Annotated in this window: 49 protein-coding genes and 3 tRNA genes (1 of these 52 only partly in view); 26 read left to right on the forward strand and 26 right to left on the reverse strand. The window is 63.1% G+C overall.

What is annotated here, in order from left to right:
- Together CFR71_RS02140 and CFR71_RS02145 are read left to right on the forward strand one after the other, a co-directional pair.
- Positions 1-1,097 carry the 3' portion of a sugar porter family MFS transporter gene (locus CFR71_RS02140; protein WP_110526410.1) on the forward strand. 325 nt of this gene lie to the left of the window's left edge, so only the last 1,097 of its 1,422 coding nucleotides appear in the window; its start codon lies beyond the left edge, outside the window; the stop codon is at positions 1,095-1,097.
- A 150-nt stretch (positions 1,098-1,247) separates the two neighbouring features.
- Complete coding sequence (locus CFR71_RS02145; protein WP_110526413.1) at positions 1,248-1,991, forward strand: dienelactone hydrolase family protein; 744 nt, start codon at positions 1,248-1,250, stop codon at positions 1,989-1,991.
- Between the two features lie 16 nt (positions 1,992-2,007).
- Here the strand turns inward: CFR71_RS02145 and ubiA are convergent, their stop codons facing one another.
- Positions 2,008-2,958: a 4-hydroxybenzoate octaprenyltransferase gene (ubiA, locus tag CFR71_RS02150; protein WP_239029696.1), complete on the reverse strand. Its 951-nt coding sequence runs from the start codon at positions 2,956-2,958 to the stop codon at positions 2,008-2,010.
- A gap of 106 nt (positions 2,959-3,064) precedes the next feature.
- Here ubiA and CFR71_RS02155 point away from each other — a divergent pair, with 106 nt between their 5' ends.
- The 4 genes from CFR71_RS02155 to CFR71_RS02170 all read left to right on the forward strand — a co-directional run bounded on the left by CFR71_RS02155 (position 3,065) and on the right by CFR71_RS02170 (position 7,240).
- On the forward strand, positions 3,065-3,814 hold the full coding sequence (locus CFR71_RS02155; protein WP_110526416.1) for a 16S rRNA (uracil(1498)-N(3))-methyltransferase: 750 nt from the start codon (positions 3,065-3,067) through the stop codon (positions 3,812-3,814).
- Positions 3,815-3,896: 82 nt separating this feature from the next.
- A complete protein-coding gene (locus tag CFR71_RS02160; protein ID WP_110526419.1) occupies positions 3,897-5,306 on the forward strand; it encodes a glutamate--cysteine ligase in 1,410 nt (469 codons plus the stop codon).
- 222 nt (positions 5,307-5,528) lie between these two features.
- A complete protein-coding gene (gene mbfA / locus CFR71_RS02165; RefSeq protein ID WP_110526422.1) occupies positions 5,529-6,488 on the forward strand; it encodes an iron exporter MbfA in 960 nt (319 codons plus the stop codon).
- A gap of 83 nt (positions 6,489-6,571) precedes the next feature.
- Positions 6,572-7,240, forward strand: coding sequence for a LolA family protein (locus tag CFR71_RS02170; protein ID WP_239020223.1), 669 nt, complete (start codon positions 6,572-6,574; stop codon positions 7,238-7,240).
- A gap of 27 nt (positions 7,241-7,267) precedes the next feature.
- Here CFR71_RS02170 and rsmI read toward each other — a convergent pair whose 3' ends face one another.
- Positions 7,268-8,230 carry a 16S rRNA (cytidine(1402)-2'-O)-methyltransferase gene (gene rsmI / locus CFR71_RS02175; protein ID WP_408891543.1) on the reverse strand — a complete coding sequence of 321 codons (963 nt, stop codon included), beginning with the start codon at positions 8,228-8,230 and terminating at the stop codon, positions 7,268-7,270.
- 68 nt (positions 8,231-8,298) lie between these two features.
- Between rsmI and CFR71_RS02180 the strand changes: the two genes are divergently transcribed.
- Positions 8,299-9,561, forward strand: coding sequence for a penicillin-binding protein activator (locus CFR71_RS02180; RefSeq protein WP_338065916.1), 1,263 nt, complete (start codon positions 8,299-8,301; stop codon positions 9,559-9,561).
- A 53-nt stretch (positions 9,562-9,614) separates the two neighbouring features.
- Here CFR71_RS02180 and CFR71_RS02185 read toward each other — a convergent pair whose 3' ends face one another.
- The 12 genes from CFR71_RS02185 to pdxH form a co-directional block, all read right to left on the reverse strand.
- Entirely contained in the window at positions 9,615-9,953 is a 339-nt protein-coding gene (locus CFR71_RS02185) for a hypothetical protein (protein ID WP_110526647.1), read from the reverse strand.
- A 173-nt stretch (positions 9,954-10,126) separates the two neighbouring features.
- A complete protein-coding gene (locus CFR71_RS02190; protein WP_110526432.1) occupies positions 10,127-11,041 on the reverse strand; it encodes an LpxL/LpxP family acyltransferase in 915 nt (304 codons plus the stop codon).
- Positions 11,041-12,024: a tetraacyldisaccharide 4'-kinase gene (lpxK, locus tag CFR71_RS02195; RefSeq protein WP_110526435.1), complete on the reverse strand. Its 984-nt coding sequence runs from the start codon at positions 12,022-12,024 to the stop codon at positions 11,041-11,043. Before lpxK ends, CFR71_RS02190 begins: the two co-directional genes overlap by 1 nt.
- Complete coding sequence (locus CFR71_RS02200; protein WP_239020224.1) at positions 12,024-13,361, reverse strand: 3-deoxy-D-manno-octulosonic acid transferase; 1,338 nt, start codon at positions 13,359-13,361, stop codon at positions 12,024-12,026. Before CFR71_RS02200 ends, lpxK begins: the two co-directional genes overlap by 1 nt.
- A gap of 66 nt (positions 13,362-13,427) precedes the next feature.
- The gene (locus tag CFR71_RS02205; protein WP_110526441.1) at positions 13,428-13,922 is read right to left on the reverse strand and encodes a DUF934 domain-containing protein; all 495 of its coding nucleotides are present in this window, start codon (positions 13,920-13,922) and stop codon (positions 13,428-13,430) included.
- A complete protein-coding gene (locus tag CFR71_RS02210) occupies positions 13,909-15,606 on the reverse strand; it encodes a nitrite/sulfite reductase (RefSeq protein WP_110526649.1) in 1,698 nt (565 codons plus the stop codon). The genes CFR71_RS02205 and CFR71_RS02210 overlap by 14 nt, the downstream gene beginning before the upstream one ends.
- Positions 15,599-15,940, reverse strand: a complete 342-nt coding sequence (locus CFR71_RS02215; protein ID WP_110526444.1) for a DUF2849 domain-containing protein — start codon at positions 15,938-15,940, stop codon at positions 15,599-15,601. Before CFR71_RS02215 ends, CFR71_RS02210 begins: the two co-directional genes overlap by 8 nt.
- Positions 15,941-16,133: 193 nt before the next feature.
- On the reverse strand, positions 16,134-18,014 hold the full coding sequence (gene cysC / locus CFR71_RS02220; protein WP_110526447.1) for an adenylyl-sulfate kinase: 1,881 nt from the start codon (positions 18,012-18,014) through the stop codon (positions 16,134-16,136).
- Between the two features lie 28 nt (positions 18,015-18,042).
- Positions 18,043-18,837 carry a sulfate adenylyltransferase subunit CysD gene (gene cysD, locus CFR71_RS02225; RefSeq protein ID WP_110526651.1) on the reverse strand — a complete coding sequence of 265 codons (795 nt, stop codon included), beginning with the start codon at positions 18,835-18,837 and terminating at the stop codon, positions 18,043-18,045.
- Between the two features lie 101 nt (positions 18,838-18,938).
- Positions 18,939-19,634 (reverse strand): phosphoadenylyl-sulfate reductase, encoded by a 696-nt coding sequence (locus CFR71_RS02230; protein WP_110526653.1) that lies wholly within the window; start codon positions 19,632-19,634, stop codon positions 18,939-18,941.
- A 160-nt stretch (positions 19,635-19,794) separates the two neighbouring features.
- On the reverse strand, positions 19,795-20,676 hold the full coding sequence (locus CFR71_RS02235) for a universal stress protein (protein ID WP_110526449.1): 882 nt from the start codon (positions 20,674-20,676) through the stop codon (positions 19,795-19,797).
- Between the two features lie 84 nt (positions 20,677-20,760).
- Complete coding sequence (gene pdxH / locus CFR71_RS02240) at positions 20,761-21,369, reverse strand: pyridoxamine 5'-phosphate oxidase (RefSeq protein ID WP_110526452.1); 609 nt, start codon at positions 21,367-21,369, stop codon at positions 20,761-20,763.
- Positions 21,370-21,588: 219 nt separating this feature from the next.
- Here pdxH and fabI point away from each other — a divergent pair, with 219 nt between their 5' ends.
- Both fabI and aroC read left to right on the forward strand, forming a co-directional pair.
- On the forward strand, positions 21,589-22,428 hold the full coding sequence (gene fabI / locus CFR71_RS02245; RefSeq protein ID WP_110526455.1) for an enoyl-ACP reductase FabI: 840 nt from the start codon (positions 21,589-21,591) through the stop codon (positions 22,426-22,428).
- Positions 22,429-22,452: 24 nt separating this feature from the next.
- A complete protein-coding gene (gene aroC / locus CFR71_RS02250) occupies positions 22,453-23,526 on the forward strand; it encodes a chorismate synthase (protein ID WP_110526458.1) in 1,074 nt (357 codons plus the stop codon).
- Positions 23,527-23,552: 26 nt separating this feature from the next.
- Here the strand turns inward: aroC and CFR71_RS02255 are convergent, their stop codons facing one another.
- Entirely contained in the window at positions 23,553-23,984 is a 432-nt protein-coding gene (locus tag CFR71_RS02255; protein WP_110526462.1) for an OsmC family peroxiredoxin, read from the reverse strand.
- 264 nt (positions 23,985-24,248) lie between these two features.
- Here CFR71_RS02255 and CFR71_RS02260 point away from each other — a divergent pair, with 264 nt between their 5' ends.
- Together CFR71_RS02260 and CFR71_RS02265 are read left to right on the forward strand one after the other, a co-directional pair.
- On the forward strand, positions 24,249-24,860 hold the full coding sequence (locus CFR71_RS02260; protein ID WP_110526655.1) for a nitroreductase family protein: 612 nt from the start codon (positions 24,249-24,251) through the stop codon (positions 24,858-24,860).
- Between the two features lie 307 nt (positions 24,861-25,167).
- Positions 25,168-26,445, forward strand: coding sequence for a DEAD/DEAH box helicase (locus tag CFR71_RS02265; RefSeq protein WP_110526657.1), 1,278 nt, complete (start codon positions 25,168-25,170; stop codon positions 26,443-26,445).
- A gap of 693 nt (positions 26,446-27,138) precedes the next feature.
- Here the strand turns inward: CFR71_RS02265 and CFR71_RS02270 are convergent.
- A tRNA-Ser gene (locus CFR71_RS02270) sits at positions 27,139-27,228 on the reverse strand.
- A 282-nt stretch (positions 27,229-27,510) separates the two neighbouring features.
- Between CFR71_RS02270 and CFR71_RS02275 the strand changes: the two genes are divergently transcribed.
- The 6 genes from CFR71_RS02275 to parC all read left to right on the forward strand — a co-directional run bounded on the left by CFR71_RS02275 (position 27,511) and on the right by parC (position 35,542).
- Complete coding sequence (locus tag CFR71_RS02275; protein ID WP_239020225.1) at positions 27,511-28,827, forward strand: O-antigen ligase family protein; 1,317 nt, start codon at positions 27,511-27,513, stop codon at positions 28,825-28,827.
- Positions 28,828-29,028: 201 nt separating this feature from the next.
- Positions 29,029-30,366, forward strand: a complete 1,338-nt coding sequence (locus CFR71_RS02280; protein ID WP_110526465.1) for a lipopolysaccharide biosynthesis protein — start codon at positions 29,029-29,031, stop codon at positions 30,364-30,366.
- A gap of 214 nt (positions 30,367-30,580) precedes the next feature.
- Positions 30,581-31,381: a 30S ribosomal protein S2 gene (rpsB, locus tag CFR71_RS02285; protein WP_110526468.1), complete on the forward strand. Its 801-nt coding sequence runs from the start codon at positions 30,581-30,583 to the stop codon at positions 31,379-31,381.
- A gap of 133 nt (positions 31,382-31,514) precedes the next feature.
- Positions 31,515-32,420, forward strand: coding sequence for a translation elongation factor Ts (gene tsf, locus CFR71_RS02290; protein ID WP_110526471.1), 906 nt, complete (start codon positions 31,515-31,517; stop codon positions 32,418-32,420).
- 48 nt (positions 32,421-32,468) lie between these two features.
- Complete coding sequence (gene recO / locus CFR71_RS02295; protein WP_110526661.1) at positions 32,469-33,248, forward strand: DNA repair protein RecO; 780 nt, start codon at positions 32,469-32,471, stop codon at positions 33,246-33,248.
- A gap of 71 nt (positions 33,249-33,319) precedes the next feature.
- Entirely contained in the window at positions 33,320-35,542 is a 2,223-nt protein-coding gene (parC, locus tag CFR71_RS02300) for a DNA topoisomerase IV subunit A (RefSeq protein ID WP_110526474.1), read from the forward strand.
- 70 nt (positions 35,543-35,612) lie between these two features.
- Here the strand turns inward: parC and CFR71_RS02305 are convergent, their stop codons facing one another.
- The 3 genes from CFR71_RS02305 to CFR71_RS02315 form a co-directional block, all read right to left on the reverse strand.
- A complete protein-coding gene (locus CFR71_RS02305; RefSeq protein ID WP_110526477.1) occupies positions 35,613-36,386 on the reverse strand; it encodes an arginyltransferase in 774 nt (257 codons plus the stop codon).
- Positions 36,387-36,579: 193 nt separating this feature from the next.
- Positions 36,580-37,575 carry a porphobilinogen synthase gene (gene hemB / locus CFR71_RS02310; RefSeq protein ID WP_110526480.1) on the reverse strand — a complete coding sequence of 332 codons (996 nt, stop codon included), beginning with the start codon at positions 37,573-37,575 and terminating at the stop codon, positions 36,580-36,582.
- An 89-nt stretch (positions 37,576-37,664) separates the two neighbouring features.
- Entirely contained in the window at positions 37,665-39,155 is a 1,491-nt protein-coding gene (locus CFR71_RS02315) for an amino acid permease (RefSeq protein WP_207781309.1), read from the reverse strand.
- 177 nt (positions 39,156-39,332) lie between these two features.
- On the opposite strand from CFR71_RS02315, the gene glyA reads away from it, so the two are divergent.
- Positions 39,333-40,619 carry a serine hydroxymethyltransferase gene (gene glyA / locus CFR71_RS02320; RefSeq protein WP_110526483.1) on the forward strand — a complete coding sequence of 429 codons (1,287 nt, stop codon included), beginning with the start codon at positions 39,333-39,335 and terminating at the stop codon, positions 40,617-40,619.
- Positions 40,620-40,785: 166 nt separating this feature from the next.
- On the opposite strand, the gene CFR71_RS02325 is transcribed toward glyA, so the two are convergent.
- Complete coding sequence (locus CFR71_RS02325; protein WP_239020226.1) at positions 40,786-41,766, reverse strand: M14 family metallopeptidase; 981 nt, start codon at positions 41,764-41,766, stop codon at positions 40,786-40,788.
- Between the two features lie 255 nt (positions 41,767-42,021).
- A complete protein-coding gene (locus CFR71_RS02330; protein WP_338042950.1) occupies positions 42,022-43,164 on the reverse strand; it encodes a DEAD/DEAH box helicase in 1,143 nt (380 codons plus the stop codon).
- An 81-nt stretch (positions 43,165-43,245) separates the two neighbouring features.
- Between CFR71_RS02330 and CFR71_RS02335 the strand changes: the two genes are divergently transcribed.
- From CFR71_RS02335 to CFR71_RS02345, 3 genes are all read left to right on the forward strand, one after another.
- Entirely contained in the window at positions 43,246-44,223 is a 978-nt protein-coding gene (locus CFR71_RS02335) for a mitochondrial fission ELM1 family protein (protein WP_110526664.1), read from the forward strand.
- Positions 44,224-44,271: 48 nt separating this feature from the next.
- Positions 44,272-46,161: a hypothetical protein gene (locus CFR71_RS02340; protein WP_110526492.1), complete on the forward strand. Its 1,890-nt coding sequence runs from the start codon at positions 44,272-44,274 to the stop codon at positions 46,159-46,161.
- Positions 46,162-46,288: 127 nt separating this feature from the next.
- Positions 46,289-46,531 carry a hypothetical protein gene (locus CFR71_RS02345; protein ID WP_110526495.1) on the forward strand — a complete coding sequence of 81 codons (243 nt, stop codon included), beginning with the start codon at positions 46,289-46,291 and terminating at the stop codon, positions 46,529-46,531.
- A 202-nt stretch (positions 46,532-46,733) separates the two neighbouring features.
- Here CFR71_RS02345 and CFR71_RS02350 read toward each other — a convergent pair.
- From CFR71_RS02350 to CFR71_RS02365, 4 genes are all read right to left on the reverse strand, one after another.
- Positions 46,734-46,808 (reverse strand) — tRNA-Val (locus CFR71_RS02350).
- Between the two features lie 66 nt (positions 46,809-46,874).
- The gene (locus tag CFR71_RS02355; protein ID WP_110526500.1) at positions 46,875-48,389 is read right to left on the reverse strand and encodes a YifB family Mg chelatase-like AAA ATPase; all 1,515 of its coding nucleotides are present in this window, start codon (positions 48,387-48,389) and stop codon (positions 46,875-46,877) included.
- A 244-nt stretch (positions 48,390-48,633) separates the two neighbouring features.
- Positions 48,634-49,725: a glycosyltransferase family 4 protein gene (locus CFR71_RS02360; RefSeq protein ID WP_110526503.1), complete on the reverse strand. Its 1,092-nt coding sequence runs from the start codon at positions 49,723-49,725 to the stop codon at positions 48,634-48,636.
- Between the two features lie 329 nt (positions 49,726-50,054).
- Positions 50,055-50,128 (reverse strand) — tRNA-Gln (locus tag CFR71_RS02365).
- Between the two features lie 179 nt (positions 50,129-50,307).
- On the opposite strand from CFR71_RS02365, the gene CFR71_RS02370 reads away from it, so the two are divergent.
- Both CFR71_RS02370 and CFR71_RS02375 read left to right on the forward strand, forming a co-directional pair.
- Positions 50,308-51,441: a Ppx/GppA phosphatase family protein gene (locus CFR71_RS02370; RefSeq protein ID WP_110526666.1), complete on the forward strand. Its 1,134-nt coding sequence runs from the start codon at positions 50,308-50,310 to the stop codon at positions 51,439-51,441.
- On the forward strand, positions 51,438-52,211 hold the full coding sequence (locus tag CFR71_RS02375) for an RlmE family RNA methyltransferase (protein WP_110526506.1): 774 nt from the start codon (positions 51,438-51,440) through the stop codon (positions 52,209-52,211). The genes CFR71_RS02370 and CFR71_RS02375 overlap by 4 nt, the downstream gene beginning before the upstream one ends.
- Before the next feature lie 33 nt (positions 52,212-52,244).
- Here CFR71_RS02375 and CFR71_RS02380 read toward each other — a convergent pair whose 3' ends face one another.
- Positions 52,245-53,144, reverse strand: coding sequence for an ROK family protein (locus CFR71_RS02380; RefSeq protein WP_110526508.1), 900 nt, complete (start codon positions 53,142-53,144; stop codon positions 52,245-52,247).
- Between the two features lie 130 nt (positions 53,145-53,274).
- Here CFR71_RS02380 and CFR71_RS02385 point away from each other — a divergent pair, with 130 nt between their 5' ends.
- From CFR71_RS02385 to CFR71_RS02395, 3 genes are all read left to right on the forward strand, one after another.
- Positions 53,275-53,517: a sulfurtransferase TusA family protein gene (locus tag CFR71_RS02385; RefSeq protein WP_110526511.1), complete on the forward strand. Its 243-nt coding sequence runs from the start codon at positions 53,275-53,277 to the stop codon at positions 53,515-53,517.
- A 157-nt stretch (positions 53,518-53,674) separates the two neighbouring features.
- On the forward strand, positions 53,675-53,905 hold the full coding sequence (locus CFR71_RS02390) for an exodeoxyribonuclease VII small subunit (RefSeq protein ID WP_110526668.1): 231 nt from the start codon (positions 53,675-53,677) through the stop codon (positions 53,903-53,905).
- 56 nt (positions 53,906-53,961) lie between these two features.
- Positions 53,962-54,849, forward strand: a complete 888-nt coding sequence (locus CFR71_RS02395) for a polyprenyl synthetase family protein (protein ID WP_110526514.1) — start codon at positions 53,962-53,964, stop codon at positions 54,847-54,849.
- Positions 54,850-54,965 lie beyond the last annotated feature (116 nt).

Below are 54,965 nucleotides of genomic sequence, written 5' to 3' on the forward strand. Positions count from 1 at the left end.
CATGCGCGCTGGCGCCGTCCGTCTTCGTGCTTGTCGTCGGGCGCATCTTCCTCGGGCTTGCGGTCGGGATCGCGGCATTTACCGCGCCGCTCTATATTTCCGAAGTTGCCGTGGAATCCGCCCGTGGTTCGCTGATTTCGTGTTACCAGCTGATGATGACGCTGGGTATCTTCCTGGCCTATGTGGTTGACAGTTTCCTGTCCTATGGCGGGCACTGGCGGTGGATGCTGGGGCTTATGACCCTTCCGGCGCTGGTGTTCTTCATTGGCTGCCTGTTCCTGCCCGACAGCCCGCGCTGGCTGATGATGCGCGGCGATACGCGCCATGCGCGCCTGGTGATGCGGTATCTGCGCTCCAGCCCGCAGGAGGCCGACCGCGAAATCGCCGATATCGCGACGGAGCTGAAGAAGGATCACGGAAACGTCTGGACCTTTTTCCGCACGAATTCGAATTTCCGCCGTTCGGTCGGGCTGGGAATGCTGTTGCAGGTGATGCAGCAGCTGACGGGCATCAACGTGCTGATGTATTACGCACCCAAGGTCTTTCAGGCCGCGCATTTCGGCGTCGCGGCCTCCACATGGTCCACGGCGATCATCGGGCTGGTCAACATGGCGGCGACGGGACTGGCGATCATGTTCATCGACCGCTGGGGGCGTCGGCCGCTGCTGCTGCTCAGCTGTGTCGTCATGACCTTCAGCATGGCGGTGGCGGGACTGCTGGTTGCGATGGGGGCATCCACCCTGCCGGAGGAAATCGGCATGGTGGCCGCGCTGCTCCTGTTCGTCGCGGGGTTTGCGATGGGGGCGGGACCGCTGGTCTGGACGCTGTGTTCGGAAATCCAGCCCCTGCGCGGGCGTGATTTTGGCATCGCGTGTTCGACCTTCACGAACTGGGCGGCCAACTGGCTGATCAGCAACACCTTCCTGTCGGTCCTTGAAGGGCTGGGGGAGGCACGGACCTTCTGGCTGTTCGCGGTGATGAACGGGATCTTCATCCTTGTCACCATCGGTTTCGTGCCGGAGACCAAGGGGGTTTCCCTCGAAGCGATCGAGGATCACCTGATGAGTGGCCGTCCGTTGCGCGACCTTGGCCGCTGAGGGGCGGAAGGCAGGCATGGCAATACCCTGAAATCGTAAAGGTTCTTGGTGAAGCTTTTGTCAAAAAGCCTTGAAAGATGTTGCCTTTTCCAACAGGCGACACCCGGAAACTTCCATTATTTTTTATCAGCATGACAGATGGCAGGTGCAATGATCATCCGGACTGACGAAACATTCGATATCGACACGCCGTCGGGCGGAATGCGCCTGCATGTTTTCCGCCCGGCGGTCGAAGGGCGCTTTCCCGGTGTCGTGCTGTTTTCCGAGATCTATCAGCTCACGGCCCCGATCCGCAGGCTCGCCGCCATGGTCGCGGGACAGGGATATGTCGTCGCGGTGCCCGAGGTCTATCATGAATACGAACCGAAAGGGACGGTGCTGGCCTATGACAAGGCGGGCACGGACCGGGGCAATGTGCTGAAATACACCAAGCCGCTGGCCGGGTATGACCATGACGCGCGGGCGGCCATTTCATGGCTGGTGAATGAATGTCCGGCCTGTTCGGGGCGGGTCGGGACGCTGGGGGTCTGCCTGGGCGGTCATCTCGCCTTTCGGGCCGCCTTCGATCCCCGCGTGCAGGCGGCGGCCTGTTTCTATGCCACCGATATCCATTCCTCCTCCCTCGGCGAAGGGAAGCATGACGATACGCTTGACCGCCTGGTGGAAATCGGCGGGGAGGTGATGATGGTCTGGGGACGGCAGGACCCGCACGTGCCCTTCGCCGGCCGGCAGATGATCCGTGAGCGCATGGAGCAGGCGGGCCTGCGTTATGAATGGCATGAATTCAATGCCCAGCACGCCTTTTTGCGTGACGAAGGGCCACGTTACGACCCGGCCCTGTTTCTGGGATGCATGGAATTGGTCAGGGCGCTGTTCCACCGTGCCCTGACATAGGTACCTTGCCGCACCTTCAGCGCGTCATCAGGCCCGCCAGCAGGACCAGCGCCACGGCAATGCCGGTTTCACGGTTGAAACGGAACAGGCGCAGGCATTGCGGGGCATCATGTTCGTCAAGCCGCGCGACCTGCCACGCCAGCAGCGCGGCCGGCAGGGGCAGCGTTACCCAGAAACCCCACCCCTGATGGGAAAGGGCGGCCGCCGTTGCAAGGGCCGCCAGCGCGATGACGTAACACGCCCCGACAAAACCGCGCGCCTGGCTGGCCATCAGGCGCGAGGTGGATTTGACGCCGATGCGCGCGTCGTCCTCCATGTCCTGAAAGCCATAGATCGTATCAAAGCCCAGCTGCCACATGATGGTGGCGGCATAAAGCGCCCCCTGCGCCAGATCGAGGTGGTCCGCCGCCGCCGCGTAGCCAAGTGGCGCGCCAAAGCCAAAGGTGAACCCCATGACAAGCTGGGGCCACCACGTCACGCGCTTGGCAAGGGGATACAGCGCCACCAGCAGCAGCGAGGACGCGCCCAGCACCCGCGACAGGGGATTGAGGCACATCAGGATGTTGAACCCGATCAGCAGCAGCGCCAGCAGGAACAGCCCCGCCTCGCGCATGCGCAGCGCGCCGCTGGCCAGCGGGCGGCCCGCGGTCCGCGCCACCATCCGGTCGATGTCGCGATCCCACATGTCATTGACGACGCAGCCCGCGGCCCGCATGACGATGCTGCCGATGCCGAACAGCACGATCAGGCGTATCCGCTCATGCGGTTCGACCCCGGCGGGCAGCAGGATGCCCCATACCCCCGGCAGGAACAGCAGCCACGTCCCGATGGGCCGGTCCAGCCGCGCCAGCAGCGCATAGGGACGCACCGGGGCGGGCAGCCGTCCGATCCAGCCGTCGGTGCGGATGTCGGTATGGGACGCAGGCTGGGTCACGGCATGTATTCTCCCGGCGATGAGGTCCGGCATGACGCCGGACAACCTGACTGCTAATGCGGAAGACAGATGGGCCGGATGATCGCGCGCGGTCAAGTCCGGGCCGATACGATCGCAGGACACAGATAGAGGAAACATCATGAGGGACAGCCCACGCCTGTTCATGGACCCCCAGGCATATCCGCCGTTGCAGCCTGACATGGTGGTCCGCCTGGAACCCGATCGCGCGCATTATCTGGGCAACGTGCTGCGCCTGTCCGCCGGGGCGCGGGTTGTCGTGTTCAATGCCCGCGATGGCGAATGGTCCGCCGGGATCGAGGCGTTGCGTCGCGACCGTGGTGAAATACGCCTGACGCGGATGGAGCGCGCGCCCCAGGCCACGGCGGGGCCGGCACTTTTCTTCGCGCCGCTGAAACGTGATGCCACGGAAATGGTTATCCGCATGGGCACCGAACTGGGGGTGAGCTGCTTCCAGCCGGTTTTTACGGAGCGGACGAATACCCATCGCCTGAACGAGGCGCGGCTGGGCGCGATCGCCCGCGAAGCCAGCGAACAGTGCGAGCGGCTGGATGTTCCCGATATCCGCCCGCCATGCCCGATGGCGGACGTAATTGCGCACTACCCGTCGGATATGCGACTGTTCGTTGCGCTGGAGCGTCTGGACGCCGCCGCGGATCCCGACGGAATTCCCGCCGCCCGCCCTGGGGACGGCCTGCTGATCGGGCCGGAGGGTGGTTTTTCCGCGCGGGAGCAGGAATTCCTGCGCGGGCAGCCCTTTACACGCGTCCTGTCCCTTGGGCCGCTTGTACTGCGCGCGGATACGGCGGCCGCGGCCGGACTGGCCCTGATGGGGGCCGGTCTGCGCAGGCGGGCCGTTTCGGGGTTATAGACCGCGCCGCTTTCTGGCATAGGGGCCACATCCGGTCCATTATGTCCTGTCCTATTTCTGTAACGAGGATTTCCGCCCCGTCATGTCCAATCCTGGCGATCAAGATACAACCCCGATCGAATCGGTTTCCCAGCTTGCCGGCGTATTGGCGCAGGGGGCAAAACCAAAAGACGCGTGGCGGATCGGCACGGAGCACGAGAAATTCGGCTTCATACGTCCTCAGGCCACGCGGCCCGGCCACAGGCCGTGGATGCCCCCGCCGTACGAACCCGACGGAATTCACGCCGTCCTGTCCGCCATGCAGCAGCAGAACGGCACGTTATGGCATGACATCCGTGACAAGGGGGCGCTGATCGGCCTGAAAGGGCTGAATGCCCAGAAAGGCGCGTCGATTTCGCTGGAGCCGGCGGGACAGTTCGAACTGTCGGGCAAGCCCCTTGCGAGCCTGCATGAAACACGGGCGGAAATGGCCGGGCATTTCAGCGACCTTCACCCGATCTGCGAGATGCTGGGTCTGGGGTTCGCGCCACTGGGCTTTCATCCCTTCGCCCGGCGCGAGGACATGCCCCGCATGCCCAAAAGCCGCTATGCCATCATGCAGGCCTATATGCCCACGGTCGGAAGCCTGGGTCTGGACATGATGCTGCGGACATGCACCGTGCAGGTCAATCTGGATTTCGCGTCCGAACAGGACATGATACGCAAGATGCGTGTCTCCCTCGCGCTGCAGCCGGTGGCGACGGCGCTGTTCGCGAATTCTCCGTTTTACGAAGGCCACCCCAACGGACTGCTGTCGAACCGGGCGCATGTCTGGACGGACACGGACAACCGGCGCTCGGGCATGCCGCTGGAATTCTTCGCGCCTTCCTTCGGGTTCGAATCCTATGTCGAATGGCTGCTGGACGTGCCGATGTATTTCATCATGCGCGACGGCAGGATCCATGATGTGGCGGGCCGTTCCTTTCGCGCATGGATGAAAGGGGAGTATCAGGAGGGGCTGGAAGGGCTGACGCCGACGATCGGCGATTTCGAGGACCATATGACCACCGCCTTTACCGACGTGCGGCTCAAGCAGTTTCTGGAAATGCGCGGCGCGGATGCCGGATCGCCGGAAATGATGCTGGCGCAGTCCGCGCTGTGGGTGGGGATCCTGTATGACGACGCCGCGTTAAGTGCGGCCGACGCGCTGGTGCACGAACAGCCATGGACCAGTTATGCCGACCTGCGCGCGCAGGTGCCGCGTCTGGGACTGGATGCCCCGTGGGCGGGGGGGAAGGCACGGGACCTGGCCGCGCGCATGGTGGACATCGCCACGGACGGGTTGCGTGCCCGCGCGTGCAGGGATGCGACGGGCGCGGATGAAACGCGCTACCTCGCCCCGCTGCAGGAAATCGTCGCGGGCGGCCCGACGCAGGCCGAGGCATGGCTTGCGGCCTATCACGGGCGCTGGAACGGGGATGTGACCCGTATTTTTGACGAAGCCGCGATCTAAGCGGAACTGGGTGCCCGCACATGAGTCCCGGTTATCAAATGACGATGACCGGAAGCATGTAATGACGAGGCGGCCATGTATTGGATGCAGGCATTTTCAGAAAAACGGTAATCTTTCCTTTATTGTTCCGCATGTCTTCGGGTTGTTTTTTGTATAATGAGAATTATTTTCGTTTTCTGAAATGACTTGAGCGCAGTAAGCACTTTCTGCATACAGTAATGCATGCGTAAATTCTCGACATTGACGGATCAGGAAATCCTTGCCCTCGCCATTTCGAACGAGGAAGAGGACGGACGCATCTATTCCGACTTTGCTTACGCCACGCGGGACAAATTTCCCGATACTTCGAAAATCTTTTCCGACATGGCGGCGGAGGAGGATCAGCACCGCCGTGATCTGATCGACCTCTATGCCGACAGGTTCGGCCCCCATATTCCCCTGATCCGGCGTCAGGACATCGCGGGCTTTCTGGTGCGCAAGCCGGCATGGCAGATCCAGGGGCAGGGGATTGACGTCGTGCGCCGCCACGCCCGCCAGATGGAGATGGATGCGGCGCGTTTCTACCGTCAGGCCGCGACACGCACCACGGATGCGAAAACCCGCAAGCTGCTGGGCGATCTGGCCCTGGCCGAAGACAGGCATGAACAGGCGGCCGGGGCGATTGAACTGGACCGGCTGCCCGCCTCCAAGCGCGAGATGGAGGACGAGGACGCCCGCCGCCGCTTTGTCCTGCAGATTATCCAGCCCGGGCTGGTTGGCCTCATGGACGGGTCGGTGTCCACGCTTGCGCCGGTTTTCGCCGCGGCCTTCGCCACCCATGTGCCATGGAATGCATTCCTGGTGGGCATGGCGGCATCGGTCGGCGCCGGGATCTCCATGGGCTTTGCCGAAGCGCTGTCCGATGATGGCAAGCTGTCGGGCCGTGGCGCGCCGCTGCTGCGCGGGCTGATCTGCGGGCTGATGACCACGGCGGGGGGAATCGGCCATACGCTGCCGTTCCTTATCGACAATTTCACGTCGGCGCTGATGGCGGCGATCATCGTGGTCATCCTTGAACTGTTCGTCATCTCGTGGATACGGTGGCGGTATCAGGACACGCCGTTCGGCTCCGCCATCGTCCAGATCGTCATTGGCGGCGCGCTGGTGTTCGCCGCTGGCGTGCTGATCGGAAGTTCCGGCTGACTCTTTCGCCGCCCGCGCCTTGATCTTGACGAAGTGATGGGGCACCCACATGCATGCGCTTTTTCTGGCCGGGTTCCTTTTCGATGAAACATCCTGATGGCTTCCATTTCCCGCATCCGCATGGGATGCGCCTGCTGGCGCTTGCGCTGCTGCTTGCCGGCGGGACAGTGCTGCATCCCCGGCCCGCCATGGCGCAGATGGTCGTGGGCGCATCGGATCAGGACCATGCGCTGATCAAGCGAATCGAGGACCACCTCAACACCATCACGCTGCTGACGGCGCAGTTCCATCAGGTGGCCCCGGACGGCAAGCAGTCCACGGGCACGGCGTGGCTGGACCGCACGAACCGTCGCATGCGCTTCCAGTACGATGCGCCAAGCCCGCTGCTGTTGGTGGCCAACCATGATCAGGTTGTCTTCAACGACAGCCAGTTGGGCCAGACCACGACCATGCCGATGGACAAGACCCCCATCGGGCTTCTGCTGCGCCCGCATCTGGAACTGTCGGGGGATGTGCGCGTGACGGCCCTGATGCACGAAGGGCCGGAGATTGAAATTACGCTGGTGCGCGATGAATCCCCCGGCGATGGCAGCCTTACCCTGCTGTTTCACGAGGGCAAGACCCTGCTGCTGCGGGGCTGGATCGTTCAGGATGCGCAGGGGGCCAGCACGCGCGTGGACCTGCTGCATGCCACAGTCGGCGGGCCGCCGCCGCCTGACCGCCTGTTTGATACGGACATCGGGGACAGGTAGGGAAAAGGGCGCGCGCTGCCCGGCCCGTCATCCGGCGTCGCGCGTCATCTCCAGCGCCCGGGCATAGACCGTGCGGCGGGGCAGGTTGACGATCCCCGCCACCAGCGATGCCGCGTCCTTGATCGAAAGGGTTTTCAGGGCCTCGCGCAGATGGGTGTCCAGATCCTGAGACCCCGTATCGTCCGCGGGCGGCGGCCCGAGGACGACCGTGATTTCCCCACGCGCCGCATGGTCGCGGTAATGCGCCGCCAGTTCCCCGACCGGGCCGCGCCGGACTTCCTCGAACCGCTTGGTCAGTTCGCGCGCCACGGCGGCGGGACGTTCCGGCCCGAATACCTCCGCCAGCGATGCAAGCATTTCCGCCAGTCGGTGCGGTGCCTCATGCCAGAGGATGGTGGCCGACAGACCCGCCTGTTCCGCCGCGCGCAGGACGGACAGGTTTTCCCGCCGTGCCGAATCGCGGGGGGGAAGGAACCCGCAGAACATGAAAGGATGCGGCGGCAGCCCCGACAGGGTCAGCGCCATGATGGCCGCGTTTGCCCCCGGGACGGCGGTTACATGGCCGCCGCCCGCGATCACGGCGCGCACCAGCCGGTATCCGGGATCCGACATCAGGGGCGTGCCCGCGTCGGAAATGACCGCGATCCTGCGTCCCTGTTCCAGAAGCTCCAGCAGGCCGGGAATGCGCTCCTGCTCGTTATGGTCATGCAGGGGGCGGGTCCGGGTCCTGATGCCGTGGGCCTGCAGCAGCTTCGCGCTGGTGCGCGTGTCCTCGCACAGGATCAGGTCCGCCTCGTTCAGGCATTCCACGGCACGGGCCGAAATATCGCCCATATTGCCGATTGGCGTCGCCACCAGTGTCAGTATGCCGCCGTCTTGCGATGATATGACGCGCATATCTTCTTTCCCTGCATGACGCGCCTGCGCTTCTCCGCTATGGATCATTGCGGATCGAGATTGCAGAGGCGCAAGAAATGAGTCGTCAGACATTGGTAACCCGCAGATTTGGACAGGATACTGTTTCTGCCACTCATGGCTTTCCTTGCAAGAGCTTATTGATGGCCGGGGTGCTGATGTCCACGCTTGCCGCCTGCGCGGGGGGCGGCCATGGACCCGGGACGTCGCATGCCGGACGCAATGTGGGCGTCCTGCTGCCCCTGACGGGCAATAACGCGCGTCTGGGTCAGGAAATGCTCAGCGCCGCGCGGATGGCCATGAATACGCCGGGCGCCCCCACGCTTGATATCCACGACACGGCGGCCCCGGGCGGGGCAACTGCCGCGGCGCAGGCGGCGGTAAAGGCGAAGGACGGCATCATTCTTGGCCCCCTGACTGCCGGCGACGCGACGCAGGCGGCCACGGTCACGGCGCAGACGGACCTGCCGATGCTGGCTTTCACATCCGATGTGTCCGTCGCGCGGCCCGATGTCTGGATCCTGGGGATCGCCCCGGAACAGCAGGTGCGTCGCATGGTGGGCGCGGCAATAAAGGAAAATCGTCAGCATTTCGCGGCGTTCCTGCCTGATAACGCGCTGGGTCACGCGATGGGAAGCGCCCTTCAGCAGAGCTGTAGCGAACATGGACTGTCCTCGCCCCAGATCGTGTACCATGGCGCGACCGCCACCGAAATTACCGAGCAGCTGAAGACGTTCTCCGCCTACGAAAGCCGTGCCGCGACCGCAGCCACGCAGGCGGCGGCCACGGCCGCGCAGGAACCCGCGCCTGCGGGCGTCGATCCTGCCAATCCGGATTCGCCCGCCGCGCCGGAAACGGCCGCGTCCCCGGCGCCCGCCACGTCCGCGCCAGAAGAGGTCCACCTGCCGCCACCGCCGTTCGATGCGCTTTTGCTGGCGGATACGGGGCTGCAGCTGGGTCATGTCATCGCGGCCATGCGCACGGCCCAGATTTCCCCGACCGAGACGCGGATCATGGGGCCGGGGCTGTGGGGTGCTTTCGCGGGCAAGCTGGCGCAGTTGCAGAATGCCTGGTACGCCGCGCCGGACCCGGCCAGCCGCCAGCATTTCGTGCAGCTGTTCATGGCGCAGTACCACCATATGCCCACGCCGCTGGCGGATCTGTCCTATGACGCGGCCGCGCTGGTAAAGGCACTGGATCAGGCCCCCCGTGCACCGGGGGCGAAAAACGGGTATTCCGTGACAGCCCTGACCCGGCCGGAAGGGTTTTCAGGGGTGGATGGCGTGTTTGGATTTACCGGGAATGGCCGGACGCGTCGTGATCTGGCGATTTTCCAGATCCTGCCCGAAGGCGGCAGCCGGATTGTTCAGGCCCCATCGGGACGCCTGCAGAACGGCACGAACTGAAAGCCGGGGAGTTTTCCCCGCTTACGCGCGGATATGATGAAAGGCTGCGGCAATCATGCCGCAGCGGTCGCGCCACAGGACAGTACCGGGCGAATGGCGTACAGCGCCGCTTCGAAGCTGCGATAGGAGGAAAGGCGGCGGTCGCGCAGCTGGTCGATCAGGACCCAGCGCATGCCTTCGGGACGGATCATGTAGGCGGGATCCGCGTTTTCACGCACCCAGACCAGCACATGCTCGATATCCTCGCCCTCGTCGGCGGAAGCCACGTCAACATCGCACAGTCCCATGCACATGCCCGCCTGCAGCCAGCGCATCAGGTATTCGTAATGCCGGGGCAGGAACCCGAGGCGGAACGGAACAACGTTGGAGGCAGAAACCTCATGATCCATCATGTTCATAATGTCGGCCCTCTGACTATCCTATGCGTTAACAGCACACCTTGACCGTAAGTCTTGCATGAGTGCTTGCCAAACTGAATCTGTCGTGGAAAGCCGCAGAAAGAGGCAGAAATTGCCGACCGTGGCAAAAAAGCAATGCTTTGTTGCGTTTTAGTGTCATTAAAATGCTATTTTTTAGGCAGTTGCCTATTCCATCGGCGATGCAGCCATAGCCAACTGCCCGGATGCTGGCGTATTTTCTGTTCAATGTAATCGTTGACCTGCTGGGTCAGCAGCATCTGGTCGCGTTTCCGGTCCCCTGTATCGGGAAGCTCCATCGGGGCGGAAACATGGATGCGCAGTCGCGCCGGGCCCAGCCGTTCCACATATCCCGCGATCACCGGGCAACGCTGCCGTAGGGCCATCGCCGCCATGGCGCTGGCTGTCATTGCGGGCTGGCCGAAGAAACGTGCCTCGACTCCATCATTCATCTTCTGGTCCACCAGCATGCCCAGATGGCCGCCACGGATCAGGTGGGCCAGCGCCTGCCGCGCACCGCGCGCCCCCTTGGCGAACAGGGGGACCGCCTGTCCCATGGCTTCGTCACGCAGGTCGCACAGCATGCGGTCCACATAGGGATTGTTGGGCGCGCGATAGAAGGAGGAGAATGCAAGCCCGTATCGCGCCACCGCCGGTGGCAGCATTTCCCAGTTGCCGATATGGCCCGACACGAACATGACGGGCTGGCCGGTCCGGGCATGGGAGCGGAGGTGTTCTTCGCCGGTCACGTCCCATCCCGGCCCGTCGGCCGGGTTGTGCGGCAGTGTTCCCAGATGGGGAAGTTCGCCCGCGTTGCGGCCGATATTCTCCCACATGTCCCGGATGATGCGTCGTCGCGACCGTGCGCCAAGATGCGGCATGACGTATCGCAGGTTGGCGTCGGCCACCTTTGAAACCGGCAGCCAGGGGCCGATTGCGCGGCACAGCCATCCTGCCGCGTTGGAGGCATGATCGGGCTTCATGCGACGCAGTCCCGCCAGCAGGCAGGAAAGCACGGTGGCCTCGATACGCATGCGGCGCGGGGGACTGGCGGGACGGCCCATCAGATGCGTCCTTCCAGCCAGGAATCCAGCAGGTGGTCGGGCGCGTGGGGATCGGACCAGTGCAGGCCAACCCCGACCACCGTGACGTGTCCGCGAAAGGCAGAAGGCAGGCGCACGAAGTCCTTGGGCGTAGTCACCAGTCGGGCATCCATGTCTGTGGAAATCTCAAGCAGTCGCGCAAGTTCGCCGCGACGATAGGGATGATGGTCGGCAAATGCGATGCCGCGTTGCAGGCTGAATCCCGACTGTTGCAGGCCATCGAAGAATTTGGAGGGACGGCCGATCCCCGCGAATGCCACGATCCGGCATCCTGCCGGCAGGCCGGATGCCTTCTGGCGCAGGGTCGCATGGTGGCATGGCATGTCTGGCGGCAGGTGGCGGATCAGCCCGGTCCGGTCAGCGCCGATCATGACCATTGCCTGTGCCCGTGAAAGACCGTTGGGAACGGGTTCGCGCAGGGGGCCGGCAGGGATGACGCGACCATTGCCAAATCCCTGATATCCATCCACCACCACCAGCGAGCAGTCACGCCAGAGCCCCGGATTCTGCAGGCCGTCATCCATGACAAGGCAGTCCGCCCCGTCCGCAATCGCAAGACGCGCGGCCCGTGCCCTGTCCCTCCCGACATAACAGGGGGCCAGGGCCGCCAGCAGCAGGGCCTCGTCCCCCACGTCGCGGGCCGTGTGCCGTGTGGGATCAACCCGTGCCGGATGGCCGATCCGCCCGCCATATCCCCGGGTGAGGAAGGCAATGGCGCGACCACGGGCCACAAGACGCGCCCCAAGGTCCAGCGCAACCGTTGTCTTGCCCGCCCCACCTGCCGTCAGGTTGCCACAGCACAGGACCGGCACCGGGGCATGCCATGGCCTGCGATGCTGGCGCCGGGCGCTGATCGCGCCATATATCGCGGCGAGGGGGGAAAGCAGTCGGGCCGCCGGGCTGTGGAAACCGGCATCCCAGTCCCAGAAACGCGGGGCCCGCATCAGGAATACACGGCCCTGAGGATGCCCCAGGCAACGCGTTGCGATATGTGGGTGTCATTGATGCAGGCGCTGCTGCTTGCCGCGATGGCATGCCGCAATGCCTGCGGATTGCACAGCATCTCCTCCAGCCACTGCGCCAGCGTCCGTTCATCGGAAACATGGGCGACGGTATCGCCAAGCACGCCATATGCCTGCCGGAAATTGGCAATCGCGGGACCGGTCGCAAGGGCGTTGCCCTGCCGCGCCGGTTCCATGGGATTATGGCCGCCACCTTCGGGCGGGGAGAGCAGGCTGTTTCCCATCAGCACCGGACAATGCAGCGCGTAAAACAGTCCCATTTCCCCCAATGTGTCACAGATCCATACGGGATCATGGGGCCGGGGGGACTGGCCCAGCGCACGACGGGGGGTCTCCGGGCCGGCATGCCGCAGCAGCGCCGCCCCACGTTCGGGGTGGCGGGGGATCAGGATGGTCAGCAGTCCGGGCACCTTGCGCCGCGCCAGTTCAGCCGCGCGAAGGACGATTTCCTCTTCCCCCGGATGGGTGGACGCCGCAATCCAGACAGGACGCTGCCCGATCTGTTTCCTGATCCGGGCCACCCCGCCATCATCGTGCGGCAGGGCAGGGGCGGCATCCTTCAGATCGCCCAACAGCGCGACCTTCCCGGCGCCCAGCGCCCGGAACCGTCGCGCGTCCTCGTCCGAGCGCGCGCAGATCCATGCAAACGAACGCAGCATGCGCCCGATCAGGCACGGCAGGCGTTGCCACATGGCATAGGAACGGTCGGACATGCGTCCGTTGATCAGGACCAGGGGAACATCTTCATGCCTGCAGGCCGCAACCATGTTCGGCCATAATTCGCTTTCCGCCAGAACCGCGCCATCGGGATGCCAGTGCCTGACGAAGCGCCGCATCCATGTCGGCACGTCGAGCGGCATGAACTGATGGATCACGCGCATGTCGTCGGGCAGTTCATGCAGGCGCTGGACCAGCAGGCGTGCCGCCGTGGTCGTGGCCGTGGTGACAAGGAACCCCAGATCAGGCCTGTCGTTGCGAAGTGCCGCAATGACGGGAAGGATGGATAATGTTTCGCCCACGCTGACGGCATGCAGCCATAACAGCGGCCCTTCGGGGCGGGGCTGTGTCGCGATGCCGCGACGTTCACGGACACGTCCGGCAATTTCCTTGCCCCGCCACACGCGCCGCCGCAGGTAAAGCCGCAGCGCGGGGGCAAGTGCTTCCGCCACGCCTGCCCATATGGCGGCCGACAGCCGGCCGCATAATCCTCCATCAGGGGGCAGACTGGCCCGGTCCGGCGCATACGTTCGCATTTTCATGCGGTTAGCATGCGCAATGACAGGGGGAAAGAAGAACTGACGCCGTCATCCTTCCCACAGGTCATGTTACGCGTCGAGAAAACGGCGGAAGCCGAACCCCTGTGCTTTTTCATGCAGGACCGATGGCTGGTAGGCCACGGTGAAACGCCGGTGCGCCTTTTCCCAGATGGCGGGATCGCTGCCATCAGGAATTTCGACGGTCGTAATGCCGCAGCGGAGCATGAATTCATACTGGTCCGGCAGGGCAGGGCCGGTCGCGCGGATTTCACCCGTGAAATGCAGATGTTCGCGCAGGGCACGCGCCTGCGTAAACGCGCGCCCATCCCTGAAGGTGGGAAAATTCACGCATACCAGTCCAAGGCGGGGCAGAATGGTGCGCAGCAACGCGACGTCGTCCTCTGGCGCCAGCCGCACGCCGAGGGGGGCGGCCTCCGCCCGGGCGAGCGCCTCTTCCAGGCGGTCGGGCGACACGATGATCGCGGTTTTGTCGGGACAGGGGGCGTCATCGGCGACGTCGGTCCAGCCATCCGCGACAATCCGGCCATTTTCAAGCAGTGGCATAGACAGCATCCTTGAAGACGGCAGCGCCAAGCCGCCGGTAGGTATCCACAAAGCGTTCATCATCGCGCCGGTGCACCAGATAGGCGTCGATCAGGGCCGCGATCGCATCGACGGTTTCATCTTCCGGCAGGGCGGGACCGAGTATCTGGCCGATGGCGGCGTCGTTTTCACCTGAGCCGCCCAGCGTCAGCTGGAAATATTCCTCTCCACGCTTGTCCACCCCCAGGATGCCGATATGCCCGGCATGATGATGTCCGCAGGCGTTGATGCAGCCGGAGATGTTGATCCGCAGCGCCCCGATACGTTCCTGCAGTCCGGCATCCGCGAAACGCGCGCTCAGCTTCTGGGCGATCGGGATGGATCGTGCATTGGCAAGCGAGCAGTAATCCAGCCCCGGGCAGGCGATGATATCCCCGACCAGCCCGATATTGGGTGTCGCCAGCCCGACCGCCAGCAGTTCCTGCCACAGCGCATGTAACTGATCCTGCCGCACATGGCCCAGAACGACGTTCTGCATGTGGGTGATGCGGATTTCGCCAAAGCTGTAGCGTTCGGAAATGTCGGCGATGGCGTCCATCTGGTCCGCCGTCACGTCGCCGGGAATGCCCCCGTCGGGTTTCAGCGAAATCACCGCGGAAATGAAGCCCGCCACCCGGTGCGGGTGCGTATTGGTGCGTACCCAGCGGTCAAAGGCGGGGACGCGTGTCCGCGCGTCGTTCATCCGCGTGGCCGCGTCCGCGGGGGCATGAAGGTCCGGCACCGCGAAACGCGCGCGGATCGCGTCCACGATCGCGGGTTCCAGACGATAGCGCGCGCGGTCCATCTGCGTGAATTCCGCGTCGACTTCCTCGCGGAAACGTTCGATGCCCAGGGCCTGCACCAGAATCTTGATGCGGGCCTTGTACATGTTGTCGCGACGCCCGTGGGCGTTATAGACGCGCACGATCGCCTCCAGCCACGCCAGCAGGTCTTCTTCCGGCAGGCTGTCACGCAACAGCACCCCGATGACCGGCGTGCGTCCCAGCCCGCCGCCGACATACACGTCGAAAACCGCGCGGCCATTGTCGCCCGGACGGGCAATCAGGCCAATATCGTGGAAACGCGCCGCGACCCGGTCATGGGGACTGCCGGTAATGGCAATCTTGAATTTCCGGGGCAGGAAGGAAAATTCTGGATGCAGGGTGGACCACTGCCGCAGGATTTCCGCGTGGATGCGTGGGTCAAGCACCTCGTCCGCCGCCGCGCCGGCGAATTCGTCGCAGGTTACGTTGCGGATGCAGTTGCCGCTGGTCTGGATGGCGTGCATGTCCACCCCGGCCAGCCGGCCGAGGATGTCTGGCGTATCCTCCAGCCGGATCCAGTTGAACTGGATGTTCTGCCGGGTGGTGAAATGCCCGTAATCACGGTCATACGTGCGCGCGATATGCGCAAGTTCGCGCATCTGCGACGCGCCAAGCATGCCATAGGGGATCGCGACACGCAGCATGTAGGCATGCAGCTGGAGATAGAGCCCGTTCATCAGGCGCAGGGGCTTGAACTGGTCTTCGCTCAGTTCGCCCGAGATGCGACGCGCCACCTGATCGCGGAACTGTTCCACCCGTTCATGCAGGAACGTGCGGTCCACCTGATCATAGGCATAGCGCCCGACGGCCGGGGCGGGGACAGTCACAGGGGTCTCAGACATGGGCATTATCCTCCTGCGGCGCGCCGGGCGCGAACTGGGGATGGACCGTGGGGCCAAAGGCGCGGATGCGTTCGCGCACCGTCAGCGGACAGATCCCCGCCGCCCGGTCATCAAGCTGCACCCCGTACACACCGACCACGCCCTGTTCCTGCTGGTCTCGCGCTGTTTCCGCGATGACGGATTCGACGCGGTCATTCGGCCACACGGCGGCATGCGCGATATCCCCGGACCACGTGCCCTGATCCGTCAGCCAGACGATGCGCCCGTCCAGAAGGCGATTGGCCGTGACAACGCTTGACCCCGTTGTCGTGCGGCGGTTGTTCCTGACGTCCACTTCCGGTCGATCCCTCTCAGGCAAGGCAGGTAGCGCATTTCCACTGTGATGAATGGAGATGCGCGGTCTTTACGCGGTGATTTGTGTATATTTTATATTCATGCCCGATGCCAGCCATATTCCCCGTCGCGAAAACGGGTCTGGCCGGATCGGGGCGGGTGGACGGAAATGTCCGCCCACCCTGTCCCGTCCCTCAGGAACGGGACCCCGTGGGGGTCAGGGCAACCGTCCGGGCAATGAACGTGACAAGGTCACGCGCGGTTGCCGGCACGTCCCGACCTTCGGTCGAAAGGCGCAGCTCAGGTTTGGCAGGGGCCTCATACGGGGCATCAACGCCGGTGAAACCTGAAATTTTGCCCGACCGCGCCGCAGCATAAAGCCCCTTGGGATCGCGGGATTCGCAGGTGGGTTGCGGCGTATCGACAAAAACCTCGTGGAACTCGTCGCCCACGATCTGACGCGCAAGTTCACGATCGGCGATCGTGGGCGAAATCAGGGCAACCAGCACGACCTGTCCGCTATCGGCAAGGATGCGCGCCACGGCGGCGGCGCGGCGGACGTTTTCACGCCGGTCCGCTTCGCTGAAGCCAAGATCCGAACACAGGCCGGCACGCAGCGTATCCCCGTCAAGCACCGAGACATCCATCCCGCGGGAGAACAGCTGCAGTTCGGCCGCGCGCGCGATGGTGCTTTTTCCCGCGCCCGGCAGGCCCGTCATCCAGAAAACGCCGCCACGATGTCCCTTGGCCTGTGCCCGGTCCCACAGGGAAACGGTGCTGCCGGTCGGATGGATGGCGTTGGTCCCGGCCACGATGTCCGCCACGCCGATCAGGGGCACGCCGCCCACGATCTGCTGGTTGCGATCCACCAGGACGCCGCGTCCATCCGCCGTGCCGGGCTGGAACGGGTCGAACTGCATCGTCTCGGATACGGCGAGGGTGATTTCGGCGAACCCTTCGGGGGGGACCATGTCGGCGGGATGTTCGGTCAGGTCCTCCAGGCGCACGACGGAATCAATGGACGCCACCGTCACCTGATGTTCCGCCGTCGCCAGCCGCAGGCGGAAACTCTCGCCAGCGCGCAGCGGCTCCTGACGCAGCCAGAACAGGCGCGCACGCACGCGCGCGCCCTGCAGTGGCGCCTCGGCAGGCGGGAAAAGCAGGTCGCCACGGTCGGGAATCACGTCGGGTTCCAGCGTGATGGCAACCGACTGTCCCGCCACCGCCGTCTCCTGCGGGGCGGTGTGCCAGCTTTCGATCGTCGCGATGCGCGCCACGGTGCCGTGGCGTCCGATCACGACCTCGTCGCCAATGTGGATGCGGCCACGCTCGATACGGCCAACGACGACGCGCTGGGCATCAAAGCGGTAGACGTCCTGCACCGGCAGGCGCAGCGGCAGGTCCGAGCGCGAGGAGGGGGCCGGCACGCGGGCCAGCGCCTCGGTCAGGGTCGGGCCCTTGTACCACGCCATCCGGTCGGACCGCGACGCGATATTGTCGCCTTCGCGGGCGGAGGCCGGCACGAACAGGGTCGGCTCGATTTCCAGCTGTTTGAGCAGGGCGGCCACGCTGTGTTCGGATGCCGTGATTTTGGCTTCGTCGTAATCCAGCAGGTCGACCTTGTTCATCAGGACGATGACGTGGCGGATGCCGATCAGGCGCAGCAGCATGGCATGGCGGCGCGTCTGTTCCTGCGCCCCCTCGGCAGCGTCAACCACCAGGACGGCGGCTTCGGCATCGGCGGCGCCGGTGATCATGTTGCGCAGGAACTGCCGGTGGCCCGGCGCATCGACGATCACGAACTGGCGCTGTCCCAGACGGAACGGGATGCGCGTCGAATCCACGGTCACGCCCTGGTCGCGCTCGATCTGCAGGCTGTCGAGCAGGAAGCTCCATTCAACCGACAGGCCGCGCTTCGTGCTGGATTCAATGATCTGCGCCACCCGTCCGTCAGGCAGGCTGTCGGTATCGTACAGCAGGCGCCCGATCAGGGTGGATTTGCCGTGATCGACATGGCCGACGATCACGATCGGGGTGGCTGCCTCCTGCGAGGCGGGGGGAGAAATCGTATTCATGTCCTTGCAGCTCCGCTCGGCCCGACGTTCACAGGTAACCAGCAACGCGAAGACGCTCGAACGCGTCCTCGGATTCATGATCCATCGCGCGTCCCGCCCGTTCCGACGTGCGCGAGGTTTCCAGCTCGGCGATCACCTCGGCCACCGTGCTGGCGTTGCTTTCGACGGGGTTGGTGATGTCCTGATCCCCCAGCGAACGGTAACGCTTGCCATTTTTCGAGAAATACAGATCGACAAGGGGAATGCCCTCGCGCTCGATGTACCGCCAGATGTCGATTTCCCGCCATGCCAGCAGGGGATGGACGCGGATATGCATGCCGGGTTCATGCGGGGTTGCGTACTGGTCCCAGAATTCGGGGGGCTGGTTGCGCACGTCCCATTTGTGGCCGGCGCCGCGCGGGCTGAACACGCGTTCCTTCGCGCGGGTGGCCTGTTCATCGCGACGGATGCCCGCGATGACGCCCGCCAGCTTGTATTTTTCAATCATCGCGGCAAGGCCCGCCGTCTTGCGCGCGGCCGAACGCGCGGCCGGGGGCAGGGTCGGGTCGATTTCCTCCACCGCCGGGCAGTCGCCCAGCAGCAGGTCGAGGTTCCATTTCTTGGTATATTCGTCGCGGAACTGGTACATTTCCGGAAATTTCTTGCCGGTATCGACATGCATGACGGGAAACGGCACGCGACCAAGGAACGCCTTGCGCGCAAGCCAGACCATCACGTTGGAATCCTTGCCCAGCGACCATAGCATCGCCAGCGGCTTGAGCTTGCGATAGGCCTCGCGGAGGATGAAAATGCTCTGGGCTTCGAGCTGATCGAGATCGTCCATGGGTTTGCAGACCTTCCTTTCCGGGGAAGCAGTGACGGGATAAGGCAAAAAGTTGTCGCCGTGGGGCATGGGGCCGTTGCGCCAGATCAGGATATCCTGCGTCAGGATACCCTGCGAAGGTGGATGCCGCATTCGGTCTTGCTCTGCCCCGCCCACCGGCCGGAACGCGGGTCGGCGTCCGCATCGACGGGGCGGGTGCATGGCGCGCAGCCGACCGAGGGGTATCCCCGCAGGCTCAGCGGATGGCGCGGCAGGTTCCGGCGCGTCATTTCCGCGTCCAGTTCGCGCGGGGTCCAGCGGATCAGCGGATTGATCTTGATACGGCCGTCATCAAGATGTTCGATCATGGGCAGGTTGGCGCGGGTGGCCGCCTGGCTGCGCTTGCGCCCCGTGATCCATCCGTCAAACGGGATCAGGGCCTCATCCAGCGGTTCCACTTTGCGCAGCGCGCAGCACGCGTCCGTGTCAAAGGCCCAGAGCTGGCCCTGCGGGTCGCGATCATGGAGCTGTGCGGGGTCGGGATGGATATCACGTACGCCCGTCAGCCCGAGGAAGCGCGCCAGTTCCTGGCGATAGGCAAGGGTTTCGGGAAAATGCTGCCCCGTATCGAGGAACAGGACAGGGACCGCGGGATCGATTTCGGCGGCCAGCGCCAGCAGGACGGCGGATTCCGTCCCGAACGAGGAAACCAGCCCGATGCGTCCGCGCAGTTCCCCCGTCAGGGCGACCCGCAGCACATCCTGCGCCGTGTTCGCTTCGGCCTGTAGCGATCGTATAATTGACGGATCAATCTTCACCAAACGATCCCCCTCCGCAGTTCACGATCTTTCATCGTTAATTTGGTGAGGAGTTAATCACTATCGTCTCCTCATGCAAGGGGAATAATACACATTCCGGGGGGATGCATGGTGGGCATATGACTTTGTTACAGCTTTATTGCACCATTTCAGATAGTGGTTATCGGCTCATGAAAACCGTAAGCTTCCCATTTTCCAGCACATGTCGCGTCACGCCCCCCAGAATCATCTGGCGCAGGCGGGAATGGGAATAAGCGCCCATGACCATCATGTCGGCCTTGAAATCGCGACATGCCTCCAGCAGGGCGGCGCCGACGCTGCGTCCGTCCGCGTGGAATTCGTGCATCGTCGTGTCGACCCCATGTATGTCCAAGTAATGCTTGACGTGGCGGGCTTCCGGCCCAAGGCGCTGGTAGCTGCGGCTGTAGAGGATGCGCACGTCCTCCGCCTCGACAATCCAGGGCAGGGCATGGCGCAGCGCGGTCGCGGCCTCCGTCGTGCCGTTCCATGCGATGCAGATGCGGCGCCCCACGCTGACCGGCCGTTCGATGGGGGCGACCACGACGCAGCGCCCGCTGTCAAACAGCGTCGCATGCAGCGCGTCAGAGGAGGAGACCTGCCCGCTGGCGCCGGTATTGCGCACGATGACGATATCGGACATCCGCGCCTGATGGGCGACGACGGTGTACATGTTGCCCGCCATGGCGGTGAAGCTGGCGCTGGGCCGGTCCATCGGAATGGTGGAAAGGGGGGAGCGCGGCGCGACAAGCGGTATGTTTTCCTCATCCATGAAACCATGGAATGCCTGTCGCACCTCGCGCAGGTGTCCCGCGCTTTCATGCAGGGCGGCGGCGATCATTTCCTGCACCATCGCGCCCGACAGCCCTTCGCCTGCTATGGGGCTGACCTCCTGCCAGTCGCTTCCGACATGCAGCCCGGCGATATGCGCGTTGAAACGCCGCGCGAACATCACGGCAATGCCAAGGGCGCTCCCTGCATTTTCCGCGCCGGACAAAGGCAGCAGGATCTTGCGGATGTGCATGGAGGCCCCTTTCGATCTGTTTGTTATTTATTCTGCGTGTCGAGAAACTCTCTCTTTCGGGAAACGGATAAGCGGGCGACAAGTTCAGGGATAAAGACGCTGCCGTGTCCAGCCGTCCTTCCCGTCGCGCGTCCATGTCGCGCGGTCGTGCAGGCGATAGGGGCGATCCTGCCAGAATTCGAAACTGTCGGGGACCACGCGAAAGCCGTTCCAGTTCTCCGGGCGCGGGATCACCGCGTCCTCGCCGGGATATTGTTCTTCCAGTTCCTTCAGCCGCGCCTCGAAGATGCCCCGGTCGGCAAGGGGATGGGACTGGTTCGATGCAATCGCGCCAAGGCGGGAGATGCGGCTGCGGCTGGCGAAATAGGTATCGGCTTCCGCCGTGCTTACCGGCTCGACCGGGCCTTCGATGCGGATCTGGCGGCGGATGCTTTTCCAGTGGAACAGCAGGGCCGCGTGCGGGTTGGCCTTCAGTTCGGCGGCCTTGCGGCTGTTGAGGTTGGTATAGAAGACGAACCCGCGCCGATCTGCCCCCTTGAGCAGGATCATGCGGACGGAGGGGCGGCCCTGCGGGGTGGCGGTCGCCAGCGCCATCGCGTTCGGGTCGTTGGGTTCGTGCGCCGCCGCATCCTTCATCCACGCATCGAAAAGGGTGAAGGGGTCGGCCTCGAGGTCAATCAGCTTGACGGTCATGTCTGTTTTCCGGTCTGTGTGTCATGTGACGGGGGGCCGTGGCCTGATTGTTTTCCGGCCCCGCGCGTGGCCTGATGAGAAACATATGGAAATATAAGGTAAATTACGACGTCGGGATTAATCGCTACAATTCCGCGCGCCGGACCTTGTCCGATGCTTCGGCTTGTGCGACCACCATGCCGAAATTTTCATACGCCATTCACCACCAAGGGTAGTAGCATGTCAGACGGTGCGGCCAAAATCTCCGCTACGGGTTCTTTGATGAAAGGCAAGCGCGGACTTGTCATGGGCGTCGCGAACGACCGCTCCATCGCGTGGGGCATCGCCCGCGCCGTCGCCGAACAGGGTGGCGAGCTGGCCTTTACCTATCAGGGCGAGGCACTGGGCAAGCGGGTGCGTCCGCTGGCGGCCTCCGTCGGGTCCAGCCTGGTCCTGCCATGCGACGTCAGCGACGACGCCGCGATCGACGCGACATTCGCGGCGATCGAGAAGGAATGGGGCCAGCTTGATTTCGTGGTGCATGCGATCGGATGGGCCGACAAGCAGTTCCTGCGTGGCCGTTATGTCGATACCCCGCGTGAGGCGTTTCTCAAGGCGCTCGACATCTCCTGCTATTCCTTTACCGCCGTGGCGCGGCGCGCGGCGCGGCTGATGAAATCGGGTGGTTCGCTGCTGACGCTGACCTATCTCGGCGCGGAACGCGTCATGCCGCATTACAACGTGATGGGCGTCGCCAAGGCGGCGCTTGAGGCATCGGTGCGTTACATGGCTGTCGACCTTGGCGGGGATGGCATCCGCGTCAACGGCATTTCCGCCGGTCCCGTCATGACGCTGGCGGCCAATGGCATCGGCGATTTCCGCTATATCCTCAAATGGAACCAGTACAACTCCCCGCTGGAGCGTAATGTCTCGCTGGAGGAGGTCGGTGGCGCGGGCCTGTACATGCTGTCCGACCTGTCGGGTGGCGTGACGGGTGAAATCCACCATGTCGATTCCGGATACCATATCGTGGGGATGAAGAACCCCACGGCCCCCGACATCACCGTCGCGGGAAGCTGACGTCAGGGCGGCGGGGCAGGCGCGATGTCTTACAACACGTTCGGACACATGTTCCGCGTCACGACCTGGGGCGAAAGCCATGGTCCGGCCATCGGCTGCGTGGTGGACGGGTGTCCGCCGCGCCTGAAACTGACCGAGGCCGACATCCAGCCCTGGCTCGACCGGCGCAGGCCGGGGCAGTCGAAATATACGACGCAGCGGCAGGAGGCGGACAGGGTGCAGATCCTGTCCGGCGTGTTCGAGGGACAGACGACCGGCACGCCCATTTCCCTGGTCATCCACAATACAGACCAGCGATCACGCGATTACGGGGACATTGCCGAACGGTACCGTCCCGGTCATGCCGATGTCACGTATGACCGCAAATACGGCATCCGCGATTATCGCGGCGGTGGCCGCTCCTCCGCCCGGGAAACGGCGATGCGTGTCGCGGCGGGGGCGATCGCGCGGCAGGTGCTGGGCCAGGGGGTGCGCATTCGCGGCGCGCTGGTGCAGGTCGGGGCACTCGGGATCGATCGGGCACGGTGGGACTGGGATCTGGTGGGGGACAATCCGCTGTTCTGTCCCGATCCGGTGATGCTGGGACAGTGGGAGGACCATCTTGCGCGGATTCGCAAGGACGGATCCTCCATTGGCGCGGTTGTCGAGGTGGTGGCCGAAGGCGTGCCCGCAGGTCTGGGGGCGCCGATTTATGGCAAGCTGGATTCCGACCTCGCCATGGCGTTCATGAGCATCAATGCCGTCAAGGGCGTCGAAATTGGCGACGGGTTCGCCGCCGCCACCCTGACGGGCGAGGAAAATGCAGACCCCATGCGCATGCGCGATGGGCAGCTGCATTTCCTGTCCAACCATGCCGGCGGCATCCTGGGGGGCATTTCCACGGGGCAGCCCATCGTGGCGCGTTTCGCGGTCAAACCCACTAGTTCGATCCTTACCCCCGTTCCTTCGGTCACGCGATCGGGCGGGAACGTCGATGTCATGACCAGGGGGCGGCATGACCCGTGCGTCGGGATCCGGGCCGTGCCGGTGGGCGAGGCCATGATGGCCTGCGTGCTGGCCGATCATCTTCTGCGTCATCGGGGGCAGGCAGGGACATGATGTTCCCCGCCCGTTGGGGAAAGGGCTTACTGCTCCAGCACGATCTGCAGCGTGATCGGCGCGTTCAGCAGCTTTGAAATGGGGCAGCCTGCCTTGGCCGTATTGGCCAGTTCGCTGAACGTCGCGAAATCGATGTCCTGCACGGTGGCATGCAGATCCAGATGCACGCCGGTCACGGCAAAGCCGTCATCCTTCTTTTCCAGCGACACGGTGGACTTGGTTTCAAGCAGGTCGGCGGTAATGCCCTTTCCGCCCAGCACGCCCGACAGCGCCATTGCAAAGCACGCGGCATGGGCGGCGCCGATCAGCTCTTCAGGGTTGGTGCCCGGCGCGTCTTCAAAGCGGGTGTTGAAGCCATAGGGCTGTTTCGACAGGGCGCCGCTTTCGGTGGAAACATTGCCTTTCCCGTCTTTCAGGCCACCGGCCCACTGCGCCGTTCCATATTTCTTGATCGCCATTCTTCGTACTCCATCCGTTGTCAGGCCCGGATCATGCGACCCCGGACCATGCTGAGGGCATCGTGTTATAACTTCCGTCGCGCATGAAGGTTGTCGGAGGGGATGTCACGCTGTCGTGAAGATGGCGATGTCCGGATCTGCAGGCGATTCCCGATCCTTTGACCTGCGGCGGGGGCAGGGGTTACGCTGTGGCGGAATTAAGGGACAGCCGCCTGTAACGGCGTTGCCGTCATCGCAGGCGGATCAGGCAGGAGAATGAAGATCATGGATACACTGGAAGCCATTCGCAGGCGCCGCGCGATAAGGGCATATGATCCTACCTATCACATTGACGATGCGCAGGTTGAAGCGCTGCTGCATGCGGCCCGCCACGCGCCGAGCGCGTTCAATATCCAGCATTGCCGCTTCGTTGTGGTAAAGGATCCGCAACTGCGTCGGGAACTGCGCAAGGTGGCATGGGACCAGGCACAGGTAACCGATGCCTCGGTGCTGGTGGTCGTATGTGCCGATGTGGATGCATGGAAAAAGAACCCGGCCCGCTATTTCGACGGGGCACCGAAAGAGGTGCAGGACCAGATGGCCGGCATGATCCACGATTATTACAGCGGCCGTGAATGGGTGCAGCGTGACGAAACCATGCGAAGCGCGGGGCTGGCGGCCCAGACGCTGATGCTGGCGGCCACGGCGAAGGGATACCAGAGCTGCCCCATGGACGGGTTCGATTACGACGCTGTGGGAAAGCTGATCAACCTGCCTGCCGACCATGTGGTCGCCATGTTCGTCGTGATCGGCCGGGGCACGCAGGAGGCCCTGCCACGGGTCGGCGCGCTGCCGGACGGCGAGGTCATCATTACGGACCGTTTCCCGGCAGGTTGAATGATCATCCGAGCGGGACGGGCGGAAAAAACTTGCGGGGCCGGACACAAACGGATAGAAGCCGCGTCCAAGGGACGGACCGCGCCTGTCCCGGTTGCTGGCATGTAGGCGCGTGTCCTTGACGCGGGGGACACGACAGAAGCGACAGGACCAGTTTCATCCCGACACCTGATAATTCGCGACGACAGACGGCCGCCCCATGCGCATTCGCGGGGGCAGGTCTTGTGTTCCTTCATCAGGTTTTTCCGGACGCGCATGCTGTCGTGACGTTTCCGGCAATATTTCCTTGCGCCAGGAGGCGCTTTTCATGACAACGTTTGCCGATCTTCATCTTGCGGAGCCGCTGCTGCGGGCTCTCAACGAGGAAGGCTATACCACGCCCACCCCGATTCAGGCTGGCGCCATCCCCTATCTGCTTGAGGGACGCGACCTGCTGGGCCTGGCACAGACAGGCACGGGCAAGACGGCGGCGTTCGCGCTGCCGATCCTCAATCATCTGCTGACCAGCAAGGGCCGTGCCCATCCCAAGGGCGCGCGCGCGCTGGTGCTGGCGCCCACGCGCGAACTGGCGTCACAGATCGATGACAGCTTTTCGTCATATGCCCGTCATATGAAGTTCACCCATGCGGTAGTTTTCGGTGGCGTGGGACAGGGACGCCAGATCGAGGCACTGCGTCGCGGTGTTGACGTGCTGGTCGCAGCCCCCGGCCGCCTGCTGGACCTGATGGGGCAGGGGCATGTGGATCTGTCCGGTCTGGAAATCCTTGTCCTGGATGAGGCCGACCGGATGCTGGACATGGGCTTTGTCCGCGATATCCGCAAGATTGTCGCAACGCTGCCGACCGATCGCCAGACCCTGCTGTTTTCCGCCACGATGCCCAAGAGCATTTCGGAACTGGCGCATGGCCTGCTGCGTGACCCGGCCACGGTGCAGGTCACGCCGCCGTCCAGCACGGTGGACCGTATCCGTCAGGCCGTGATGTATGTGGACACGGGCAACAAGCGCGAGGCGCTGAAGCTGCTGGTGGACTCCCCCAAGGTGGAGCGTGCCGTCGTGTTCACGCTGATGAAGCACGAAGCCAACAAGGTCGCCGCGTTCCTGAACGAGCATGGCATCACGGCGGAGGCCATCCACGGCAACAAGTCGCAGGGCGCGCGCGAGCGCGCGATGTCCGGCTTCCGCTCCGGCGCGGTAAAGGTGCTGGTGGCGACCGATATCGCCGCGCGCGGCATCGACGTCGATGACGTCACGCATGTCTTCAACTATGACCTGCCGAATGTGCCGGAAAGCTATGTCCACCGGATCGGGCGCACCGCGCGCGCGGGACGTGATGGCTGGGCCGTATCGCTGTGTGATGCCGAACAGCGTGCATGGCTGCGCGATATCGAAAAGACGATCGGCAAGAAGATCCCGGTCGTGCAGGAGCATCCGTACCATTCCGAGGCGGCTGCGAATTCGACCATGCGCCCGCCCGTGCTGGGTGGCGGTGGCCGTGGACGTGGTGGCCGTCCCGGTGGCGGCAACCGGGGTGGTCGTCCCGGCGGTCATGGCGGCCCGCGCGGAGGTCATCGTCGCGTTGCCTGATTGAATATTCGCATTGAATGCGGGGAAGGGCTGCATCCATCATGGGTGCAGCCCTTTTTTGTGAAGATGGTGTATTTAAAATATAAACACGAAACTTTTCTTGCAATTATATAATAATTGAAATATATTATTTGAAGTAATTTTGTGGTTTTATTAAAATAATTATTTTCCGAATGATTTATTCAAATTATTTCATAGGTATTGCATAAATCAACGATCGTATTTTTATGACTGCTCAGCGACCTGGATTGCAGGCTGGCGACTGATCTCGACCCGACATGCCAATGCCTTTCCCTTGCTTCCATATTATTTCGGACCAGATCGCCGATCTTCCCGGCCTTGCCTTCGAAAGTATCCAGCCGGATCCACCAGCCGTCTGAAAAAGGACTGACGCCCAATTCGGCGTCACCGCGCCGTGCGATCTGCCTGACTGCCTTCCTTCCGCATGTGAGCCGTGGGAGAGGGATGCCAATGCAGGATTACGTCCTCCGGTTTGAGGCAGGGAAACGGTTCCTGCGTTTGTGCCGCAGCGTTACGGGCAGTGTTGGGCGTCCCTGATTTTCATATCGGTCAGTGCTGCGGATTTCCCTGATCCTCACGATACCAGAAATTTACAGATACTGGATGATGCGGATAGGGAACGACAGGCCCCGAAATGCCGTAAAAACCAAGCGTTCCGATACTGGGGGGATGTGGCGGATGGGGTGGGATTCGAACCCACGGTACGGTTACCCGCACGCCAGTTTTCAAGACTGGAGCCTTCAACCACTCGGCCACCCATCCATCGCAAGGCAGGTTTAGTGCCTGTCCTTTGGCTTATGATGTAAAAAGCCTTCCATTGCAAGTGGTGGGCGGGGAATACGTAGTGTATTGAAATATAATAATTAATTTTTGCGGCGCCATGGAATGGCTGTGGGTGGGCGCATATTTGCGTCCTCTGCGGGAAATGTAATGTAGGTCCGGCCGGGGAAAGTATGGAATACGGAGCATGGCGATTCCTGCCTGGTGAATGGCCTGTTTGATCCATATGCGGCGTCTCGCGCCGATCGAATTTCTGAAAGTGTCATGCCCGATATCATCAGCGACCGTCGGCTGTCCTGCGCAGCATGGATGAAACGTCTGGCGGTCTGGGGAACATTTACGTTTCCGCTTCTGCTCTGCTACGCGCTTGCCCCGTCCGAAATCCTCATGTGCGTGATCGCGGGCGCGTTTGTGGTGCGCAGCGCGCTGTGCCGGGAATGGGGATGGCTGCACCAGCCATGGTTCGTCTTCTCCCTCATCCTCGGCATCGATATCGTGCTGGCGTCGGCGTATGTGGGCTCCGGGCATGCGGTGTTACAGTCCGTGCTTCTGGTGCGATATCCTGTCTTTGTCGCGGCGATGGCCTGTTGGGTTTTGACCGATCCGCAGGACAGGCGGCGGCTGAGAGTGGCGTATGCCATCGTGGCGGTATGGATCGTCGCGGGAAGCTGGCAGCAATATATCTGCGGGCGCAACCTGATGGGATATGGCCGGTGGGAAGACGGCGCCCTGCTGGGGCCATTATGGGCGCCCCGCGCGGGGCAGGCGCTGTTCATGACTGCGTTTACCGGGCTGATGCCTGCCATTCTTTCCCTTGCGCAGCGGCGTAACCGTTCCGGCCTGGTGTATGCGGGGTGCATTCTTGTCCTGCTGGTCCTGACATTCCTGCTGATTTCGCAGCGGATGCCGACCCTGCTGTTCCTGTTCGGGACGCTCTGCCTTGCGTTGCTGGTGCGTTCGCTCCGGGTGCCGTTCATTCTTGCCTGTCTGGTCGGGGTGGCGGGGATCGCCCTTTCGCCCGTGGTCGCGCCGCAGGCTTACAACAAGCTGGTCATCAGTTTCGAACACCAGATGCATCATTTTGCCGACAGCCCGTATGGAATGCTTTTCATCAGGGCGATGGTCATGCTGAAGGATCATCCCTGGATCGGGTTCGGCTATGACGGGTTCCGCATCAACTGTCCCAATCCGGCCTATTTCCATGGGCTTCCCGCGCTTGGCATTCCCGATGGCCCGCATGGCGGGGCGCCGGGCTGCAACCTGCATCCCCATAATTACTATCTTCAGGTCGCAACGATGGCGGGCTGGCCGGGATGTGCCCTGTTCTGCCTTGTGGTGGCATGCCTGCTGCGTCCCATGGCGGCGGTGCTGCGGCGGGGGCATATGACGGCCGGGCAGATGGTTCCCTGCGTGCTGGCTTTCGTCATCGTGTGGCCCCTGCAGTCCACCAGTTCGTTCTCGACCCAGCCGACTGCCGGATGGGTCTTCCTTGCGCTGGGATGGGCGCTGGCGGTCTGCCGTCAGGCAGAAGGCGACGATCCCGCCATGGAACGGGCAGGTCATGGTAAGTCATCTGCCTGAAAATCAATGGGGGTGGCCTTGGCCGGGTGAGCGTTTTACAATACGTCGCGATGGATATCATTGCCTCAGGCCCGATCACGACGCACCTTGTGGGAATTCCCCGCCCTGACTGGCGGCAAGAGACAAAGGCAGGTGTGATTATTTCCCCGTCCGTTACAACAGGGACATTCCGGCCATGGATGCCGGGCCTCAGGATATCTCATGGCGGTTGATGATACTGCCACGCTGAAGCGTATATTTGGCAATACCGGGTTTCTTGTCGCAGGGCGCGCGACGAATGCCGTGTGCAGTTTCCTGTACATGGCATGGGCCGTGCGCGCGCTGGGGCTGTCGCAGTTCGGCGTCCTGATGCTGGTGACCACGTTCGGGTCGGCCATTTCGGCCGCGACCCATCTGCAATCGTGGCAGCCCCTGCTGCATTACGGTACCGAACCCTTTCAGAAAGGGGACCTGCCACGTTTCAACCGGCTGCTATTTTTCTGCATGCGTGCCGATCTGCTCAGCGGGATGGTGGGGTCGCTTGTCGGGATGCTTGGCGTGTGGCTGTTCGGCACCTCCATGGGGTGGCCACAGGCCGATCAGGCGGCGGCCATGTTCTATATGCTGACCATTTCGTTCATGAACACCGGCTGGTCCACCGGGGTATTCAGGCTGTGCAATGCTTTCTGGCTGAGCAGCGCCTGCGACCTGTCCGGCGTGGCCGTGCGCATGGTGGGCGCGGGGCTTGGGCTGTGGCTGCATATGGGGCTGGATTATTTCCTGCTGGTATGGAGCATGACCCAGCTCGCCATGTTCGTCACCAACAGCATCATGGGCTGGTGGCTGCTCCGCACTGACGGCAGGGTCGGGACATTCCGGCTTTTCCACCCGATGCGTGTCACCGATGCGCCGGGAATCTGGCGCTTTACCCTTTCAACCAGCGGTAATCATGTCCTCGGGACCGTCTTCAACCAGTTCGGGACCCTGCTGGTCGGGGGGCTGCTGGGGCCGACGGACGCCGCCGTCTATCGCGTGTCGCGCCAGATTGGCGACGGGATCGCAAAACCGGCCCAGCTGATGATGCCCGCGCTTTATCCCGAATTCATCCGCCTGCGTGAAAAACACGACTGGTACGGGCTGAAGCATGTCACGTTGCGCCTGTTCATGCTGATTGGCGGTTTTTCACTGGTCCTGATGGCCTTTGCGCTGGTGGCGGGCAACACGTTCCTGACATGGATGCTGCAGGTCCACTGGCCGGGCGGCAGCCTGATGATCATGCTGATGCTGGGCAATGCCATCATGGGGCTGGGGATCGTGCCGCTTGAACCCCTGCTGACGGTGGTGGGCAAGGTGTCGCATGTCCTGATCGGGCGCATCGTCGTGACGATCACCTATCTCCCGCTGGTCTATGTCATGGCGTCGAGATGGCATCTGGCGGGTGCTGCGGCGGCATCGGTGGTTGCCTCCCTGATGATGCTGCTGATCTGCATGCGTCCCGTGATCGTCTGGTTTTCAAAGGTCGCCCCCGGCCATCGTCCCCGCGAAGTCACGGATCACTGACACCCCCGTCCGGCGGAAGGCGGAAAGGGTGGGGGGAAATAAATTCCGGCAGCGATGGCGGGGGATACTTGCAATCCGGGCTGAAAACCGCCATATCGCGTCGTGCCGTGGCCTGAATGCCATGGCAATTCGCACGTGAAGCATGTGCCTCTGGTGTCCCGCGATGGACCGGCGCTTCACGGAGGACAAACCAGAAGACAAGGATTGAGCCAAAATGGCCATGCCTGAATTCACAATGCGCCAGCTGCTTGAGTCCGGCGTGCACTTCGGTCACCACACCCGCCGCTGGAACCCGCGCATGGCGCCGTTCCTGTTCGGTGTGCGCAACCAGGTTCACATCATCGACCTGCAGCAGACCGTCCCCATGCTCGATCGCGCGCTCAAGGCGATCCGTGACACCGTCGCGGGCGGCGGGCGCGTCCTGTTCGTCGGCACCAAGCGTGCTGCGGCCGATCAGATCGCCGAAGCGGCCAAGCGTTGCGGGCAGTACTATGTCAACCACCGCTGGCTGGGTGGCATGCTGACGAACTGGAAGACGATCACCGGTTCGATCAAGCGTCTGCGCGGCATCGACGAAATGCTGGAAAATGGCACGCAGGGCCTGACCAAGAAGGAAGTTCTGGACATCACGCGCGACCGTGAAAAGCTGGAACGTTCGCTGGGCGGGATCAAGGAAATGGGCGGCCTGCCGGACATCCTGTTCGTGATCGACACGAACAAGGAAAAGCTGGCGGTTGAAGAAGCCAACAAGCTGGGTATTCCGGTTGTCGCCGTCCTCGACAGCAACTCCGATCCGCGTGGCGTGACCTACCCCATTCCGGGTAACGATGACGCCATCCGCGCGATCGCCCTGTATTGCGAACTGGTGTCCGGCGCGGTGCTGGATGGCATTTCTGCGGAACTGGGTGCATCGGGCGAAGATTTCGGCGCGGCGGAAGAACTGCCTGTCGATCCGGCGATCGAAGTGGCCGCGACCGAAGCGGCGGCAGCGCCGGCGGCGACGCCCGCAGCCTGATGACCTGACCGGCGCTGGTCCCGCACGGGACCGGGCAGTCGAACGGGTCGGACTGCGGCCCGGAGAATACCGGATTACAAGGATGCGCCCTGCCACAGGCAGGGCGCATGCCTGTCGTGAGGAGATAGAGATAATGGCGGCAATTACCGCAGCTCTGGTCAAGGATCTTCGTGAGAAGACCGGCGCCGGCATGATGGATTGCAAAAAGGCGCTGACCGAGGCGCAGGGCGATATCGAGGGCGCGATCGACTGGCTGCGCAAGAAGGGCCTGTCCGCCGCGGCCAAGAAGTCCGGCCGTGTTACCGCCGAAGGCCTGGTTGGCGTTGCATCCGCCCCGAATGCCGCCGCCATGGTCGAGGTGAACGCGGAGACGGATTTCGTCGCACGCAACGAACATTTCCAGAAGTTCGTGACCGAAGTGGCCGAAGCGGCCCTGAAGGTTGGCGAGGATCTGGAAAAGCTGAAGGGCGCCGTCCTGAAGAGCGGTCGTACCGTTGCCGACGAACTGACGCACCTGATCGCCACCATCGGCGAAAACATGTCCATCCGTCGCGCCCGCGTGCTGAAGGTGCCGTCGGGTGTCGTCGCGACCTACATCCATTCCGCCGTCAGCCCCGGACTGGGCAAGATCGGCGTTCTGGCGGCCGTGGAAGCCCCGAGCGCCAGCGAGGCGCTGGAAACGCTGGGTCGTCAGATCGGCATGCACGTGGCGGCAACCCGTCCCGCGTCGCTGGATATCGATGGCGTCGATCCCCAGGCGCTGGAGCGTGAGCGCGCGGTTCTGGTGGAACAGGCGAAGGCGTCCGGCAAGCCGGAAGCGATCATCAGCAAGATGGTCGAAGGCCGCATCCGCAAGTTCTATGAAGAAGTCGTCCTTCTGGAGCAGGTGTGGGTGCATGACGGCGAAAGCCGCGTCCGCGCCATCGTTGAAAAGGCAGGCGCGAAGCTTGTCGGCTTTGACCGCTTCCAGCTTGGTGAAGGCATCGAGAAGGAAGAAAATGACTTTGCCGCCGAAGTGGCAAAGGCTGCCGGTCACTGATTGATTGCCGGGTTTCTTCGGCATTCTGAACGGGGCGGGGGTTTCCTGATGGAATGGGAAGCCCCCGCCCTTGTGCTTTCCGCGACGCCTTATGGCGAAACCAGCATGCTTGTCCATGTGCTCACGGGCGAACATGGCCTGTATCATGGCATGGCGCGTGGCGGCGCATCGCGCCAGGGACGGCCGATCTGGCAGGCCGGTAACCTGATTACGGCCCGATGGAACGCCCGCCTGGCCGATCAGCTGGGCGGTATCCGTGGGGAAATGGTCCATGCCTCCGCCGCGCGGCTGCTGGATTTTCCCCTGCAGCTGGCGATGCTGGCCTCCATGTGCGCGCTGGCGGATGGCAGCCTGCCGGAGCGCGAAGCCCATCCCGCCGTTTTTCAGGAATTGACGCGCCTGCTGGCATGGATCAGCCTGGACCCGGTCGGCACGGAACAGGCAGCAATGGCCGCCCTTGTCCGGTGGGAGGTCTGTCTTCTGTCGGAACTTGGCTTCGGGCTTGACCTTGGCGCCTGCGCCGTCAGCGGGCAATCCGGTAACCTGCAATGGGTTTCCCCCCGCAGCGGCCGCGCGGTCAGCGATGAACATGCCGGGCAGTGGCGCGACCGCCTGCTGCCCCTTCCGCCGTTCCTGCTGGACCCATCGTGCGATGGCACGCCCGCCCAATGGCGGGACGGGTTGCGCCTGACGGGACATTTCCTGGCCCGTGACGCATTTGGACAGCGTCATCGTCCCTTGCCCGCCGCGCGTGTCCGGTTGATGGACATGGTCGCGAAAATGGCGGAAAATGGCGATCCGGCAGTACCATCCAAAGACGTGGAATAGTTTTGCGGCATTGGGCCATTGGACAATGCCTTCGTTTTCGCTATCTGTTCTCCCCTGCAGGAGGAGTTTTCATGTCTGTCGATGTCACGCGTGGCCATGTTGAGGATACAAAACTCGTCGATGCGCTGAGCGAGCGCTATCTGGCATATGCCATGTCCACGATCATGTCGCGTTCCCTGCCGGATGTGCGCGACGGGTTGAAGCCTGTTCATCGACGCATGATTTTCGCCATGCAGCAGTTGCGGCTGGATCCGACCGCCGGGTTCAAGAAATGCGCGCGCGTGGTGGGCGATGTCATCGGTAAATATCATCCGCATGGCGATGCCTCGGTTTACGAGGCGCTTGTCCGTCTGGCGCAGGATTTCGCCGTGCGGTACCCCCTTGTCGAAGGGCAGGGGAATTTCGGTTCCGTCGATGGCGATAATGCCGCGGCGATGCGATATACCGAAGCCCGTCTGACGGAAGTGGCCAAGGCCCTGCTGGAGGGCATCAACGAAGACAGCGTCGATTTCCGCCCCACCTATGACGGGGAGGAGCATGAACCCGTCGTCCTGCCCGCGGCGTTCCCCAATCTTCTGGCCAATGGGGCGGCGGGCATCGCCGTCGGCATGGCCACCAGCATTCCGCCGCATAACGTGGGGGAAATCTGCGATGCGGCCATGCTGCTGATTCGCAGGCCGGCGACGACGACGGCCGAACTGCTTGAGGTGATGCCCGGTCCCGATTTCCCCACCGGCTGCACCATCGTGGAGGAACGCGACGCCATTGTCCGGGCCTATGAAACCGGGCGTGGCAGCTTTCGCATGCGCGCGCGCTGGAGCGTGGAGCAGGGGCGTTTCGGCACGTGGCAGATCGTGGTGACCGAAATCCCCTATCAGGTCCAGAAATCGCGCCTGATCGAACAGGTCGCGGACCTGATGGAGCAGAAGAAGCTTCCGCTGCTGGGCGATATCCGCGACGAAAGCTCCGTCGATATCCGCCTGGTGCTGGAGCCGAAATCACGCGGCATCGAACCCGAAGTCCTGATGGAAACGCTGTTTCGCGCAACGCCGCTCGAAAGCCGTTTTGGCCTGAACATGAACGTGCTGGGCGCCGATCAGGTGCCGGGCGTGCGCAGCCTCAAGGACGTGCTTCAGGCATGGCTTGACCATCGCCATGACGTCCTGTTGCGCCGGACGCGCCACCGGCTGGAGGCGGTGGACCGGCGGCTGGAAATCCTTGACGGATTTCTTGCGGTCTATCTGAACCTTGACGAAGTCATCCGCATCATCCGCGAGGAAGATGACGCGCGCGCGTCCCTTATGGCGGCTTTTGACCTGAGCGAGCTTCAGGTGGAAGCTGTCCTGAACATGCGCCTGCGCAGCCTGCGCAAGCTGGAAGAAACCGAAATCCGCAAGGAACATGCCGCCCTGACGGAAGAGCGGACGGGCCTTCTGGCGCTGCTGGACAAGGAGGGGCTGCGCTGGAAACACATCACGTCCGAAATCAGGGCGATCCAGAAAAAATTCGGCAGTGGCGCGCTGGGCGCGCGTCGCAGCACATTGGCCGCGCCGCCGGCGGCGATTGATATTGCCGCCGCCCTGCCGGTGGATCGCGAGGCGCTGAGCGTCATCCTGTCGCAGAAGGGATGGATCAAGGCAGTGCGCGGACATGGCATCGACCCGGAAAGCCAGAAGTTCAAGGAAGGCGATTCCCTTCGCCTGATCGTGGAATGCCAGAGCACGGACCGGCTTTGCTGTTTCGCAACCGATGGTCGGGCCTTTACGTTGCGGGCCGCCGACCTGCCGCGCGGACGTGGCGACGGGCAGCCGCTGCGGCTGACGATCGAACTGTCCAATGAGGAAGATATCATCACGCTCTTTCCCGTGAACTCCGATCATCGTCGCCTTCTGGCCTCCAGCGTCGGACGGGGCATGATCGTGCGCGAGGAGGACATGGTGGCCGAAAAACGGACCGGCAAGCAGGTCCTCAACCTCAAGGACGGGGAAAGCGCCCAGATATGCGTGCCCGCCCAGGGGGATCATGTGCTGGTGATCGGCAGCAACAAACGCATGCTTGTCTTCCCGCTGGAACAGTTGCCGGAAATGACGCGTGGCCTTGGCGTGGCGTTGCAGAAATACAAGGAAGGCCATCTTCGCGATGCCGTCGTGTTTGCTCAGGCGCAGGGCGTGGCATGGCCCGATCCACAACGCGTGCGCACCATGGCGGACCTGAAGGACGTGATGGGCAAACGTGGCGATGTGGGCCGCCCGGCGCCGGCATGGGCATTGCGCAAGCCGCGCAAGGCCGACTGAATCATCATTGTCGCCCCCGCCTGGTCAGTCAGTCAGAGCAGGGGGCATGACATGGATTGTCAGGAATGCATTATCCCACCGTGACCGGCAGGACCGGCAGGAAATGCGATGTGTCGGCCTGTGGTCCAGACAGTTCGGTCCAGATGCCACGTCGCATGATTTCGGCGGGGCGGAAACGCGATTTGTAAGCCATCTTGGGGCTGCCCTTGATCCAGTATCCCAGATACAGGCAGGCCATCCCCATCATCCGCACCCGCTCCACCAGATGCAGGATGGCATAGGTTCCCAGCGAACGGCGCGGCATGTCGGGTTCGAAAAAGGTATAGACCGCCGACAGGCCATCCTCGACCCGGTCCAGCAGGCTGACGCAGACCAGTTGCCCATCGCGCGCCCGGAATTCGATCATGAAGGTCCGGATGGGCGTATCCTCGATCATGTTGCGGTAATCGGCGACGGTCATGGCCGCCATGTCGCCATTGCCATGTCGTGACTGCTGGTATCGATGGAACAGCGTGAACTGTTCTTCCGTCGCGCGGGGCAGTACGTCCATGGCGCACAGGTCGCGGTTGCGGCGCAATACGCGCTGCTGTGTGCGGTCGGGCTGGAAACGGCCGACCGGCAGGCGGATGGGAACGCAGGCGTTGCACCCGGCGCAGACAGGGGCATAGGCGATCGTGTGGCTGCGCCGGAAACCCGCACCCGACAGGCGGTTGTGAAGCTGCTCCGCCTGCGGGCCCGTGATATCGGTCACGACCTTGCGTTCCATGCGATCCGGCAGGTAGGGGCAGGGCATCGGTGCAGTGGTATAGAATAGCTGCGGATGCCGTGGTGATGTATGGGTCATACGTTTTCACCAGCAAATTACGACGCCCGTTTTCGCCTTTCCGGGGATGTCACCCGTTGGAAAAGGCGGGATGGAAAGGCGAAGGAACAGAACTACGGGGTTGATGATAACGTATCTCTGGCGGGTTCGCATTACAAACCGCAATGGCGCTGCGATCACATCTCTTTTGCGACGCAGCGCCCGGCTGGCATCATCAGCCTTTCAGCAGAAGGCGCGCCGCATCCACGGCGAAATAGGTCAGTATCCCGTTGGCGCCAGCACGCTTGAAGGACAGCAGGCTTTCGAGAATCGTCCGGTCCCGGTCCAGCCATCCGTTCTGGATCGCCGCCATCATCATCGCGTATTCGCCCGATACCTGATAGGCAAAGGTCGGGACCGCGAATTTCTCGCGAACTTTCTGGATGATGTCCAGATAGGGCATGCCGGGCTTGACCATGACCATGTCCGCGCCTTCGGCCAGGTCCAGCGCCACTTCGCGCAGGGCTTCCTCGCTGTTCGCGGGGTCCATCTGGTAGGTTTTCTTGTCCCCCTTCAGCAGGCCGCCCGATCCCAGCGCGTCACGGAAAGGACCGTAAAAGGCGCTGGCGTATTTCACGGCATAGGACATGATGCGCGTATCCACCATGCCCTGCGCGTCCAGTGTCTCGCGGATGGTGCCGATACGCCCGTCCATCATGTCCGACGGCGCGATGATGTCGATGCCTGCCGCCGCCTGGTTGAGCGCAAGGTCCTTCAGCACCGCCACCGACGGGTCGTTGACGACATATCCGTCGACAATCAGGCCATCATGTCCGTGGCTGGTATAGGGGTCGAGCGCGACATCCCCGATCAGGCCGATTTCAGGGAATTCCTGCGTCAGCAGGCGCGCGGCCCGACACATCAGGTTGTCGGGGTTCATCGCCTCCGTCCCTTTTTCATCGCGCAGTTCGGGGGGCGTGATGGGAAACAGCGCAAGGGCGGGGATGTCAAGTTCGGCCGCCGGGGCCACATGGGCGGCAAGACGGTCGAGGCTGACACGCTTCACGCCCGGCATGGACGCGACATCGGTTTCCACGCCCGTGCCCTCGGTGATGAAAATCGGCCAGATCAGGTCATCGGTCGTCAGCGTCGTTTCGCGCACCAGGCGTCGCGTGAAACTGTCGCGACGGTTGCGGCGCAGGCGGGTATTGGGAAAGCGACCGATGGTCATGAAATGCAGCCTCCTGAAAAAACTGGCCGGAGTATGGAACCCGACCGGCGCGATGCCAAATTATGATGCGTTAACGCGCCGGTCATGACTCATGTCCGCGTTGCCTGTGCCTCCGCGCGTTCCCGCTGGCCCAGCACGCTGTTGTTCCGCCCGTAACAGAAATAGATCACCATCCCCACCGCCAGCCAGATCACGAGACGTATCCAGGTCAGGCCATCCAGCGATGCCATGACGGCAAGGCACGACAGGATGCCAAGTATGGGAATGACATAGCCACCCGGCACCCGGAACACCCGTTTGCGGTCGGGTTCATGGATCCGGAGCATGATGACCCCAAGGCACACGATGGCAAAGGCCAGCAGGGTCCCGATGGAGGTCATGTGGGCAAGCTGATCTATGGGCAGGAACGCGGCGAAGCTGCCGGTCAGCAGCATGAAGAACAGGTGCGAGTAAACCGGCGTCCTGCGCACCGAATGGGTCACGCTGAACATGCGCGGCAGCAGCCCGTCGCGCGACATGGCATAGAAAACACGGCTCTGCCCCAGCAGCAGCACCAGCAGGACCGAGGTAAACCCGCAGATGACGCCCGCCTTGACCGCGACCTTCAGCCACCCGAACGGCGTCTGGTCGATGGCTGTCGCCACCGGCGCGGCATCGTTCAGCATGTCCTTGTAATTGACCAGTCCCGTCAGGACGAACGAAAACAGCACGTAGGCCAGCGTGCAGATCAGCAGGCTGCCCAGGATGCCGATCGGCATGTCGCGTCCGGGATTGCGCGTTTCCTGCGCCGTGGTCGATATGGCGTCAAACCCGGCATAGGCGAAGAAGATCGTCCCCGCCGCCCGCATGATGCCTGACAGGCCGAAATGCCCGAACTCCCCCGTATTGGGCGGAATGAAAGGGGAATAGTTCGCCACCTTGATATAGGGAAGGCCGAACCCGATCACCGCCGCGATGATCAGCAGCTTTATGACAACGATGACGCCATTGACCCGCGCGGATTCAGAAATGCCGCGTATCAGCAGCAGCGAAATGGCGACAATGATGAACGCGGCCGGCAGGTTGATCAGCCCATGCGCCTGCGTGCCGTCGGAAAGCACCACCGTCTCGAACGGCGAGGCGGTAAGCCGGGGCGAAATCATGATCCCCCATCCCGCCAGGAGTGACGCGACATAGCGCGACCAGCTGACGGAGACGGCCGCCGCCCCCACGGCGTATTCCAGCACCAGGTCCCATCCGATGATCCATGCCACCAGTTCCCCCAGCGCGGCATAGGCATAGGTATAGGCGCTGCCGGCGATGGGGATCATGCTGGCCAGTTCGCTGTAACACAGCCCGGCGAAACTGCATGCGATGGCCGCCAGCAGGTAGGACAGGACGACCGCGGGCCCCGCATTGGTGGACGCGGCGATGCCCGTCAGGGAAAACAGGCCCGCGCCGATCGTTCCCCCGACGCCCAGCGCGATCAGGTTGACCGGCCCGAGAACCCGTTTCAGCCCCCCGGCGGAGGCTGCCTGCACCGAAACGTCCTGCCGACGCAGCAGCGAAGGCAGGAAACGGCTGCGTACAGCACGGGTCATGCGGAGTATTTCCCGCAGGTCACGACATACGAAAGGATCAAATCAGGATGCTCCGTCATTTTGGCGTTGTCTAACCGCCACGATATGGCACATAGCAACGCTGTATCCATGCCCTCTTGCAAAAGGAAGGCATCAGCCGTCTTTAGACGATGGAGAATTATAACGGTGTCGGACCCTATGAACCAGACAGGCCTGAAGCAGTTTTTTCGCAGCCCCCTAGGCGAGGCCGATCCCGCTGTCGCCAGCATCATCGAGGCGGAAAAGGTCCGTCAGCGCGACGGCATCGAACTGATCGCCAGTGAAAACATGGTGTCCGCCGCCGTCATGGCGGCGCAGGGCAGCGTCCTGACCAACAAATATGCCGAGGGCTATCCCGGCCGCCGCTATTATGGCGGCTGTGTCGAGGTGGACAAGGTCGAGACGCTGGCCATCGAACGCGTGAAAAAGATGTTCGGCGCCGAATTCGCCAACGTGCAGCCCCATTCGGGCGCGAACGCCAACCAGGCGGCGTTCATGGCGATGGTCAGCCCGGGCGATACCGTCCTGGGCATGAGCCTTGCCGCCGGGGGGCACCTGACACATGGCGCGGCCCCGAACTATTCCGGGAAATGGTTCAATGCGGTCCAGTACGGGGTGCGCAAGGAAGACGGCCTGCTCGATTACGAGGAAATGGAACGTCTGGCGCGCGAGGCGAAGCCGAAGCTGATCGTCGCGGGTGGCTCGGCCTATCCCCGTATCATCGATTTCGCCCGTTTCCGCGCCATCGCGGACGAAGTGGGCGCCTTCCTGATGGTGGACATGGCGCATTTTGCGGGTCTGGTCGCCGCCGGGCTTTATCCTTCGCCCGTGCCGCATGCCCATGTCGTCACCAGCACCACGCACAAGACCCTGCGCGGACCCCGTGGCGGCCTGATCCTGACCAACGACGCCGACCTGGCCAAGAAAATCAATTCGGCGGTCTTCCCCGGCCTGCAGGGTGGTCCGCTGATGCATGTCATCGCGGCCAAGGCCGTGGCTTTTGGCGAGGCCCTGCGTCCCGATTTCGCGGATTACCAGAAGGCCGTGGCAAATAACGCGCGGGTCCTGGGCGAAACGCTTGTGGAACGTGGTTTCGACATCGTTACCGGCGGGACGGACTGCCACCTTATCCTTGTCGACCTGCGTCCCAAGGGAGTTACGGGTCGTGCGGCGGAGCGCAGCCTTGAGCGTGCCGGCATCACGGCCAACAAGAACGCCATTCCGTTCGATCCGCAAAAGCCTGCCATTACCTCCGGCATCCGCCTGGGAAGCCCGGCGGCCACCGCGCGTGGATTCGGCGCGGCGGAGTTCCGTGAGGTGGGGCTGATGATCGACGAGGTCCTGACCGCCCTTGCCAAGGCGGGCGAGGAAGGTTGCCCCAAAACCGAACAGGCCGTCCATGCGCGGGTCAAGGCGCTGTGTGACCGTTTCCCGATCTACGCCTGATTTTTCCTGACCGGCGGGGCGCGGGGCAAGATATCTTTCCCTGCGCTCCCGCAAGGCTATTTTAGGATAACAGAAGTTTCTGGGGGTCGCCTTTTTTCAAAAAGGGGGCGTCCTTTGAAGCTTTTTGTAAAAAGCTTCACCAAAAACTTTTTGTAATTTCAGTGCATTACTGCCCCGTCATCTGCGGGTCATGCCGGGCCAGCCGCACGGCCGTCTGGCCCCGGCCGGGCCGCAGGTTGGGCATGACCAGCATGCAGTTGTCATAGGGCGTGCGTATTTCATCATCGCCATCCCGCGCGAGAAGCGTGCCGCGACGGGCGATGATTTCCCCGCCCGCGAAGGACGTGACAAACGAGAAGCGTGATGAATGGGCGCGGACAAGATCCGTCACCACCATGCATCGCGTCCGGTTTTTTACCGTTGCCCCGGTGGTGGGGCGGGACATGAAACATGACGGGCGCAGGACCGCCTGCACGGCCTGTCGCGCCGTATCGAGCGTACTGCGTTGCCAGTGCTGTCCCGCCTCCAGCAGGCAGGCGCGCGCCGTGGTAGCGGGCGAGGCAAAGCGTTCGAAATCAATCAGGCGCGTGCCGTCGGCGTGCCCGTCATCGGCAACGATCAGGTCTGTCGCGGAGATCTGGCGACCAAGGGCCACGCCGCGCGGGCCACGTCCCGACAGGACCAGCGGCCTGCCGGGCCACAGCATGGAATGCAGGTCCACCAGAATGTCGGCCGTGCGGATGACCGGCAGGATCTGGCGCGCGCGGGCCAGTTCGCAGGAGGAACGCGTGCCCTGCAGCCTTTCGGGGGACCAGACACGGTTCATGTCCTCGTCCATGAAACGTGCCGCTACGGGATTGGCGGGGTCGAAATGATCCAGCGCGGTCATGTTGGCGAAAATGACCGACAGGCGGCCCGACAGGGGACGCAGGCGCGCGCGCAGGAATTCATCCATCACGATCGCCCCCGTATATTCGTTGCCATGGATCAGGCACACCACAACAACGTGCGGTCCGACGCGGCGGCTTTCGAAATGCATGACGCCGGGAATGCCGCAGTTCCCCGCCCGCCAGGGGGTGAGGTCCGGTGGCATGATCTCGACCTCGAAACGGGGCAGCGGGGCAGGGGGCGGGGGCAGCGTTTCCATGAAAACGCCGCTCCGGCGTGTCCTGACCGGTATTATCTGGGGTGGACGGGCGGATTTCATCTGACCGGCCCGCCCCGCACGACAGAACATGCGGCATCCATACGACGTTGGCTGGCGACGTTGACCGGGGCCGGGACATGAATCATGGGGTCGAGTTTATCGCCTTGGGGCCATGCCGCAATCCGTGACATGTTCATTTATGCGCCATTGGCCCCGTCGTGTTCATCGGCCCGGTTCACGCACCGGCCTTCATGTTTACGCAGGCGCTTCGACGGCCTTCAGCCTTGTCCCCGTGACGCGTTCTATGTCCTTGAGCATCTGCCGTTCATCGGGCGCGCACAGCGACAGGGCGCTGCCCTGCCGGCCCGCGCGCGCGGTGCGTCCGATGCGATGGACGTAGGATTCGGGCTGTCGGGGGATGTCATAGTTCACGACAAGCGTGACATCCTCCACGTCAATGCCGCGTGCCATGACATCCGTGGCGATCAGGACATCCAGCCTGTGCGCCCTGAAATCACGCAGCGTCCGTTCGCGCCGCGCCTGGGTATGCCGGCCATGCATGACCCCGCAGGGGATATCCCGGCCCAGGGCATTCATCAGGTCATCCGCCTGCTGCTGGGTATGGGTAAAGATCAGGACACGTCGCGCCGTATGGGTGGAAAGGAAGGAAACCAGCGCGGAAAGCTTGCGCCTGAGGGGAACGAACATCACCTGCTGGCGGATGCGGGGCGGGGGGGCGGATGTGGCGTCGACCGTTATCCTGACCGGCCTGTGCAGAAGCTTTCGGCCAAGGGCAATGATCTCGTCGGGCATCGTCGCGGAAAACAGCAGCGTCTGGTGGGTGACAGGCAGGCGTGATGCGATGTCCAGCGTATCCTGCGCAAAGCCGAGGTCGAACATGCGATCCGCCTCATCCACGACCAGGGCTGTTGTCGTATCAAGAACCACCGCCCCTTCGGACAGCAGGTCCAGCAGGCGCCCCGGCGTGGCGACCAGCACGTCCGCCCCATCCTCCAGATCCCGCGCCTGACGTGCCTTGGGCAGGCCGCCGATGGCCACCGTGACGCGCAGGCCGGTGCCCCGGAAGCACGCCCGCCATGTCCCGGCGGTCTGGTTCGCCAGTTCGCGGGTCGGGGAAAGGCATGCGATGCGCACGTTGCGGGGGCTGCGCGGTTGTGAGGCCGCCAGCAGGCGCTGGGTCAGGGGGGCGGCGAACGCAATGGTTTTCCCCGTTCCGGTGGGGGCCGCGCCCTCCACGTCGCGCCCCGCCAGAATCGGCGGGATCGCCTGAAGCTGGATGGGGGACGGGATGCGTACCCCCATGCGCGACAGATTGTCGGTCAGGGGCGCGGTCAGGCCAAGATCGGCGAATGAAGGGGTGGGATCGTCGCTCATCATGCCAAGCCATACAGTGCTTTGTGCCGCGTGGAAAAGGGAAAGGGATTGACGCCATGATTCCGCCTGCGCCAGATGCGGGACATGATGTGTCCTTCCATGGATGATGGCGGCCCGCGTGATGCGGTGGGGGTTGTCGCCGAAGATTTTGCCGGCATGAAATCCCAGGCATTCGGGCTGGCGCGGCGCGCGGGACTGCATCCCGTCCTGTGCCCGGTCACGGTCCGTGCCGGCTGGCGAAGACTGCCGGCGTCATGGTGGCCGATGCCCCTGCGTGCGATCCGTCCCCTCGACATTCCGCCCGGCTGCATGGAACCCTCCGGCCTGATGATCAGCATCGGCGGGACGGGCGGGGCGATTGGCGCCGCCCTGCGCGCGCGGGGTGGCCGGGTCGTGCAGATCCAGAATCCGCGCATGCCGCTGCGCCGGTTCGATCTGGTCATCGCCAACCGGCATGATGAAATCTCCGGCCCGAATGTCCTTCTTTCCCGCACGGCGCTGCACGGCGTTTCCCCCGCTCGCCTGGCGGAGGCACGGCGGATATGGACGCCGCGCCTTGCGCATCTGCCTCGTCCGCTAATCAGTGTCCTTGTCGGGGGAGGGAACGGGCGTTTCAGGCTGGGGACGGACGAAGCCCACGCCATCGCGGCGCAACTGGGGCGGATGATGGATCGCGATGGCGTGGGGATCGCCGTAACCCCGTCGCGTCGGACCGGGGCGCAGGCCCGCGAAATCCTGTCGCGCGCCCTGTCGCCCAGGGGGGCATGGGTGTGGGACATGACAGGCGAGAATCCCTATCTGGGCCTTGTGGCCTGCGCCGATGCAATCATTGTTACGTCCGACAGCATTTCAATGGTGTCGGAGGCGGTGGCGACAGATGTGCCGGTCATGGTGATCCCGCTGCCGGGCAGGTCCCGGCGGATCGGCCTGTTCCTGAACGACCTGTCCCGCGCGGGCCGCATCCGCATGTTCGATGGCCGCATGCAGGACTGGAGTGTGCGCCCACTGGATGACACGCCGCTCATGGTCGATGAGATGCGCCACAGGCTGCAGCTGAAATGACGTATGAATAACGCGTGTTTTCAGAAGGTAATTGTGACATAAGCAGACATGCTCGATATCCGCACCTTTGATGCACGCACCGGCGGCAATATCGCCTACAAGGCATTTTCCCATCCGCTGGCGGCCGAGCGACTGGCGGCGCTGGTGCGCAGGTTTCAGGCGGAAGGACCCATTGCGATCTATGACCCGGCGGGGCATGCGCGGACCCTTCTGGCGCTGTTGCCCGGTGACGTCCAGATCGAGGGGATTTATGTCCATGATAGCCTGAAAATCGGGGAACATATCGCACAGCAGCATGTGGCGCGTCCCCTGACGGCATTGCCGCGGGCACGGGTGCGCGTGGTCTGGGCGCTCGATTTCGAGCGCGAGCGGGCCTGCGCCAGACTGCGCGACATACTGCCGGCGGAGATGGAGATCTTTACACTGTCGGACATCCGGTTGCCCGATGACATGCTGACAGTAAGGAACACCTATCTCGATCGCCTGAATTTCGCGGTCAACCATGCTTTTTTCCGCGATGCGGACGGGCTGTCCACCCGGGTGGTCACCACGAATTACTGGGCGCGTTACGGGGCGGGGAATGTCCGGTTATGGCTGCGGCTGTTTGATGAGGATGGCCGCCCCCTTGCCACCTGGACCGAAGGCCCCTTTGCGCCGGAACAGTCGATCGTGCTGGAAAGCGGCGCGATCCGGCGTCGTTTCGGCCTGAACGCGTTTGTAGGGCAGCTTTTCATTCACGTGCTGGATGTCGCGGGACATGATGTCGTGAAATATGCCCTTGAAATTCAGGGGACGGGCGCGCGCGATACGCTTTCCGTCACGCATGACGCCAATGCCTGGCCCGCGCGGTGTTACGCCAACCTGCCTGCCCCGCGTGAGGGGGAAAAGGTGGTCCTGTGGGTCCAGAACAGCCACGCGGTGCCCATTCCCGCCGGGACAATGGCGCTGAACCGCATGGGGCGCGGCAACCGGTTTTCCATCGACCGGACCGTTGGGCCGTATGAAACCGTTGGCCTGTGCGTAAATGACTGCCTGCCGGACATGCGCTGGCCCGGACAGCTTGAATTCCATAGCGGTCAGCATGTCGTGCGGCCACGTTACGAAATCTGCTCGGGTGGTTCGAACCGTATCGCGCACCTGAATGTCGAACGCGCCGATCTGGTGGCCGATCCGCATATTGCCCATCTTCCGCCTGAATTTTTCGGGCGCGGCTACCTCCTCCCGTTTCCCGTTCCCGATCCCGCGCGCTACATCACGACCGTGCAGCCCACGCCAATGTCACAGGCGCTTGGCACCATGCCGGTGCGTATCGACTGTTTCGATCAGGAGGGGCGTCAGGCAGGATCGCGTTTCCTGGGGTGCCTGGCGCGTGACCATGACGTGGCGCAGGACCTGTCCGCCATTACCGGGCAGGCGGGCCATGGGGAACTGGTTTACGATTTTCGCGACGGAGGGGAGGCGGATGGCTGGCTGCATGCGCTGATAAGGTATGAGGACCGTCAGACGGGCCATGTCGCCGAAACCAGTTTCGGGGCGCATATTTTCAATACGGTCATGACGTACCGCAATGAACCGCAATCCTATTCCGGTCCCCCGCCGGGCCTTACCACGCGTCTGTTCCTGCAGGCCGGGGCAGGACATCCGCCATGTTTCTGCCACCTGATCTATCCCGTTTCCGGGACATGGCATGCCGCGTCCCGGACGCAGCTGGTCCTGCATGATGAAAAAGGCCGCAGGCTGGCGGAAGAACCGCTCAGCATTCCCGCGCGCGGCTCGGTCACGCTCTGGCCCCATCGCATTTTCGGGACCGATGCCATCGAACGGGCAGGCAGCGGGGGATATGTCATGATCCGGGACACGTCGTGCCGCCTGTTCGGATATCATGGCCGCATGCAGGAAGACGGAACCTTCTCGCTCGATCATATGTTCGGATTCTGAGGGCAGGGGCAGGCCCGTGGCGCAGGGCTGGGTATTGCGCTTTTCACGTAACCCCGCCATGCCAATGCGTTCCTTATCCATGTGTCACGGACACGATAGGATGGCGGGATAACAAAGGACCATCAACATGACCGATTCACATACACCCTCTGCCACCGAACACCTTCAGAAGCTGGCGGCCCGTGGGCATCATGAGCCCAAGCTGCTGACGCGTGAAGAAATCACCATGCTGGCCGCCCACGTTGGCAAGGAACATGCCGGCGTGGAAAAGGAAATCGCCAAGAAGGCCGAACATAACCCCGAAGGCGTGACGGCGGAAGAACTGCGTACGCTGTGCAGCCACATCATGGGCGAAAAAAAGGTCCGCTGATCCGGGCCGGGACCTGTGTGATCCGTTCGCATCAAAGGGACGGGTCACGCGGGGTTCAGTCGGGGGGACGGGACCATCATCATGATGGACCTTGCGCCCATGAATGACAGATGGAATGCGGATGCGCCAAAGTATTCGCAAAGCGGAAACCAGAAATTTCTGCCTGGTTGGTCGTATTCAAATTGTCTGGGAAGGTTCCGGATGGTGGGTGCGACAGGGATTGAACCTGTGACCCCCGCCGTGTGAAGGCGATGCTCTACCGCTGAGCTACGCACCCATCCGTGTCGGTGAGGTGTTATTAGTCGATCCTTTAACAGGATGCAAGCACCCCGGCGCAGGATTTTTACCTGCGCGCCGGACGTCGAAGACGATAGGCAAGGGCTTCGGCGATATGGGGCTGTCCGATATCCTCCATGGCCGCCAGATCCGCGATTGTCCGCGCCACACGCAAAAGCCTTGTATAACCGCGCGCCGACAGGCCCAGCCGTTCCGACGCCATGACGGCGTAATCGCGCGCGGCGGGCTGGATGGGAAACAGTTCGATACTGGCTTCCGCATTGCGCAGGCCGTCCTGTCGACGTTTCTGCCGTTCATGGGCGGCGGCAACCCGTTCCGCCACGATGGCGCTGCGTTCCCCCCGGGCCATGCCCGCGATCTGGCCCAGCGGGACGGGTTCGACCCTGACGCACATATCCATGCGGTCCAGCAGGGGGCCGGAAATACGGGCCTGATAATCCTCCCCACATCGCGGGGCCTTGCGGCATTCCTGCGCGGCATCGCCCAGATAACCGCAGCGACAGGGGTTCATCGCCGCGACAAGCTGGAAGCGGGCAGGGTAGGTCACATGGGCGGCTGCCCGCGCGATCGTAATGGACCCGGTTTCAAGGGGCTGGCGCAGCGTTTCAAGCGCATGCCGGGAAAATTCCGGGAATTCATCCAAAAACAGGACGCCGCGATGCGCCAGGCTGACTTCGCCCGGCCGCGCCCTGGTGCCGCCGCCGCTCAGTGCCGCCTGGCTGGTGGAATGATGCGGGTCACGATAGGGCGGCCGCACGATGGGGTGACCATCATGCAGCATGCCGCTGACGCTGTGGATACGGCTGACCTCCAGAATTTCTTCTGTCGTCAGGTCCGGCAGGATACCGGGCAGGCGGGCGGCCAGCATGGATTTCCCGGCGCCGGGCGGCCCCGACATCAGAAGGGAATGCCCGCCCGCCGCCGCGATTTCCAATGCGCGCTTGGGGCTTTCCATGCCCCGGACATCCGCCAGATCCAGTTCCGGCACTGCTGCGACCTGTCGCGTGGGGATCGGAAGTTCGACCGGCGTCAGGACCTGATGGCCACGAAAATGATTGACGAGGGCAGGGAGGCTGTCCGCAGCAAGGATATCCATGTCCTCGCTGGCCCAGCGGGCCTCCACCCCCTGCGCGCGGGGACAGATCAGGCCCAGCGACAGTTCATGGGCGCTGATCCCGGCCGACAGCACCCCACGGACGGGATTGAGGCCGCCATCCAGCGACAGTTCACCCAATGCGGCATACCGCGCCAGCATGTCATAAGGCACGATCCCCATGGCGCAGAGCAGGGCGAGGGCGATCGGCAGGTCGAAATGCGACCCTTCCTTGGCAAGGTCAGCCGGCGCGAGATTTACGACAATCCGCTTGGCCGGCAGCGACAGTCCCATGGCGGACATCGCGGCGCGGACGCGTTCACGCGATTCCGCCACGGCCTTGTCCGGCAGGCCCACGATCAGGAATGATGGCAGCCCGGATGAAAGTTGCACTTCGACCTTAACGGGTGTGGCATCAATGCCACAGAACGCAAAGCCATGGATACATGCCAGCAAAGTGTCAGCCATCAGTCAGAATTCAATCCGTGCGATCAGTGGAATTCCATGATGCAGGAATGTGGCGCCAAGCGCCAACCCGGTCATTCCGTCTGGCACATTTGTTGGCATAATATATATTATAGAACATTCGGCGCAGACCGGGCGGGAGGCGGTCCGCCGTGCGGCCATGTCGCACACAGGACGCCAGTTCCTGATCCGGCATCTGCCGGTTCCGCGCATCGTTCCTGACGCCCGTGGAACCGGCCTTTCCATATTATCGCAGCCCCGTTATGGCCTGAACCCGCTGCAGGATATCCATCCCCGTTTCGGTAAAGGCTTCCGGGCTGAACTTGGTGCAGACGAACTCCCGCGCCTTCTGTCCCATGGCATGCAGCTGTTCTGGCTGCGACAGCGCACGGATCAGCGCATCCGCCAGCGAAGGCGGATCATACGGGGCGGCGCACCAGCCGGTCCTCCCCTCCTGGATGGAGTAATTCATTTCCCCCACGGTCGTGCCAACGACAGGAAGTCCGGCCTGCATGGCCTCATGCATGGCGATGCAGAACCCTTCCCAGCGCGAGGGCTGTACGTACATATGCTGTGACGCCAGGAAATCGTGCGTATCGCTGACGAAGCCCGGAAACCGGATCATGTCGAGGCCATGGGCCCTGCAGCGATCCTCTATGAAGGTGCGATGCCGTCCCTCGCCATGGACCGTGATTTCATAAGGCGGAAGCTCCACCCCCCTTTTCTTGATCAGGGCCAGCGCGGCGCATAGGTCGCCATATCCCTTTTCGCGCGACAGTCGCCCCAGGGAACCTATCCTGATGACCTCTCCCCTCGTCCAGGCATGGGCATGGGGGGCGTTCGGGGTCGCGCGGAAGATGGGCCAGCATGCCAGCCGATCTTTCGGGACGCCCAGGCGTTCATGGGTCAGTTCCGTGACGAACTCGGAATCCCCGACCCAGAAACATGACAGCCGTCGCATGGATTGCAGCAGGCGAAGATTGGCGGGCTTGAGGAAGGCGGAATGCTGCCAGCTGACCACCGGCCAGCGGTGACGCGCGCCCACTACCTGTCCCAGCAGGGCCGAACGGATCAGCGAAGTCCACAGAAGGTCGGGGCGCCATTGCGTAACCGCGTGATTGAGCCAGCGGAGCGTGCGCACGTGCTGCGTTTCGGTGAACGGGCAGATTTCGACGCGCAGCCCGGCCTCCTCCAGCCGGGGAAGCGCCAGTCCGTCGCGGCGTGACAGTACGAATATGGAAACCTCATGCCCGGCCTGACGAAAGACGGAAGTAATCGCGGGAACCGGAAAAGACGCGCCACCGCCTTCAAGGGAATTTATAATATAGGCAATGCGCATTACTCGTCAGGTTCCTGCCACGGGTTGTTGATGCGCGGTTTTAGCAAAAACGGCGCAAAAAACACTACTGGCTGAATGACAATCGGTCATGTCACGTTATGAATCAGAGTCTGTCGTTCATGAACGGGGGAACCTGTCGGGATGCATGCGCGGTTTTTTCGCAACGTGTGCACATGAAAAGGGCTCCGCAGGAAGTCGCCCTTCCCCGGGTCGGGAGTTCTCCATCGCGGGCCAGACGGCCATTTGCGCAGATTTTTTCATGCACGATGGCGTCCCGACATGCAGTTCTGCCTGTCATGGATGGCTATGTCATGATTTCATGATGGAAATGGCTGGGGGACCTGGATTCGAACCAGGGCTGACCGGGTCAGAGCCGGTAGTTCTACCGCTAAACTATCCCCCAGCAGGTCTGCCCTGATCGGCAGAGGCGCTGTCGTTGCGGTGAGGGGGTGATAGCACCGGGTCCGGGGGTGCGCAACCATCTTTTTTCGATCTTTTCACGCAATCACATATTTGACTTGCGTTTAATGCAGGACAGTCCCCACAATGAAGGAATGCCTTGAAGGGCAAAGGATTGTACGGATGCTGCACAACGTTCCCCACCCCGCCGCGCAGGAACAGGGCCAGATGTTCGGGATGTCTGATTTCAGGCAGCCATCCTGTTCCGCCCCCCTGTACGCGGCGCTGGATCTGGGAACGCATAATTGCCGCCTGATGGTTGCGGCGCCAGCGGGACGGGGCTTTCGCGTCATCGACAGTTTCAGCCGCGTCGTGCGCCTTGGCGAAGGGCTGCATCGCACGGGACGGCTGGGCCATGCGGCCATGGAACGCACGGCCGAAGCCCTGCGGACATGCGTCGCACGGATGCGTCGCGCGGGCCTGCGGAAATATGCGGCCATCGCAACCGAAGCCTGCCGCCGCGCCGAGAACGGGCCTGCCTTCCTTGAAGCCATCCGGCACGAGACGGGGCTGTCCATTTCCATCATTTCCGCGCGTGAGGAAGCCGAACTTGCCCTGACAAGCTGCGCCTCACTCCTGCATGACGGACGCTTCTCCCCGCTGCGGGGGCGTGCGCTGCTGTTTGATATTGGCGGCGGGTCAACGGAAATCGCGTGGGTACGTACCGATCATGTCCGGACGCGGCAGTCGCTGATCGGGTATCTGAGCCTGCCGATGGGCGTCATCACCATGTCGGAACAGATGGGGGACGCCGCCTTTACGCCAGACGGTTACGCGGCAATGATCGCGATGACGCGCGCGCGGCTGGAGGAATTCGAGAAAGTCCACTGCATCCGGCGCGAAATCGCGGGGGGCAATGTCCTGATGATGGGGACAAGTGGCACCGTGACGACGCTGGCCAGCGTCGCGCTGGGGCAGGTTCGCTATGACCGCGCCACGGTCGATGGTGCCACCCTGCCCATGAACCGGGCGCTGGAGGTCATCAGGACCCTTAACCGCATGGACCTGGCGGGGCTGTCGGCCCATGTGGGGATCGGGCCGGATCGCGCGCGGTACATCATGGCGGGATGCGCCATTTTCGAGGCCATACAGCAGGCATGGCAGGTGCCGGAGGTCGTCGTGGCGGATCGAGGATTGCGTGATGGCATGCTTTTGCGCATGATTGGCAGGAATTCGCGTATCGCCTTTCAGCCGGTACCCCCTTCCTTTTCCCATGTCCGGCCCCGAATGCGCCCGACGAGCGATACCTTTGCATGAAAAGACGACCAGCAGACCAGAAGCCCCGCGTTCCCGGAAAATCCCGTTCCAGCAGCCTGACTCCCGGCGAATCCCTTGCCAGCGCGGATTCGAGCGCCGTTCGTTCAGCCCGCAACCAGACCGTTACCGTCAAGAAGGCGCGTGGCCGCACCACGGCGCAGCACCGCTGGCTGCAGCGACAGCTCAATGACCCCTATGTTCAGGCAGCGCAGAAGCAGGGATGGCGATCCCGCGCGGCGTTCAAGCTGATCGAGCTTGATGACCGCTTCCATCTTCTCCGGCCCGGCATGCGGGTGGTCGACCTTGGCGCGGCCCCCGGTGGCTGGGCGCAGGTGGCCGTCAAGCGCGGGGCCAGCCATGTGGTGGGGGTTGACCTGCTGCCGGTGGATCCCGTGCCCGGCGCGACGATCATCGAGGGGGATTTCAATGACCCGGACATGCCGGACCGGCTGACGCGGCTTCTTGATGGGCCGGCGGATCTGGTGATGTCGGACATGGCCCCCAACACGACAGGCCACGCGCCGACCGATCACCTGCGCATCATCGGCCTTGCCGAACTGGCGCTTGATTTCGCGGTCCGGATCCTGGCCCCCGGCGGCAGTTTTGTCGCAAAGGTGTTTCAGGGAGGCTCGGAAAAACAGATGCTCGAGGCGATGAAGCGTTCGTTCGGGCAGGTGCGTCACGCCAAGCCCCCGGCAAGCCGCAAGGAATCCAGCGAACTCTACGTCATCGCCACCGAGTTCCGGGGGCGCGGGGCCGAACAGGCCTGACCTCCCCCGACAGGATCGGGGGAGGATGCGCCATTACGGCGTGTTCCACAGCCACGCCGCGCCCCGGACGCCCGAACTGTCGCCATGCATATTCTTGACAATCGGCGTATTGCAGTTGGGCGTGATGGCGTAACGTCGCATCAATGGGGGAACGCGTTCATAAATCTCCCCGATGTTCGAAACCCCGCCACCCAGCACGATGACGTCGGGATCAAGGAAATTGATCGCCAGCGCGCAGGCGCGGGCCATGCGTTCCATGTAACGGTCAAGCGCGCCGATGGCCGTTATGTCGCCGTTTTCCGCGGCATCCACGATTCCGCCCGCACTGCGATGGCCCGGACCTTTCCAGTCCTGCGCCAGGGCGGATCCGCTCAGGAAGCGTTCCATGCACCCTTCGTTCCCGCAGAAGCACTTGGGCATCGGGAATTCTTCCAGGCGCGGCCACGGCAGCGGCACATGTCCCCATTCGCCCGCGATGTGATGCGCGCCGATGATCAGCTGGTGATCCGTTACGATCCCCGCGCCCATGCCCGTGCCGATAATGACGCCAAAGACGGTCTTGTACCCCTGCCCCGCCCCGTCGATGGCTTCGGACAGGGCAAAGCAGTTGGCGTCATTTTCCACCCGGACCTTCCGGCCCAGCGCCTCTGTCATGTCCCTGTCGAGCGGCTGGTTGTTCAGCCACGTGGCATTGGCGTTCTTGATGACATGCGTGTCGGGACTGATGGAGCCGGGAATGCCGATTCCCACGGTCCCTTCCCCACCCAGTTCCCCGTCAACGCCGGAAATCAGCTCGCACATGGCGCGGATGGCGCCGCTGTAATTGCCCGGGTTGGTGATGCGGCGGCGGATCAGTTCCCTGCCATCATGACCCAGGGCCGCAATTTCGATCTTGGTGCCCCCAAAATCGATTCCGATACGATAAGGCCCCATCAGCAGCTACTTTCATGCGTCATGATTACATCCATGGCTTGTTTTCTTTTATGATCCGATCTCGCTCAGACTTCAAACCCGCCCTGTCCCGCATGCCGGAGGGCTCCGTATCAAAAGGAAGAGACGTGGCATGAACGAAATCCTACTTGATGCACGCGGACTGACATGTCCACTCCCCGTGCTCAAAGCGAACCGGATCCTGCGTGGCATGCCCGCCGGGGGGCGGCTGCGTGTCATGGCCACGGATCGGGCGTCCGTGGCCGATTTTCAGACTTTCTGTCGGGAGACCGGACATGCGCTGATCGCATTCGGTGAGGAAGGCGGAACCCTGTCATTTGTGATCCGCCGCAAGCAGTCTTCTGAAAATAAATAGTTTTTTGTGGATTTACATGAGCATTGGCATCTATCCATGCGCAATGACGCGCCGGTCATGCCCGTGACGCGGTGCAATCCGTTCACATGCCCCTTGGCAGAAGCCTGCTCAAGGTTGTAATTCCTGCGCCACGAGATGATGAAAGTGTGACATGCCGATGACAGATGAACTGACTTCCCTTTCCTTCGAGGACGCGCTTGCCGAACTGGAAGGCATTGTCCGTCAGCTGGAAGGCGGTCAGCTCAGGCTGGAAGATGCCATCAAGGCATATGAGCGTGGCGCCGTCCTTCGACAGTATTGTGAGACCCGGTTGAACGAGGCCGAGGCCCGCGTTCAGGCGATTATCCAGCGCGCCGACGGCACGCTGGATGCGAAATCTATGGATTGATGCGTCAGATGAGCCAAACAACAGCACCCTCGCCCGAAAAAGACGGCCAGGACCGTATGGTCCGTCTGCGTGCCTCCCTTGCCACGCGGGCCGAGGCGATCGAGCATGCGATCGACCGCCTGCTTGCCCCGGTAAAGGGCGGCGAAGCGCGCCTGATCGATGCCATGCGCTATGCCACCCTTGGCGGGGGGAAGCGTCTGCGCGGCTATCTGGTGGCCGAGGTCGCGAGCATGTTCGGTGTGGACGGGGCCGCGGCCTATCGCGTCGCCGCGTCGGTGGAAATGCTGCATGCCTATTCCCTGGTGCATGACGACCTGCCCGCCATGGACGACGATGACCTGCGCCGGGGGCAGCCTTCCACCCATCGCAAGTTTGACGAGGCGACGGCCATCCTTGCGGGGGATGCCCTGCAGACGATGTCGTTTGGCATCCTGGCCGATCCCGCGACCCATTCCGACGCCGGCGTGCGGATCGAGCTTGTCACGGCGCTGGCCGCGGCCTCGGGCGCCGCGGGCATGGTCGGCGGCCAGATGATCGACATGGAAGGCGAAGGCCGTTCCCTGTCGCTGGAGGAAGTGGCGCGGCTGCATGCGCTCAAGACCGGCTGCCTGATCCGCTACTCGGCGGAGGCCGGGGCGATCCTCGGGCAGGCCCGGGCTGATGTGCGGGAGAGAATCGCGGCCTACGGGCGCGACCTTGGCGCGGCCTTCCAGGTGGCGGATGACGTGCTGGACGCGACCGCCAGCGCCGAGGAACTGGGCAAGACGGCGGGCAAGGACGAAGCCGCGGGCAAGTCCACCTATGTCGCGCTCCTCGGTGTCGAGGGCGCTGCGCGGGAGGCGCGCCGCCTTGCGGAACAGGCCAAGGCCCATCTGGATATCTTTGGATCCGAGGCGGACCGCCTGCGCGATCTGGTGAATTACGTGGTAGAGCGCAGGAACTGAGTGCATGACTGATACCCCCTCCCCCGACGCGGAGTCCTGGGGCTCGATCCCGACGCTGGGCCGTTTTGCGCATCTGGACCGGGTGCGTTACCCGCATGACCTTCGCAACCTTTCGG

The sequence above is a fragment of the Novacetimonas pomaceti genome (genome assembly GCF_003207955.1).
Lineage (GTDB): Bacteria > Pseudomonadota > Alphaproteobacteria > Acetobacterales > Acetobacteraceae > Novacetimonas > Novacetimonas pomaceti.

Excerpts from the sequence above, each read along its gene's own strand:
- CFR71_RS02145 (WP_110526413.1), top strand. The coding sequence starts at position 1,248 with ATGATCATCCGGACTGACGAAACATTCGATATCGACACGCCGTCGGGC.
- ubiA (WP_239029696.1), bottom strand. The coding sequence starts at position 2,958 with ATGCCGGACCTCATCGCCGGGAGAATACATGCCGTGACCCAGCCTGCG.
- CFR71_RS02155 (WP_110526416.1), top strand. The coding sequence starts at position 3,065 with ATGAGGGACAGCCCACGCCTGTTCATGGACCCCCAGGCATATCCGCCG.
- CFR71_RS02160 (WP_110526419.1), top strand. The coding sequence starts at position 3,897 with ATGTCCAATCCTGGCGATCAAGATACAACCCCGATCGAATCGGTTTCC.
- mbfA (WP_110526422.1), top strand. The coding sequence starts at position 5,529 with ATGCGTAAATTCTCGACATTGACGGATCAGGAAATCCTTGCCCTCGCC.
- CFR71_RS02170 (WP_239020223.1), top strand. The coding sequence starts at position 6,572 with ATGAAACATCCTGATGGCTTCCATTTCCCGCATCCGCATGGGATGCGC.
- rsmI (WP_408891543.1), bottom strand. The coding sequence starts at position 8,230 with ATGTCTGACGACTCATTTCTTGCGCCTCTGCAATCTCGATCCGCAATG.
- CFR71_RS02180 (WP_338065916.1), top strand. The coding sequence starts at position 8,299 with ATGGCCGGGGTGCTGATGTCCACGCTTGCCGCCTGCGCGGGGGGCGGC.
- CFR71_RS02185 (WP_110526647.1), bottom strand. The coding sequence starts at position 9,953 with ATGATGGATCATGAGGTTTCTGCCTCCAACGTTGTTCCGTTCCGCCTC.
- CFR71_RS02190 (WP_110526432.1), bottom strand. The coding sequence starts at position 11,041 with ATGGGCCGTCCCGCCAGTCCCCCGCGCCGCATGCGTATCGAGGCCACC.
- lpxK (WP_110526435.1), bottom strand. The coding sequence starts at position 12,024 with ATGCGGGCCCCGCGTTTCTGGGACTGGGATGCCGGTTTCCACAGCCCG.
- CFR71_RS02200 (WP_239020224.1), bottom strand. The coding sequence starts at position 13,361 with ATGAAAATGCGAACGTATGCGCCGGACCGGGCCAGTCTGCCCCCTGAT.
- CFR71_RS02205 (WP_110526441.1), bottom strand. The coding sequence starts at position 13,922 with ATGCCACTGCTTGAAAATGGCCGGATTGTCGCGGATGGCTGGACCGAC.
- CFR71_RS02210 (WP_110526649.1), bottom strand. The coding sequence starts at position 15,606 with ATGTCTGAGACCCCTGTGACTGTCCCCGCCCCGGCCGTCGGGCGCTAT.
- cysC (WP_110526447.1), bottom strand. The coding sequence starts at position 18,014 with ATGAATACGATTTCTCCCCCCGCCTCGCAGGAGGCAGCCACCCCGATC.
- cysD (WP_110526651.1), bottom strand. The coding sequence starts at position 18,837 with ATGGACGATCTCGATCAGCTCGAAGCCCAGAGCATTTTCATCCTCCGC.
- CFR71_RS02235 (WP_110526449.1), bottom strand. The coding sequence starts at position 20,676 with ATGCACATCCGCAAGATCCTGCTGCCTTTGTCCGGCGCGGAAAATGCA.
- pdxH (WP_110526452.1), bottom strand. The coding sequence starts at position 21,369 with ATGACCGTCAAGCTGATTGACCTCGAGGCCGACCCCTTCACCCTTTTC.
- fabI (WP_110526455.1), top strand. The coding sequence starts at position 21,589 with ATGTCAGACGGTGCGGCCAAAATCTCCGCTACGGGTTCTTTGATGAAA.
- aroC (WP_110526458.1), top strand. The coding sequence starts at position 22,453 with ATGTCTTACAACACGTTCGGACACATGTTCCGCGTCACGACCTGGGGC.
- CFR71_RS02255 (WP_110526462.1), bottom strand. The coding sequence starts at position 23,984 with ATGGCGATCAAGAAATATGGAACGGCGCAGTGGGCCGGTGGCCTGAAA.
- CFR71_RS02260 (WP_110526655.1), top strand. The coding sequence starts at position 24,249 with ATGGATACACTGGAAGCCATTCGCAGGCGCCGCGCGATAAGGGCATAT.
- CFR71_RS02265 (WP_110526657.1), top strand. The coding sequence starts at position 25,168 with ATGACAACGTTTGCCGATCTTCATCTTGCGGAGCCGCTGCTGCGGGCT.
- CFR71_RS02275 (WP_239020225.1), top strand. The coding sequence starts at position 27,511 with ATGCCCGATATCATCAGCGACCGTCGGCTGTCCTGCGCAGCATGGATG.
- CFR71_RS02280 (WP_110526465.1), top strand. The coding sequence starts at position 29,029 with ATGGCGGTTGATGATACTGCCACGCTGAAGCGTATATTTGGCAATACC.
- rpsB (WP_110526468.1), top strand. The coding sequence starts at position 30,581 with ATGGCCATGCCTGAATTCACAATGCGCCAGCTGCTTGAGTCCGGCGTG.
- tsf (WP_110526471.1), top strand. The coding sequence starts at position 31,515 with ATGGCGGCAATTACCGCAGCTCTGGTCAAGGATCTTCGTGAGAAGACC.
- recO (WP_110526661.1), top strand. The coding sequence starts at position 32,469 with ATGGAATGGGAAGCCCCCGCCCTTGTGCTTTCCGCGACGCCTTATGGC.
- parC (WP_110526474.1), top strand. The coding sequence starts at position 33,320 with ATGTCTGTCGATGTCACGCGTGGCCATGTTGAGGATACAAAACTCGTC.
- CFR71_RS02305 (WP_110526477.1), bottom strand. The coding sequence starts at position 36,386 with ATGACCCATACATCACCACGGCATCCGCAGCTATTCTATACCACTGCA.
- hemB (WP_110526480.1), bottom strand. The coding sequence starts at position 37,575 with ATGACCATCGGTCGCTTTCCCAATACCCGCCTGCGCCGCAACCGTCGC.
- CFR71_RS02315 (WP_207781309.1), bottom strand. The coding sequence starts at position 39,155 with ATGACCCGTGCTGTACGCAGCCGTTTCCTGCCTTCGCTGCTGCGTCGG.
- glyA (WP_110526483.1), top strand. The coding sequence starts at position 39,333 with ATGAACCAGACAGGCCTGAAGCAGTTTTTTCGCAGCCCCCTAGGCGAG.
- CFR71_RS02325 (WP_239020226.1), bottom strand. The coding sequence starts at position 41,766 with ATGGAAACGCTGCCCCCGCCCCCTGCCCCGCTGCCCCGTTTCGAGGTC.
- CFR71_RS02330 (WP_338042950.1), bottom strand. The coding sequence starts at position 43,164 with ATGATGAGCGACGATCCCACCCCTTCATTCGCCGATCTTGGCCTGACC.
- CFR71_RS02335 (WP_110526664.1), top strand. The coding sequence starts at position 43,246 with ATGATGTGTCCTTCCATGGATGATGGCGGCCCGCGTGATGCGGTGGGG.
- CFR71_RS02340 (WP_110526492.1), top strand. The coding sequence starts at position 44,272 with ATGCTCGATATCCGCACCTTTGATGCACGCACCGGCGGCAATATCGCC.
- CFR71_RS02345 (WP_110526495.1), top strand. The coding sequence starts at position 46,289 with ATGACCGATTCACATACACCCTCTGCCACCGAACACCTTCAGAAGCTG.
- CFR71_RS02355 (WP_110526500.1), bottom strand. The coding sequence starts at position 48,389 with ATGGCTGACACTTTGCTGGCATGTATCCATGGCTTTGCGTTCTGTGGC.
- CFR71_RS02360 (WP_110526503.1), bottom strand. The coding sequence starts at position 49,725 with ATGCGCATTGCCTATATTATAAATTCCCTTGAAGGCGGTGGCGCGTCT.
- CFR71_RS02370 (WP_110526666.1), top strand. The coding sequence starts at position 50,308 with ATGCTGCACAACGTTCCCCACCCCGCCGCGCAGGAACAGGGCCAGATG.
- CFR71_RS02375 (WP_110526506.1), top strand. The coding sequence starts at position 51,438 with ATGAAAAGACGACCAGCAGACCAGAAGCCCCGCGTTCCCGGAAAATCC.
- CFR71_RS02380 (WP_110526508.1), bottom strand. The coding sequence starts at position 53,144 with ATGGGGCCTTATCGTATCGGAATCGATTTTGGGGGCACCAAGATCGAA.
- CFR71_RS02385 (WP_110526511.1), top strand. The coding sequence starts at position 53,275 with ATGAACGAAATCCTACTTGATGCACGCGGACTGACATGTCCACTCCCC.
- CFR71_RS02390 (WP_110526668.1), top strand. The coding sequence starts at position 53,675 with ATGACAGATGAACTGACTTCCCTTTCCTTCGAGGACGCGCTTGCCGAA.
- CFR71_RS02395 (WP_110526514.1), top strand. The coding sequence starts at position 53,962 with ATGGTCCGTCTGCGTGCCTCCCTTGCCACGCGGGCCGAGGCGATCGAG.